Genomic DNA, 55,804 nt, shown 5'->3' on the forward strand with positions numbered 1-55,804 from the left:
CACGATTATCCGAATAGCCGGAAAAGAATGACGTTTTGCCCTGGTGACCTATCCTGCTGCACCTGCGCAGAGGGGAACAAGATACCGTCGAGATTCAGCTTTTCATGGGTTGCTAGGAAATCGGCAATAGCTTGCGTGATCAGATACCCGCTTTCCGCCGAGTCCGGCATTACTGGCATCGTCAGTTGGTGCTGTAAGTCTTTCAGAAACGCGCAGCGTTCGGTGAGGCTCCTGCGAATTGGATTGAAGTAGCTCAACCCCCGGTGCGGACGCATTGAAGCCAGGTCGTTCAGGTTGAGAAGCCGCAGAGGCCGGATTACGTCGAACCGCGCGGTAACCACCATGCTGCCAACGGGAGGGCGCACCTCCGCAATTGCCGTATGGTCATCTGTTGCGCCGTAAAAAACTGAAATCCCCTTGGCGTTCATTCGGCCAGGAGATCCCTTGCCTCCTGGTACCGGGCCGAGATGCTTTTCAGGGTGAGCAAGCGCTTCCTCCATGCTCTGCTCATTCTGGAACACCCTACCCCGTTGGAATGACGAGATCTGATAACCTTGGCCTGCGATCACAATGGGTGACCGGTCGTCCTTCGAGCGCAAATCTTCTATGCCGTCGAAGACCATAGTCAGGATTGACCCCACCAAGGGGTTTGCCAGCCGGGATTCAAACTGCAGGCTGTGCTCCATTTTTCGCCAGCCTACAGTCAGCTCCGACGATGCCTCTGTTTCCTCTTCGAAGTAAGGATCGTCATCATCTGGAAGGCTCCAAGAGTCGAGCAAACGCTCATGGATGTCAGAAAGAAGGGTCTCATCGGAACCCAGCATGCGCTCCAGAACGTCATACAGACTTTCACCGATCGGTGGGTAACCGTGATGAATCACTGAGCCAGGTTGTTGGATAGCCCGGAACGAGGCATGGATTGCTGTTTCGCAGAGATCTACCAGCTCTTCCATGTCCATGACAGGAAGCTCTCGGTCGCAGTAGTCACACTCGCTGATGTCGTTGTCCGAAGCGTGATGCTGCAGGAAGGTTTCGGTAAGGCAATCGGTACACACCACTTGACGCATCACTTGCTCCTTTGCTGCATTACACGGCGCCTATCTACGTCTAGGCGAAGGCCTCTCGCTGATTTAAGCATTTACCCATCGGGTGCCGCCCTTGCCAATGGTTAGGAGCTGCCATCTCTACTGAAGCTCAGTTCCTCAACGGCCCCAAGTCAATCGCTAGGCAGCGAAGGTCAGTAACCTGTGCAACCATGGTGTCGCTGGCCTCGTGATAGGTGAAGGTGCCGAGGAAATAGAACGTGAAGTACCTTACCAGCCGTGCCTGATCGAGAATTTCATTCACATAGCGCCTTGATCGGTGCTGAGTCATGACCTCATCAGAGACCTGGAGAGAGGCATCTTTGTCCGTAACCTTGTCATAGAAGTTGAATACGAAGCCGGCCCCTTCACGCGGCTCAATCCGGCCACCGCCGTTGTAGACGTATCCTGCAGTGTCAGGTCTGGCCCAAGCCACCTTCTTGAAGTACGAACGCAACGGTATTTCACCACGCCCTGTCACGTTGATCGTTACCTCGGGAAAGAGGTCTTTCAAGGCTTCGCGTGTGTCGTGGTAGTAATTCACTAGCTCACGCAGGTCACCGCTTCGGTGCTTCCGATCGGATCGGGTGCCTTCTGCGCCGCCACCGCCCCGTCGACGAATAGCTACTACCTCGTCCTCGTCGCCTGGTGCGGCTCGAGGTGGACGTACCACGGGTTGTTCTGGCTGTGTCGGGGGAACAAAGATATCGATTACCGAAGTGAGTTGGCGTTTTGCCAAGCGTGTGCGGGTCTGTAACTCAGTCTCTCCGGGCAACGGCACATCGCTACCTTCGTCCTCATCTGGCAGCATCCACTCGCAGTCCGCATGATGGTCATAGTGCTCGTTGTCTTTGTAATGCGGAGATTTGACGCGCGCTTTTTCGGTCGGGTGGAAAGCGATTGACCGCTCAGTCGCGGAAGAGTCTTTCGCGATAGTCAAATCTGCAGCGGAAGCTGGCGGGATGGTTGGAGGCGAAAAGGACGGAAACGTCACGACGCTGGAGTACCAATACGGGTACACCGACTCCACCCGGGCCCAAGTCACCCTCGCGATAAAATCCTGGGATACCAGTTCCCCTGGCCAGATGAAGCCTGACCGCAACAAGATGACCATAGAACTGATCCGCGATGGTCGGATTGAGCAGAGTCATACGGATTCGTACGAAGACTGATCGAGGTTTGCTTATGCGCCGATGCCTGACCTCAGTACATGGCTAGCTGAGGATCAGGCATCATGAATGAGTGTGTTCGGACTCCACGTGCTGGAAACTCTGGAGCCGCTCAGTTTTTTTAAAAAAACAGCGCGTTTGTTTGTATTCAAAGCATAAGCGCAGCCAAAGGCTGCGAAGAAGGCGATCTCCCCCTCAGCCCCTACGGGGCAATGCAGATGCGAGCCTGGCAACCGAGACCAAATCTGGAAACCGTCAAAAGCAAAAACCGAACCGGCAAAACCGCGTGTGAACCTTGCAGATCAGCTGCGGCTGCACACCACTCACTTTTTTCTTGTCCTCAAATATAGAACTCCGTCTCGCGAAAAAAATTTCAAGGGGGCATGCAGGGAAATAGTTGAAATACAGAGAAAGTCACTGATTCCATAAGGTTAATCAGTGAAAACAACTAGATTGCGGTGCGCGATGGTCACGGGCACTCCGCGCCGGGAAAGCTGCAGGCTTATCCCGATGCCGGCCTGAACAGGTTCTTCGTTGAGACTGGCGGGAAGGTCTCTGTGGTACTGTCAGATGCTCTACGTCGGGTACTTCCGCTGAAAATAGTTTGCGGGCCTTTCTCGCCTGACATTGGCCAGGAGAATCTATGTCGCTGAAAGCAGCTTTCGCCACTGTACTGAAAGCGATGCGCATTAGCCGCGGGTTGACGCATAAAGATATGGCCTTGGCGAGCAGCCGTGGCTACATGCTGAAGCTGGAACACGGCCGATCAAGCCCTACGGTAGAGAAGCTGACTGCGATAGGTGATGCGATGGGGCTCAGCCCTTTGACCCTTCTCACACTGACGTTGAGCGTAGAGAGCGGTCAATCAATTGATACCCTGGTACAGCAGCTGAAAGCTGAAGTTGCAGATCTGGAGACCAATGGCGCGTTCAGCGGCCTGGTAGTCTCATCAGCGACTCCGATCTGCATAACAAAGCCCTCATCGGCACGCCGGCACAAGGCTATTTACCCGTCATCGCAAGCTGAACTGTGCTTTGCCGAGTAGCAGAGGTTGCGATCGCCGAGTGTCAGAGTCCAAGGTCAATCGAAAACAGGATATCCGTAAGCTCAACTGGAACGGACTTCTCTTCTACAAGGCGTTTTAGCACCTGATAAATCACATGTGACCGTAACTGTTCCCGGGCAGGGACGTAGCTGCTGTCGGTGCGCGGCAAATCCGCGCTGGGCAGGACTCGCTCAAGCACTGCAAACGCTACGGCGCCAACGTCTTGCTTGTAGATGCGAGTCAAACTGTCCAGGCCCGGTTTACGGCGGTAGCTGGCGACTGCATCAACCACTATCGCCATGAGAGAATCACGATAGTGCTCAGCGGCGCACAACCACACCTGCGCTTCCTGCTCAACCTTCAATGCCCTGTCCTCCTCGCTTCCAATCGGCGCGCAATATTCGACCAAAGCGCGCTTGAGCGCTAGGGGTCAGGTGCAGTTCTACCATCTAGGGATTTCCGAACATGCACATTCAGCTTGATCTGAACCGTAACGACCGCGACGCACTGCTACGACACTGCCAAGAGTTTGTTCCTGACAGCGGAGATACCCGTGAAGACGCCCGCCTGGCTGAGGCTTTGGAGGCACTAATAGCTGCATTGGAAGACGCTATTTGAAGTGCAGAAGAGACGTCGTCGAAAGCCGCCTTAATCGACCAGTTGAGGCGCCCGAGATGCGAAGGGGTACATATGTACTCTTGGGTTTAATCACCCATCGCGAGACGCTACCAAGATTATGGTCTCACTGAGAATTAGGCGTATGAAGAGCAGCGCCACGATCCATTCACCTCCGCAACACAGCCCTGACATAGCCTTGTAAGCAGATGGCTTTGTTGGGGATCCGTTTAAGTAATCTCGCCCCAGCGCTCCCTTCGTCTGTTCCGCTTGGCCCGCTTCGTGAAATCCGTAAGAATGTCATCTGGCCATTACCAACTGTACGGAATACTCATATGCCACGGAAGCGCAAAGGGAGCGGCGGCGGGCCGATCGCTCTGTACGCCTTGTTATTCGTTGTTGCCCTTTTGGCGCAAGTTCCAAAGCAAGCGTGGATCGCCCTTGGAGTTATCTTGGGCGTAAGTGCGTTGGTATGGGCCGTCAGACGCGCCACCCAGGCAAAGCGTTACGCGCCTGAAGATGACATTGTTGCGGAGATCGCCGCTGAATCTCGACAGGCAACCTCCCCCAGTCTCACCGTCCAGTTCGGCACCAGTACCCTCGAGCGAGACTTCCATACTGTCCAAGTCGGTTCGTCCAGCGATAGTCAGAACTACGCCATCCCAAAGCCAAGTGCAAAGCCCATGGGCGTTCGCTGGCTTGCAGAAGGTGAGTCCATCACCGTGGCCGGATTGGCTATCCCTGGTGGAATGCTCTACATCACCGAGCGGGCAACCCAGTTCGGTCAGACTGAACCGTCCCTGATTGATGCAACGCTTCGAGTCGCACGCTCACCCATGAGCCTTACCGAGCGGCAGATGCCCTATTGGCCAAGTTACCGAAGCATCACGCCTGAGGCGCGGCGAGCGTATCTGCAATGGTTGGCAGGAGGTCGCCGCCAGCCTGCGGATGCGGGATACGTGTTCCTGTTTTTTTACGGGCTGGAACGCCGCGCGCTGATCGATGCACCGAGCGATCCTCAGGCTAAGGTAGAGATTGCTGCCATCAAGGCCGAGGTCGAACGCTTGCTTGGTCTCTACGGCGACAACCATTCTTTCCGCGGCTACGCTACCCGCTTTCTCGCCCATATCGACGCGGATTCTGTTCAGCCTCAGAGCTATATGAGTGAACCGATTGCCAGTGCCGCAGATGGGTACGAGCTGCCCATGTCACTGAGAGTCGCGCTGGGTCAGATGGCCGTGGATAAATACCCTCTCAATCCGAGCTGGGCATTGGCCTGGGCGCTCGCAGAGCCCAACATTTCCAGACGCACACCTGTGACCCGTTGTCCTGAGCAATTCGCAGCGCTCTTCAAAAACCAATTCGCAAAACGTTATCCCAACGGCATTGTGCTTCCTCAGAACAAGACCAAGCTGAAGATTGCCTATCGCCCCGCTTCTTCCGGATTGAGCATCCCGGCAGCAGCCGTGGGCGACCTCCCCGATGTCGCCGCAACCTCAGGAACGCGTAACAAGCTGCAGGTTATAGTGGAAGAATGCACCACCGTTCTAGACGCTTACAGTCGATATCTGGGGCGCAACCCAGACGCTGGCTATAGTCTGGAAGCCATCCTGCAGTTGCCAACAGAACTCTGGCCTGCTGATGCAAAAGGCGAACTCGAACAGTTGGCACAACGCGTCGGCGGCGAAACTATCTGCATGAGTTTCGCTGAGCTGGCAGGCCGTTTCAAATCCGCCGGCGCGCTTTCCCGCGACAAAGTCGTGGCACTCGCACGGGCCTTGGAAAGCAAGCGGATCGGATTAGAGCCCGATGTGCTTTCTGGCAGCCGTACGCCCAAGGCAGAAGACACCATCGCACTGTTCGCAGCGGACTCTGATGAAGGTACTCTTCGTTCGACCGATGCTTACAGCGCTGCAGCAGTTACTTTAGACCTGGCCAGTGCAGTGGCTGCGGCAGACGGTGACACCTCGCTAGAAGAGGTGAGTCTGCTGTCCGGCCACATTGACTCATGGGATCACCTCTGCGTCGCGCATCGAAAACGCTTGAAGGCGCACCTCCAGATTCAACTGAAGCAACCGCCGACACTGGCAAGCCTCAAGAAGAAGCTTGAGCCGCTGACGATCGAGGCCAAGCGGAAAATTGCCAGCTTCCTGGCCCACCTGGCACAAGCGGATGGCGAGGTGACGCCACAGGAAGTTAAGCTCCTTGAGCGCGTATACAAGTCGCTCGCCCTCGATCCGCAGTTCGTCTACAGCGACCTCCACAGTGCAGCTGTTCGTCCCTCCCATGGAGTGGAGGCACTGACTGCGAATGCCGCGCTGGCCACTGCGACACAGACATCAGAAAGCACTGGCTCTGGCTTTGCACTGGACATGGACAAGGTCGCTCGCTTGCAACAAGAAACGGCAGAAGTGTCGGCGCTCCTGGCCAGCGTCTTCAATGAAGAATCGCTGACTGAGGCGCCTAGCGCCTTGGAGCCCGAGGCGCCCCAACGGCAGGAAGAAAGTACCGCCGAACAGCTTGCTACCGTACATGGCCTGGACGTCGAGCATTCAGCGTTCCTTCGGCTTCTGGTGTCACGGGCTGAGTGGAGTCGTGCCGAGCTGGAAGACGCAGCCAGTGATATGGAACTGATGCTGGATGGCGCCTTGGAGCGGATCAACGACACAGCGTTTGAGCTGTTCGACATGCCCGTGACCGAAGGTGATGATCCCATCGAAATCAATCCCGACATTCTGGATGAGTTAGCCCTATGAGTAAGATACGAGCCAAGGATCGCGACGCGGTCATTCAATCGCTGCGTGCGGGCGTAGTGCCCCGTGTTGGGCAGCATCTCATCCAGGTAGGTCGAGCGGGTGAACTCGATTCGCTGCTCAAAGATGTGGATCGTCTCGCGGATGGCGGCTCGGCTTTCCGCGTCGTCGTTGGCGAGTACGGCGCGGGCAAAACCTTCTTCCTAAACCTGGTGCGCGGCATCGCCATGGAGCGCAAGCTCGTCACCATGCACGCCGATTTGAATCCAGACCGCCGGCTTCACGCTTCGGGTGGCCAAGCGCGCTCACTTTACTCGGAGCTGGCCAAAAACATGGCCACTCGTACCAAGCCTGAAGGCGGCGCACTCCAGGGTATCGTTGAGAAATTTATCTCCCAGGCTAAAACGGAAGCCAAGACCAAGGGTGTCGAGAGCGAGGCGGTCATTCGTGAGTACCTGGCGGAACTCACCGAGATGGTCAACGGGTATGATTTTGCCGACGTCATTGCTGCCTACTGCCGCGGCTTCGAGGAAGGTAACGAGCAGCTCAAGGCTGACGCCATCCGTTGGCTACGCGGGGAATTCTCCACCAAGACCGACGCCCGCGCTGCACTGGGCGTGCGGACGATCGTCGATGACGCTTCTGTCTACGACCAGTTGAAATTGCTGTCACGGTTCGTGCGTCTGGCTGGCTTCGGCGGCTTGATGATCTGCCTGGATGAACTGGTCAACCTGTACAAACTGGCAAACACCCAGGCCCGGAACGCCAATTACGAACAGATTCTGCGCATCCTCAACGATTCGTTGCAGGGTTCCGCTGAAGGCCTGGGTTTTGTATTGGGCGGCACACCAGAGTTTCTGATGGACACTCGTCGGGGGCTCTACAGCTACCCTGCCCTGCAATCGCGCCTCGCGGAAAACAGCTTTGCCAAGTCTGGCCTGATAGACCTTTCTGGGCCTGTCATTCGGCTCAGCAGCCTGACCCCTGAAGACTTCTACGTGCTTCTACAGAAGCTACGCAATGTCTATGCCTCCGGCGAGCCTGAGAAGTTCTTGTTGCCGGACGAAGCCATCCCCGCTTTCATGGCTCACTGCAACCAACGCTTGGGTGAGGCGTACTTCCGGACACCGCGCACGACCATTACAGCCTTCATCAACCTGCTTGCAGTGATCGAGCAAAACCCTACGGCAGAATGGCGTACCTTGCTCGGAGCCGTGGAGCTGTCCAGGGATAACGGTGGGCAACAAGATCTTGAAGTCGAGGCCGACGATGAGCTCGCCAGTTTCAAGCTCTGAATCCTCCTCGTTCGAGCGTCTTCATCCCGAGGTTCAGCAATGGGTCTGGTCACAGGGGTGGACGTCGTTACGCGATGCCCAGGAGTGGGCGGTACCTGCCTTGGTGGGCGCTGATCGCGATGTGATCATTGCAGCGTCCACCGCCGCAGGTAAAACGGAGGCCGCATTCCTCCCCATCCTGACCAACCTGCTCAACAACAGTGAACCCGCCGGCGCGGTGTTGTATATCAGCCCGCTCAAAGCGCTGATCAACGACCAATGGGACAGGCTCAGCCGGCTATGTGAGAGGCTCGAGCTGCCGGTCGTTGCTTGGCATGGTGATGTGGCAGCAAGCAAGAAACAACGGTTTCTGAAATCGCCCAAGGGTATCTTGCTGATCACTCCTGAGTCCCTAGAAGCCCTCTTCGTAAACAGAGGCTCGAGTTTACCCGAGGCCTTTCAGAACCTGCGCTACATTGTCGTCGATGAGCTACATGCCTTCATCGGGAGTGAGCGCGGGAAGCAATTGCAGTCGCTCATGCAACGGGTTGAAAGCGTCGTTGGCAGGGCCCTGCCTCGTGTAGGGCTTTCCGCGACACTTGGGGAGATGTCGCTTGCCCGAAAGTTCCTGAGGCCAGCTCGCGCTGATGACATTACCGTCATCGAATCGAAATCCTCTGGCCAGGAACTCCAGGTGCAAGTACGTGGGTACATGGAACAGCCCATGCAGCAGCTTGTGGCGGAGTACCTTGGGCATGCTTCAGCAGATGATGGCGCCGACAAAGAGGACACCTCGGGTACCAAAGCAGCTATCGCAGGTCACCTTTACAAGGTGCTGAGGGGACACAACAACCTGATCTTCCCCAACAGGCGCCAAGAGGTTGAATGGTTTGCCGACCGTCTGCGCTCACTGTGTGAGAACGATGGAGTACCAAACGAGTTCTGGCCGCACCACGGTAGCTTGTCCAAGGAGCTGCGCCAGGATGCCGAGCGGGCTTTGAAAGCGGGAGATCCTCCAGCGTCTGCGGTATGCACCACTACCCTCGAGTTGGGTATCGACATCGGTAACATCAGAACGGTCGCACAAATCGGCTGCCCACCCTCCGTGGCGAGTCTCAGGCAACGGCTTGGCCGCTCAGGCCGTCGACCTGGTGAGCCCGCTATGCTGAGGGCGTACTGCCGAGAGCGCCCTCTCACAGATCAGTCGGATCTCTCTGACCAGTTGCGAGAGGGGCTCGTCCAAACAATCGCAATGATTCGATTGCTGACCACTGGATGGTTTGAGCCACCTCGATCGGGAGGCCTACACGCCTCGACACTGGTGCAGCAGTGCTTGTCTTCGATTGCTCAGCTCGGCGGTGCTTCGGTCGTGCAATTGTGGGGAAGTCTAATTGCAAGCGGCAGTTTTGCGAGCGTCACCAAGCCTGATTTCCTGGCTTTGCTCAAGGGTATGGGTGAGAAGGAATTGATCGTCCAGGACAGCTCAGGGCTTCTGCTGCCAGGCGAGCTGGGGGAGCGGTTGATCAACCACTATGAGTTCTACACCGCCTTCACGAGCGATGAAGAGTTTCGTTTGCTCCTGGATGGTAAGTCACTTGGCTCGCTGCCTGTCAGCAAACCCCTGACCAAGGGACAGCGCATCATCTTCGGCGGGAGACGTTGGCAGGTTCAGGATGTCGACCTTGAAGCGAAGGTGATAGTGGTCACACCGGCTCGGGGCGGCGAGCCCCCTCAGTTTGATGGGCTCGGTGCCCAGGTGGATGATCGTGTCAGGCTTGAAATGCGAAACGTGTTGATGGAGACCACATCTTGTCCCTTCCTGGACAAACACGCTCAAGCCCTCCTGGAGGAGGCTCGGAGTAACTTCCGTGCCCTCGGCTTGGGTGACGCGGCGATTATTGGCTCTGCCAGCGTAAGCCACGTGGCAACCTGGCGAGGGGATTACACCAACGATGCGCTGGCCTTGTTGCTCATGCATGTGGGCATTCAGTGTGAAAACACCGGGCTATTCCTGAAAGTTGCATTCGGCGGGGAGGACACGTTGCGAGCGTTGCGCGTGGTCGGTCAAATGGACATCTCAGATGTAGAGCCGGTCTTGGAAAATGTCGAAAACATGATCCGAGAAAAATGGGATTGGGCCCTTCCCCGCTCGCTCCTCATGAAGACGTTTGCCTCGAGCCATCTCGACCTCCAAGCAGCAGTCAACACAGCGCGACTACTCAGTCTGGAATCGTAAGATACGGCGAATGCACATGACGCTACTCTCCTAGGATCCGTCGCCCATTTTTCGAGGACGGCAAGCTTGGAGGGTGTCTAGAAAACCCGGGGCGATTCAAATCATACCCCTCTCAGTGCCCTGCACATTCTACCCGCCCTCCTCCTGCCTCGATCAGCGCGGGAGCCAATGAATCTGCGGTCATCACGCGCTTGAGACGAATACTACAAACTCTCATCAAGAAACTTAACCACCGTCCCCATGCAAGCCACCCGCTCCTCCACATGAGGCATATGGCTGGAGTTCTCGAACAACGCCCAGCGGATCCCCGGAATCAGGTCCAGGTACGGCTTGACCACCAGCGGCGTAGCTTCGTCATAGCGCCCTGAAATCAGCAAGCTCGGCACGTTGATCTGCGGCAGGCGGTCGACAATCGACCAGTCCTTGGTGCTGCCAATAATGTGGAACTCGTTGGGCCCGGTCATGGCGTGGTACACCGTCGGGTCGGCATCGACCTGCGCAAAGGTGCGGGCCACCTCGTCCGGCCAGGGGGTCAGGCGGCACACGTGACGGTCGTAGAACACCCGGGTGGCGGCAATGTAGTCGTCGGCGGTGTAGTCGCCCACGGCTTCATGCCTCAGCAATGTAGCCTGCACGTCCTTGGGCAAGCTCTCGCGCAAGCGGTTGGCCTCCCTGACCCAGGTGCGCATGTCGGCCGGCGAGTTGGCAATCACCAGGCAACGCAGGCCCGCCGGGCGTCGCACCGCGTGCTCGCTGGCCAACATGCCACCCCAGGACTGGCCCAACAGTGCGTAGCGCTCACTGATGCCCAGGTGCTCAAGCAGGTTGTCGAGCTCCTCCAGGAACAGCTTCACCGTCCAGAACGATGGCGGCATCTGCGGCAAGTGGGTCGAACGGCCATTGCCCAGCTGGTCATAGTGGATGACCGGGTAGCCACCAGCCGCGATGTCCTTGTAGGCATCGACATAGTCGTAGGTGCAACCCGGCCCACCATGCAGGATGACCAGCGGGGTGCGACCACAATTCAGGTCGCCCGTGACGCGGTACCAGGTCTGATAGTCGCCGAACGGGGCAACACCTTCATGCGAATTGATGACTTCCATTTCATCCGGCTCCGAGTGAATCGTGGAGCACACAATATCCCTACGCACGGCCGGGCATAACTAGAGACTTCTCTAGGTTTTTGGGTTTTTTACCACTTATTTGTCGAGCAGACGGTAGTGCACCGCCCGCGCAACCGCCTGGACCCGGTTCTTCGCCCCCAGCTTGTGCATGCCCGAGGTCAGGTGCATGGACACCGTCGCCAACGAGCGATTGAGCACCTCGCCGATCTGCGATGCCGTCAGGCCTTCAGCAGCCCAACGCAGGCATTCGAGCTCACGGCGGGTCAGGCGGATGGCACGACTGGCAGCCTCCTTGCCCAGCAAGGGATAGGCGGCCTCCTGCAAGGCATGGGCAATTAGGCTGAATTCGGCGAGGCTTTCCCGGGTATCGTCCAGGTCACGCTGACTGGCCTGGGGACGTAGGCCGGTCAGGGTCGCCAGGCCACCACGTGGCAGGTGGATGGGCACGGTGACGCCGCAGGCCAGCTGCGCATCGCACAGGTAGCCAACCACGGGTGCATGGCGGCGATCGATCAAGCGCTGCAGGACGGTTTCGCCCTTGGGCAGGTACGACCAAACGAACGGTGCGATCGACGACACGGCCAGTTGCTGCACCGGGTCGATCTGGTAGAAGCCTTCGGAACACCAGAGGTCGTGCCAATCCCCCGGTGTCTGGCGCAGCCTGACCACCGAGGGGGTGATCAATTCGCCAAGATGATCCAGCGGCACCGGACTGTAGTCGTAAACGAGGGCGTCAAAGCCCAGTTGCGCCGCCAGGTCGGCGACGCTGTCCATCTGTGCGTCCAGGCTACTGTCCGACGACAGACGGGTATGGAGCTCAGCCAGCTTGGCCTGCATTCCTTAACACTCCCTGTGTATACCCCTGCTGGACTTCCATTTTGAAGCCCGCCAAGTAGAATGCCACGGCTCGGCGCGGGACTGCCAGACAAAACCTATAAGAAATACTAGCTTGTAGGCGGCGCACTCTCTGCGCAGGGTATAGCTGTAAGCCATTGCCAACAGGAGAGTAGCGATGTGGCGTGAGATGCAACCTGACCAGCAGTTCAACGTAACGGTCGATGGCCACAATCTCGTGGTGTACAGCTTCGGCGACGGGGATGAGGTACTGCTGTGCCTCAATGGCGGGCCGGGCCTGCCCTGCGACTACCTTCGCGATGCGCATGCCTGGCTCAAGGACAAGGGCATCCGGGTGGTCGCCTTCGACCAGTTGGGCACCGGCGCTTCCGACCGCCCCGACGACGCCAGCCTGTGGAACATCACCCGCTACGTGGCCGAGGTCGAGCAGGTCCGCCAGGCCCTGGACCTGGGCCGGGTACACATGCTTGGGCATTCCTGGGGTGGCTGGCTGGCGATCGAATACGCCATTCACCATCCGCAGTCGCTGAAAAGCCTCATCCTGGAAAACACCGTCGGCGACATCCCGCACCTGATTGGCGAGCTGGAGCGGCTGCGCGGTGCCCTGGGTAGCGAAACCGTGGCGATGATGCAGCGCTACGAGGCCCAGGGAAACCTCGACCACCCCCAATACCAGGCTGCCATCACCCTGCTCAACTACCGTCATGTGTGCCGCCTCGACAAGTGGCCGGCGCCGGTCGAGCGCTCGCTGGGCGACTGGAACATGGGCCCCTACACCGCAATGCAGGGCCCCAACGAATTTCTCTACATCGGCAACCTCAAGGACTGGAACCGCCTGGAGCAAATGCGCGAGTTCCGCATGCCGGTGTTGATCACCACCGGCCAGCACGACGAACTGACTCCCGCCTGCGCCTTGCGCATGAAACTGGCACTGCATGAGCAAACCGAGCTGCACGTGTTCCCCAACAGCAGCCACATGCCGTTCTACGAAGAGCCGCAAGCCTACTTCCCGGTACTACTGGATTTCCTGCAACGCAACCGAGGCTGATCGATGAACCTGGCACGCTTCCGGTTCGTCCTGACCCGTCCGTTGCAACTGCTGCCGGTGCTGCTGGGTATCAGCCTGATCACCTTCGTGTTGGTCCGCTCGATACCGGGCGATCCGGCGCGGGTACTGCTGGGTGCGCGCAGCACCCCGGATGCGATCCAGAAAATCCGCGCGCAGTTTGGCCTGGACGAGCCGATCTGGGTGCAGTACCTGTACTTTCTGAAGAATCTGCTCAATGGCGACCTGGGTAAATCGCTGCTGTACAAGATCGACGCCCTGCCCCTGATCGCCAGCCGCATCGAGCCCACCCTGATGCTGGTGCTGGGCAGCGTGCTGCTGGCACTGCTGATCGCCGTGCCGCTGGCCATTCTCGCTGCCCGCAACAAGGGCGGCTGGGCCGACAACCTGATCCGCCTGTTTACCACTGCGGGCCTGGGCCTGCCGGCCTTCTGGTTGGGCCTGATGCTGATCCTGCTGTTCAGCGTGCATTGGGGGATATTTCCGGTGTCCGGTTACGGCCGGACCTGGGCCGACAAACTGCACCACCTGGTACTGCCCTGCCTGACCATCGCCCTGGCACTCTCGGCGGTACTGGTGCGCAACCTGCGCGCGAGCATCCTGCTGGAGATGCAGGCGGACTACGTCACCGCGGCCCGTGCCCGTGGCCTTGGCGAAGGCGCGCTGCTGCGGCGCCATGTCTTGCCCAATTCCCTCGTGCCGACGATCAACCTGCTGGCGGTCAACATCGGCTGGCTGATCAGCGGCACCGTGGTCATCGAAAGCCTGTTCTCCCTGCCTGGCATCGGCCAGTTGCTGGTGCGTGGCATCTTCACCCGCGACTACATGGTGGTCCAGGGCGTGACCATGGTGCTGGCCTGCGCCACGGTGGCGGTCAACTTCCTCGCCGACGTGCTGACCGCCGCCATTGATCCCCGGGTGAAGATCCAATGAGCCACAGTTTCAGCCCGACGCTTTCCATCCGTTGGCGCCTGGGCAACGGTCGCCTGACCTTGTATTGCGGCCTGGCCATCGTCCTCGGCTGGTGCCTGCTGGCGCTGTTTGCTCCATGGGTCGCCCCGTTCGACCCACTGCAGCAGAACGGCGAACTGCGCCTGGCCGCCCCCAGCCTGGCGCACCCCTTCGGCACCGACAATTTCGGTCGCGACGTGCTGTCGCGGGTGATTTGGGGGGCGCGGATCGACTTGCAGATGGCCTTGATCGGGGTGATCTTTCCGTTCCTGCTGGGCACCTGCATCGGCGCCATTTCCGGCTACATCGGCGGTTTGCTGGACAACGTCTGCATGCGCCTGATCGACATCGTCCTGGCCTTCCCTTTCCTCGTGCTGATGTTGGCGATCATGGCCATTCTCGGCCCGGGCCTGGGCAGTTTCTATATTGCCATGGCCCTGGTCGGCTGGGTGTCCTATGCGCGGCTGATCCGCTCACAGATTCTTGTGCTCAAGGAAAGCGACTTCGCCCTCGCCGCCAGGAGCCTGGGCTTCAGCCACCGGCGCACGCTGTTCGGCCACCTGCTGCCCAATGCCCTGTTCGGCTCGGTGGTGTTCTGCATGTCGGACGCGGTGCTGGTACTACTCAACGGCGCCGCTGTCAGCTACCTGGGCCTTGGCGTGCAACCCCCCACCCCGGAGTGGGGCTCGATGGCGGCCGAGGGCCAGAGCTTCATCACCCGCGCCTGGTGGATCTGCACCTTCCCCGGCCTCGCCGTGGTGAGCCTGGCCATGGGCTTCAGCCTGTTGGCCGATGGCGTCGCCGAACGCCTTGGGGACCGCTCATGAGCACACCCCTGCTTCAGGTTCGGGAACTGAGCGTGATCGCCCGCAATGGCTTGAGCGAGATCTCCCTGGTCGAGCGCCTGTCTTTTGACCTTGGCGAGGGTGAGATCCTCGGCCTGGTGGGCGAAAGCGGCTCGGGCAAAACCCTGGCCTGCCGTGCCCTCATGCGCCTGCTGCCCTCGCCGAACCTGCGGGTCGAAGGCCAGGCCGTGCACCTGGCAGGCCACAACCTGCTGCAACTGGACGAGGCCGGCATGCGCCGGCTGCGCGGGCGCGAGCTGGGCATGATCTTCCAGAACCCCAGCAGCCACCTGGACCCACTGATGCGCATCGGCGAGCAGATCGCCGAGGGTATTCGCCTGCACCAGGGCGCATCGCGCCGCGAGGCTCGGGCCGAGGCCATCGAAATACTGCGCCAGGTCGGCATTTCTGACCCGAAATTGCGCGTGGACAACTACCCTCACGAGTTCTCCGGCGGCATGCGCCAGCGGGCGATGATCGCCGTGGCCCTGGGCTGCAGCCCGAAAGTGCTGATCGCCGACGAGCCGACCACGGCGCTGGATGTCACCGTGCAGGCGCAGATCCTGCGCCTGCTACTAGAGCTGCGTGACCGACGCGGCTTGTCGATGATCCTGATCAGCCACGACCTGGGAGTGGTAGCGCAGACCTGCGACAGCATTGCCGTGATGTACGCCGGACGTCTCTGCGAGCATGCCGGCAAACACGAGCTGCTGGCTCATCCACGCCATCCGTACACCGCCGGGCTGTTGGCCTGCCACCCCGCAGCGCAACGCCAGGCGCTACTGATGAACTCGATTGCCGGGCAGCCACCCCTGCTCGATGCCCTGCCCCCAGGCTGTCGCTTCGAGCCGCGCTGCGCCCAGGCCCTGCCGCTGTGTCGGGAGCAACTGCCAGAGTGGCGTGAATGCGGCTCCAGTCACCGCCTGGCCTGCCACACCCCGTTGTTGGCCGGAGGCCTGTCATGACTACCTTGTTGCAGGTAAAAGACCTGCATGTGCAGTTTTCCGCCGCTGGCGGCGGCCTGTTCGGCCTGCGCCCGGGCAAAGTCAACGCGGTCAACGGGGCCTCGCTGACCCTCGCCGCCGGCCAGACCCTCGGCCTGGTGGGCGAATCGGGCTGCGGCAAGAGCACCCTGGCCCGCGCCATCCTGCAACTGAATACGCCGAGCGCTGGGCAAGTGCTGTTTGATGGCATCGACATGACCCAGGGCCACAAGGTCGATATCGCCCGCCTGCGCCGCGAGACGGCGATGATCTTCCAGGACCCGTACAGTGCGCTCAACCCAGGCCAGCGCATCGGCCAGATCCTTGCCGAAGTCCTGCTGGTGCAGCGCAAGGTGCCGGTCGAGCAGATTCCGGCGCGGGTCGTCGAACTGCTCGAGCTGGTCGGCCTGCGCGCCGAGCTGGCCGAGCGCAAGCCTGGCTCGCTCAGTGGCGGTCAGTGCCAACGGGTTGGCATTGCCCGCGCCCTGGCCGTCGAGCCTCGGCTGATCGTCGCCGACGAATGCGTTGCTGCCCTGGACGTATCAATCCAGGGACAGATCATCAACCTGCTGCTGGCACTGCGCGAGCGCATGGGCCTGGCGCTGCTGTTCATCACCCACGACCTGGGCGTGGTGCGCCGGCTGTGCGACCGGGTGGCGGTGATGTACCTGGGGCAGATCGTCGAGGAAGGCCCGGTGGATGAGGTGTTTGACACGCCCCATCACCCCTATACCGCCGCATTGATCCAGTCGATCGCCGACATTGATCCCGCCCGCCGCCTGCCTGAACTCACCCTGATCGGCGAGCCACCGAGCCCGCTGCACCTGCCGTCGGGTTGCGCCTTCCACCCACGCTGCCGACATGCGCTGCCCATCTGCAGCGAAACTGCGCCGCCCAGCCATTCACAGGGTGCCCGGCGCCATGCCTGCATCCATCCGCAGCCGCCGTACTGACACAACAACCATGACCATCAAAAGGAACTTGAGCATGAAACCCAGCGCATTGAAGTTACTCACCGCTGCCTTGCTGGCAGCCAGCACCCTGGCCAGTGGCTTAGCCCAGGCCGCCGGCGTGCTGACCATTGGCTGTCGTGAGGAAAGCACCACCTTCGACCCGATCAAAAGCGCCCAGAACCGCGACAGCTGGGTCTTCGCCAACGTCTACGACGTGCTGATCCGGGTCGACAACAGCGGCACTCAACTGGTCCCGGGCCTGGCCGAAAGCTGGAAGGTCTCCGACGACGGCCTGACCTACACCTTCAAGATCCGCCCAGCCAAGTTCTCCGATGGCTCGCCACTGAGCGCCGGCGATGCGGCGTTCTCCCTGCTGCGCATCCGCGACAACCCCGGCTCGCTGTGGGCCGACTCCTACAAGATCATCGACAAGGCCGAAGCCCCGGATGAGCGCACCCTGGTGGTGACCCTGAAGAACAAGTCGGTGCCGTTCCTCTCGCAACTGGCCACCGCCAACGTTTCGATCCTGTCGAAAAAGGCCATGGACACCATTGGCGAGGACGCCTACGCCCAGGAGCCAGTGTCCTCTGGTGCCTTCAAGGTCAAGGAGTGGCTGCGCGGTGACCGGGTCATCCTGGAAAAGAACCCGCACTTCTGGGAAGCCGACAAGGTCAGCCTGGATGGCGTGGAATGGATCTCCATCCCTGATGACAACACCCGCATGCTCAAGGTCCAGGCCGGCGAGCTGGATACGGCGATCTTCGTGCCCTTCTCGCGTGTCGATACCCTGCGCAAGGACCCGAGCCTGGTCATTCATACCGACCCTTCGACCCGTGAGGACCACCTGCTCATCAACCACGAGAAAGGCGCACTGGGCAAGGTCGAGGTGCGCGAGGCGATCGACCTGGCGATCGACAAGAAGGCGCTGGTGGACACCGTGACCTTCGGCCACGGCGAAGTCGCCTATTCGTATATTCCCAAGGGCGCGCTGTATCACAACGCCGACAACTTGCAGCGCCCATTCGACCCGACCAAGGCCCGCGAGCTGCTGAAGAAGGCTGGTGCAGAAGGCCTCAAGCTCAACTATGTGGTCAACGCTGGCAACGAGGCTGACGAGCAGATCGCCGTGCTGGTGCAGAAGCAGTTGGCTGATGTCGGTATCACTGCCAACCTGCAAAAAGTCGACCCGACGCAAAGCTGGCAGATGCTGGTCGATGGCGATTACGACCTGTCGGTGATGTACTGGACCAACGACGTGCTGGACCCGGACCAGAAGACCACTTTCGTGCTCGGGCACGACACCAACATGAACTACATGACCCGCTACCAAAGCGACAAGGTCAAGGACCTGGTCGCCGCAGGCCGGGTGGAGATCGACCCAGGCAAGCGCCAGCAGACGTATCAGGAACTACAGAAGTTGGCCAAACAGGATGTCAACTGGATCGACCTGTACTACAGCCCGTACATCAATATTTCGCGCAACAATATCCAGAACTTCCTGCAGAACCCGCTGGGGCGCTTCACCCTGGAAGAGACGGTGAAACTGGAAACAGCTGAAAAAACTGCGCAGAACTGATGCTGTAAATACTGGGGCCGCCGATTGTGGCGGCTCTGGTTGTAGATTCGGAGTGACTGGTATAGTCAGCGGGCCACTCTCTGGATCTCGGAAACCACCTGCTGCGTCGCCTCTTCGATCGTTCCCTCATTCCGACAAAGTACCCAGCCATGTTCGGCAACTGCTCGCTCGAACGCCTCGGTACACGCGACTTGCTCTTCCTGGTTATGGATCACGGTACTGCCTAGCCCGCGCGAACGTGCGGCAGCTCTTGCCCAGGAAATATCAGGGGCGGTTACAACCCCGACATGCAGGTCTGGCACCCGTACGTTCCGCTCCATGTTCAACCGTAGAATCTCGGCAAACGGAAGCATCCGGCGAAACGCGGCGTCCGATGGGTACCAGCGATCAATCAGGATAATGCTGTCCACAGGCTGTTTAGGCAGCACGTGCTGGGAAATCCAGGTACGGCTATCGGCAAAGCGCTGACACACCTCAAGTTCCAATTCCCGGGATGGATGCCTGGCGAGTTGGTTGACCAGGGCCATCGTTTCACCCCGGTAGGGATCACTTTTTTTCTCACAGAGCCGGATGACTTTCCTGTTGTCCGCCCTCAGTGCTTTGGTAACGGCCTCCAACAGTGTGGTTTTGCCAGTTCCCTTGGGCCCATCCAGAGAAACAAACAGCGGACGCTTCATTCTTCAAACAACAATTGACCGTGGAATGGGGAGTATACCCTCCTCCCCACTATCCACCGTGGCCGATTGATTACCGAGCAGGGACTACCAGATCGGCAAGCTGTAGCTAACGATAAACCGGTTCTCATCCAGGTCGCTGCCGATGTTGCTGCGGGTGGTTGCGTTACGCAGCCGGAAGCTCAGGTTCTTCAACGGCCCGGACTGCAAGACGTAAGCAAGATCGGTATTGCGCTCCCAGGTTTTACCCTCACTCAAGGCGCCTCCACGGTCGACGTTGTCACCCGACAGATAGCGCGTCATGAAACTCAACCCCGGCACGCCAAGGGCCGCGAAGTCGTAGTCGTAACGCACTTGCCAGGAGTGTTCGTCCTGGTTGCCGAAGTCGTTGATCTGCACCAGGTTGATCAAGGCATTGTCGGCGCCAGCAATGTAGGCAAAGCCGGTATCGCCGCTCATGCTCTGATAACCGGCGCTAAAGCCGCTCGCGCCGATACGGTAAGTAAACAACGCACCGAAGGCGTTGTTGTCGACATTGCTGCCGCCGTCATCGGTGGAGCGTGCGAAACGCAAATCGGACTTGAAGCTCTGCCCTACCCCCAATGGCAATTGATGGACCAGGTTGACCAGGTGCTGTTTGTAAATACCATCGAGTCCGCCGTAGTAATAGCCGGTGGACAGTTGCGGCGTCCATTGGTAACTACCACCGCCGAACAGGAACTCATCACTGGTCTTGGCGCCGCCCAAGACGATGTTGCGCTTGCCGCCATTGAACACGGTCATCTCTTCATTGTCCGAAGAGTCACGCTGGTTGACCCGGTCAATGCGCCCCAGATCAAGCGTCAGGCCTTGCACCTCATTGCTGTTCAGCCAGCCACCGCGAAAGGTTTGCGGCAACAGACGGCTATCGTTGCGCATCAGCGCCGGCAGAACCGGCTGCAAGGTACCCAGTTTGAGCGTGGTCTTGGAGGCACGTAGCTTGGCGGTGACGCCTGCCTCTCCGTACTCGTCCTGGGCCCGTCTAGGCGCTTCCCGATCGCTCTTAAGCAGCCCGGTACCGACCCGATCCGGGCTGGAGTCGAGCTTTACGCCCAGCAGGCCGATGGCATCGACGCCTACACCGATGGTGCCCTCGGTATAACCAGACTCCATGCGCAGGATGAAACCCTGGGCCCACTCATCCGCTTTGGACTGGGCTGCCCCGTGTTGACGGAAGTCGCGATTCATATAGAAGTTGCGCGTATCCACGCTGGCCTTGCTGTCGCTGACAAAGTCAGCTGACGCGGGCATCGATACACTCAGGGCAGCCGCTAAAGCGGACAACGTGAAGAATGGAGCAGAACGATGTAAGTCCATGAATCTCTCTTCCCTCTGGTGGTGGTCGGGAGAACCGACCTGTTTTTGTTGTGTTTATCCACTCATCCCAAACAACCCACTCACGCCGAAACTGCGGAATTCGGCGAACAGTTCCCCGCGGCGCGGAGAAGGCTCCGCACCGGGAAACGTTGAACGTTCTTGCTAGAAGTTACGTCGTGCCAACTTGAGTACCCAACCTACGATGCCGACACGAAACAGCAGCACGCAGATGACAAAGATCACGCCGAGGATCACATGTACCCATTCACCCAAAGGGCCATTGGACAGGTAGCTTTGCAGGGTCACTACGACTGTCGCCCCGACCAATGGGCCGACTACAGTGCCGACACCACCGAGCAAGGTCATCAGAATCACCTCCCCCGACATGTGCCAATGGGCATCGGTCAACGACGCCAACTGAAAGACCACCGTCTTGGTTGAACCGGCCAGGCCGGTCAGTGCTGCGGAGATGACGAAGGCCAACAACTTGTGCGCCGCTACGTTGTACCCCAGCGAAATCGCCCGAGGTTCGTTCTCGCGAATAGCCTTGAGCACTTGTCCGTAGGGCGAATGGATGGTGCGCTGGATAACCGCGAAGCCAAACACGAACAACGCCAGTACGAAGTAATACATCGTCATGTTGTTGTTCAGGTCAAACAGGCCCAGCAGATAACCACGCGGTACACCGTGCAGGCCGTTCTCGCCGCCAGTAAAGGGCGCCTGTACATAGATGAAGAACACCAGTTGCGCCAACGCCAACGTAATCATGGCGAAGTAGATGCCCTGGCGCCTGATGGCCAGCAAACCAAACACCAACCCCAACAACGCCGAGGCAAGTGTGCCTGCGAGTATGCCCAGTTCGGTGCTCAGCCCACTGTATTGCGTGAGCAGAAACCCCGTGACATAGCCGCCACTGGCGAGAAAAGCGGCATGCCCGAAAGACAGCAGGCCGGCATACCCGAGCAACAGGTTGAAGGCGCAGGCAAACAGGGCAAAACACAGCAGTTTCATCAGGAACACGGGGTACACCGCCAACGGTGCCACCAGGGCCAACACCAACAGCGCCATATAGAACCAGCGTTTGCGCCGTACCGCTGCCATACGCCGTTCTTCAACCGCGCCAGGTTGCACCACCTGTGCAACTGAATTGATCTCGAAATTCGTCATGGCTATGCCTCCTTGCCAAACAGGCCCGCAGGGCGAACAAGCAACACCAGCACCATGACCAGGAACACCACCGTGTTAGCTGCCTCAGGATAAAAAACCTTGGTAACGCCTTCGATCAAGCCCATGGCCAACCCCGTGACGATCGCTCCCATGATCGAGCCCATGCCACCAATCACTACCACTGCGAAGACCACGATGAGCAGGTTCGCCCCCATCGTGGGCGTCACTGAGTAGATGGGCGCGGCCAATACGCCAGCGAATGCCGCCAGCGCAGCACCGAAGCCATACGTGAGGGTGATCAGCAGCGGTACGTTGATGCCGAACGCCTGCATCAATTTCGGGTTCTCGGTACCGGCGCGCAAGTAAGAGCCCAAGCGCGTTCGCTCGATCATGAACCAGGTCGCCAGGCACACGATCAAGGCCACGACGATTACCCAGGCGCGATAGACCGGCAGGAACATGAAGCCCAGGTTATAGCCGCCCTTGAGCTGTTCGGGCATGGGATAGGAAGCCCCGGAGACGCCGAACAGTTTGACGAACGAACCCTCCACGATCAGCGCCAGGCCAAAGGTTAGCAGCAGCCCGTAGAGATGGTCTTCGCCGGCAATGCGCCTCAGCAGATAACGCTCGATGAGCATGCCCAGCACACCCACCAGCAAGGGGCCCAGCAGCAGTGCGGCCCAGTAGTTGACACCGAAGTATTTGAGGGCAAGTACCGCTGCGAACGCACCGAGCATGTACTGGGCGCCGTGGGCAAAGTTGATAATGCGCAACAACCCGAAAATGATCGCCAGGCCCAAACTGAGCAAGGCATAAAATGCACCATTGATCAGCCCCAGCAGCAGCTGACCCAGCAGCACGCCCAGGGGAATACCCAATACCATCGTCATGATCTAGCACTCGCTTAAAGTCCGTGACGCCCGGCTGGCTGCAGCCGGGCACTCGCTGAAGTCACCCGGTAATCAGCGCTCTGTCACCAGCTTGCACTTGCTTTCAGCCAATGGACGGTAAGCTTCATCCCCTGGAATGGTGCGTACGATGTTGTACAGGTCCCACTCGCCCTTCGACTCACTTGGGGTTTTGACTTTAACCAGGTACATGTCGTGAACCATGCGGCCATCGGCACGAATGGTGCCGTTCTTGGCGAACATGTCATTCACCGGGGTTGCCATCATTTGTTTGCGCACCGTCTGCGCCTCGTCACTGCCACTGGCTTTTACCGCGTTCAGGTAATTGGTAGTGGCCGAATAGATACCGGCAGGCACCATGCCAGGCATCTTGCCCGTGCGTTTGAAGTAGCGCTGGGCCCAGGCGCGGCTTTCGTCGTTCATGTCCCAGTACCAGCCGGTGGTCAGCATCAGGCCCTGGGTCACATCCAGGCCCATGGCATGAATGTCATTGAGGAACACCACCATGCCGGCCAGTTGCTGCCCGGACTGCGTGACGCCGAACTGACTGGCGGTCATCAACGAGTTGACGGTGTCGGAGCCGGCATTGGCCAGGGCGATCACCTGCGCGCCGGATCCCTGTGCTTGCAGGATGTAGGAGGAGAAATCGCTGGTCGGGAATGGATGGCGCGCCTTGCCCAGCACCTTGCCGTTGTCGGCTTCGACCACCTTGGTAATGTCTGCCTCCATTGCATGGCCGAAGGCATAGTCAGCGGTGAGGACGTACCAGGACTTCCCTCCTGAAGCGAGCACCGCCTTGGCGGTGCCGTTGGCCAGTGCGTAGGAGTCATAAGTCCAATGGATATGGTTCGGCGAGCAGAATTCATTGGTCAGGCTGGACGCCGCCGCCCCCGAAATCAGGGCCAGCTTGCCTGATTGCTCGACCACTTTGCTCGCCGCCAACACCACTGAGGAGGCCACCATGCCGGTGACCATGTCGACATTGCGCTCATCCACCCACTGGCGCACGGTGTTGGCACCAACGTCGGGTTTGTTGAGATCATCCGCACTGAACACTACGATCTTTTTACCGTTGACCTGGCCACCGAAATCTTCCACGGCCATGTTCAACGCTTCCAGGCCCCCCGGCCCGGAAAGGTCACGGTAGGTCCCGGACATGTCCGCCAGGTAGCCAATGCGGATTTCGTCGTCACTGACCTGGGCCTGAGCCGCCGTCACGATCAGGCTCGAAGCAAGGATGGCGCTAGCTGTTTTCTGAAGCATCTTCATGCAGTTCACCCACTTTCTGTCGTTATTGTTGTTGTACCGGGCAAAGCAATCCTGTGCCGGGCAGACGTGATGTCATGCCGACCTGCAGGTTTTGAGGTTCACGCTTGATTCAGACGCCGAGACAGCTCTGCAACAGTCCTTGTTTCGCGTCCAGTTCTGCGGCGCTGATTTCTTCCACGATCTGGCCGTGATCCATCAAGTAATGGCGGTCCGCCAAAGGCGCTGCGAAGCGAAAATTCTGCTCCACCAGCACGATAGTCAGGCCCTTGTTCTTGAGTTTGATCAGTACCTGCGCCAGCTTCTGCACAATTACCGGAGCCAGGCCCTCGGTGATTTCGTCGAGCAACAACAAGTTGGCGCCGGTACGCAGGATGCGCGCCATGGCCAGCATCTGCTGCTCCCCCCCAGACAGCCGAGTGCCTTGGCTGAAGCGACGCTCGTAAAGGTTGGGAAACATATCGTAGATTTCATCGAGGCTCATGCCGTCGCTGCGTACCAATGGCGGCAACAGGAGGTTTTCCTCGACCGTGAGACTGGCAAAAATCCCCCGCTCTTCCGGGCAGTAGCCCACGCCAAGACGCGGGATAAGGTGCGCGGCCATACCGACGGTCTCGCGGCCGTTGATCATGATCGAACCGGTTCGACGGCCGACCATGTTCATCAGCGCACGCAAGGTGGTCGAGCGCCCGGAGCCATTGCGCCCCAACAGGGTGATAAGTTCGCCGCGACGCACATGCAGGTCGATGCCGTGCAAGATGTGTGACTCACCATAAAACGCATGCAGGTCGACAACGCGAAGCTGCTCGACATTCGGGACGTGCAGATTGCTCATGCATGTGCCTCTTCATGGCTGGCCGCTTCGCTGCCCAGGTACGCTTCACGCACCTGCGCATCTGCCGACACACTGGCGTAATCGCCTTCAGCGAGCACTGCACCGCGGGCAAGCACGGTAATCCGGTCACACAGCTCGCTGACCACCCCCAGGTTGTGCTCGACCATCAGCACCGTGCGCCCTACCGCCGCTTTGCGCACCAGTTCGATGACCATGTTCACGTCTTCATGTCCCATCCCCTGGGTTGGCTCATCGAGCAACAACACCTTTGGCTCCAACGCCAAGGTCGTGGCCAACTCCAGCGCACGCTTGCGCCCGTATGGCAGTTCGATGGTCAGGGTGTGTGCGTAATCAAGCAGCCCGACATCGTCGAGCATCTGCAGTGCCTGCTCATTGAGCCCGTCGAGGCTGCGCTCGGACTTCCAGAAATGCAGCGAGTTGGAGAGTTTGCGCTGGAGAGCAACCCGGACATTTTCCAGAACGGTCATGTGGCCGAAGACGGCCGAGATCTGAAACGAGCGCACCAGCCCCAACCGGGCGATTTCATTCGGCTGCAGGCGGGTAATGGGCTTGCCAAGATAGAGAATCTCGCCTCGGGTCGGGGCAAGGAACTTGGTGAGGAGATTGAAAACGGTCGTCTTGCCCGCACCGTTGGGCCCGATCAGTGCGTGAATATGCCCTTCCTGGACACGTAGATTGACTGAGTCTACCGCTGTGAAGCCGCGAAACTCCTTGCTCAACCCACGGGTTTCCAGCACCACATTTGCTGATGATGACATTTGAGCCCCTCTAACCTTGGTTGTTTTTATTGGTTATGGCACTACAAGCGGCGTTTACGTTTACGTAAATGGCAACCCGATGTCAAGGATGCTTTTTGCGCGTTTTGAACACGTGCGCGAAGACCGGGCGTCTACGGCCAGCGTTTACACATTTTGTTAAAAAATCGAGGGACAATAGTCGAGCACGCCCTCCTGGCGCGGCGCATCCGACTTATCTCTCGTGCAGTCCAATGGTTGATCGTGGCTTGTTTATTCATGCAGGTGCCTTAATCTCCATCAATCAAATCAAAAAGCCGCGCATCATCAACGGACGGCGATACCTGACAGTTTCACCCGTATTGTTGAGATCCGAAGGATCACTCCGGCGCTGGGCGATCACGCTTTTCGCGCTGAGGAGCGTCGACGCGCTTTGCTCACCTGGGGGCTGCCGCGTCACGCTCTCGGCAGGCAAAGTGAACTGCCCCAGCATTTCATTGAGCAGTTGCTGCTTGTAGTCACTTTCCAGGATGAGCCGATCAATCTCGGTTTTTTTGCTCATTGCGCTGCCAAGCCTTGCTCTATTGCTGCCTGCAATGCGCCCAGTTGGGTCTCGATACTGGCATCGACATTGCCAATCTCACTTTCCAGCACGCAGCCGCCACGATCGGCACGCGCGTCAGCCACCACATCAATGTGGATCGAACGGTCTCTTTGCTTCACCAACTGCTCCACACGCTCCCGTACCACCGACATTTCCTGAGGATGAACCCGCAGCGTTATCCTGCTGGCTTCACCCAGCAATGACAGCCCTTCGCGGGTTGCCTCCAATACCAAATCACTCGCCGGATAATCACGTATCAGCTTGCGCATGGCCTGTAGCACCACGGCACTCATTTGCGACGCGACCTGGTCGAAGAAACGCTGACGTTCCAGCAGGGTTTCATGGATCAGTTCAGCTTGTGCCGCGCGAGCCTGGCGCATGCCCTCCTCCCGGCCAAGTTGCGCCTGGCGCTCATACTCGACCTGTGCCTCCTGGTGCAGCGTGTGTGCCTTGTTCCGGGCCTGTGCAACTAATGCCTCGGCGTCCAGGTATTGTTGATAGTCCGTACTGCGCAGCAACACCTGATCGGGGCGAAGGGCAATGTGGTCAACGTTCAATCGAGTAAATGCAAACATGCCGGGCTCGCGTATCGGGTGATTTTCAAACACAGGATTTGCGCCAACGGGCGCTGTACGTCAGTGATGGAACACGCCTGCTCACGCAGTGGTTTTTCGAGACGCAAATCAAGGCGCCTGACAAAGCCCTGGTCAACGTCGCCAATGGCCTGCAGCCAGAACTGCAAACCCGCGTGAGGCAAGTGCCGCGCCAGGTCATCCGTTGGCAGTGGCTGCTGCCAGCCCGGCGGCCAGGAGCCGATGATCAAATTAAACTGCTCCAGGCAAAAACGATGGCCGTCGACGCCGATCACCGCGTGCACGCGGGCCAACGTGCTCGCATCAAGCACCCGGCGTATCGCCTGCCCATGCAGGATTGCACCCAGCAGCGCCAAGGTGCGCAACAGATCGGCCTGCGCAAACAATGCGAGCCCTGCCAGTTTTGCGGGCATTGTGTAGTCCACTGGCAGCGCCAGCTCGCTGAGCAACCAGGCGTTGATCACGCCTTGGCAACGCCAGTCGGGCAGCGCCTCGGCCAGTACCTGCAAGGGCGCGGGCACCTGCTTGGAATGGATAAAACGAGCTGGGCAATAACGCAGCTGGTAGGCCGTCAATGGTGTGCCCATCATTGCCCCCGACGGTGATACCAGAACTGCCCCAGATTGCTGAGCACCAGCAAGGCCAGCAGCCCAACGACAATGCTTAGCCATCGCGTACGCGAACCGGAATCAAGCCTCAAGGAAGACGGGCTGTCGTACTGCCCGAGTGAGACCATTGGCCGCGTTTCCGTGGCAGGCACCAGCACCACACTGATGCGGTCGTAGTCGAGGCCTTCGATACTGTTGCTGATCATCTGCTTCATTTGCCCAACGTACTTGTCCAGCTGCGCGTCCGTGGCATGTTTGATGAATACCGAGGCTGACGCCGGCGTAACCTTTCGGGTCAAGCTGTCACGTTCTTCAGGCAACACGACATGTACCCGGGCCACCAGCACACCATCGATGGTGGACAAGGTTTGCGCCAACTCCTGGGACTTGGCGTAGGTCAGCCTGGCACGCTCCTCCAGGGGCGATGAAATCAGGCTGTCCTTGGGGAAGACGTCCTTCAACGTGGAAAACTGCTCGCGCGGGTAGCCTTTGCGTTTCAGGGCATCGACCGCCAGGCCGATGTCGGATTCGTCCACCAGGATCTTGACCTTGCCATCCTTGTCCGGCGCTTTCTTGGTCGAGATGCCTTCGGCGCTCAACAATGCCAGCATCTCGTTGGCCTCCTGCTGGCTCAGCCCCTGGTACAGGTCGACCTTGCAGCCAGCCAACACCAGGGTCAGCAACAGCACTACCGGCAAGGCTTTGTTCATGCGCCACCTCACTGAGTTTTCATCAGTGTTTCGACATTCTGGGTAAGGCGCCCGACGGCCTTGGCGATCAACTCTTGCTGCATGTTGATCTGCAACAGCGAATATTGCAGTTCCATCAGCGAGCTCGGGCTGACGTCGCCCGGGGCTGACATTCTCGCCTTGAGGGTTTGTTTGGCCTGACTGATCTGTGCAGTCACATCGCTGATGGTGTTGAGCACACCCCCGGTGTGCGCAGCGGTTGCCGGCGCCATGGCCTGGTCAAACTGGGCAACCAGTTGCTCGGCGGGCCGCTCGGGTTCAAGGGCCTGACTCGTCGCGACGCCAGCGTTGCCGATTGAGCTGATATCCATGGTTACTCCAGATCAGGTTTGTACGAGTGGCGCAGCAGGCTGTCGAGCATGCCGTTTCGCGGGATCAGCTGTTTCAGCTCTGTATGGATCAAACTGGCGAGGTAGTCGCTGGGCTGCCCTGCTTCTTTCAATGCGCCAAGCACCTGAAGCAATGCGCGTTCCTGACGCTTACCCAGCGGGATCTGTTCACGCAGGTAGGCGCGCATCGCCAGGCGGTCCTGATTCACACCCTTGTCAGCTGTGCCAAAACGCTCCATCAGCTGTTGCGTCAGATGCGCGGACTGATCGTCGACTGCTTTGGCGCGCCCCGCCGGCTCTACCCGCAGCGCCTCCTCGAAACGCTGCTGCTCTGAGGGCTGGGCACCCGTGATGGCAACGCGACTGGTGAGCGGCGCGTGCAGTGCCGTCACGGCAGGAGGCGTGCGGATCACGGGCGCACCGCCTGACGCATGCCTAGCGCAAACTGCACAATCTGCGGGTCCTCGCTCTGGCTCAGCAGCGTCAGGCGCCGATCAAGCGCCGTGCCCAGGCCCAGCTTCCACTCGCACAACGCGAGCCACGGTGCCAGCGACGGCCAGCCCTCCTTGTTGCCCAAGTGCAAGGCCTCCTGGCATTGCCCGGTCCCCATCAGGCTGCACAGACGGATCAAGCAGGCGGCTTCGCCCTGCTGTTCGACTTGTTCCAGCCAGTTGGCGATCAGCAGCGCCTCGGTATGAAGGTGGTGCTCGATGCCGACCAAGGCCAGCTGTGTCAACGAAGCGTTCATTGAGTTATCCATGTCAGATCTTCTGCAGAATGCTTTGCATCAGGTCTTTCATCGCCCGGGTGACGGTTGAGTTGATGGTGTAGATAACCGACCACTTGTTGATCTTGTGCTGCATTTCCGCAAGCAGGGCCGGGTCGTCGGCGCCGCCTTTCAAGGCTTCGATAGCCTTTTGCACGTCGGCGTTGGCAGTGCGCGACTGCTCGACCAGTTGCTTGGCAACGTCATCCAGTGTCTTCGAGTTGCCATCGAAGAAGTTGATAGGGTCAGCCATGTTCAGTCCTTCTCGATTGCGTTGAGAATGGTGATCGCCCCGTTCAGGGCTTGTACTTGCAGCGTCAGTTGCTGGAACTGGCTGGGTGTTGAGGTGCGCTGCAATTGCTGCTTGCACGCCATCGCTTTATGTTCGATTCGGGCCCGCAGCTCTTGGCGAATGTTGTCGGTCAACCACTGCTCCTGAAGCTCATGGATCATCGCTCGCGTCTCCTCTCAGATTGATAATGAATTGCTGTCCTTGCCTGCTGAGGACTACCCGGTTGCTGTGGATCCCCACCACCTGCAACCCTGTCGGGGTCAACCCACCCACGGGATAACGGCGGTTGTCGGTAAGGATCACGTAAGGCACGCGGCCGATAGACACGGCCTTGATCGGGAACTGCACAGCGGCCTGCTTTTTCGGGCTCCAGGTGTTCTGCAAGTTCAGCGTTGGTGGCAGGGTGAAGGCCGCGTTGTATTGGCGTTGCACCTCCTTGAAGGCGTCCTGCTGGCGCTCGTCCAAGGCTCCACTGACATCGATCTGGCTATTTGACGCCTTGACGGTCAGCCGGCTCGTGAGCCCTGTAACGTCCAGCAGTTGCTGAAGCTTTTGTAGTGGCGTCGGCCCTGTTGCAACCGGGGGTTCCACACCGCGCAAGCCTTGAACGTCGTTCTTCAACGTCTGAAGGGTCTGTGGCCAGCGAGTCGGGTCTTGAACCCCCTCGCCAACCAGGCGAACCCAGCCCACCTGGTTGCCATCTGCACTGTGCGCGTCCTTGTAGCCCAGCCTGGGCAGGATGAAATCCACGTCGTTGCGGATGTCCTCCTGGGCTCGAACAGCAAGCTGGAAAGGCGCACCGGTAGCCTGCAGAAACTGTTGCAAGGCGACGCGCTGGTCGTTGCGTTGCACATAGCCACTGAGCAACAGGCCGACGCCGGGTTGCGGCGCGGCAATGACCACATCGGCCAGCTGTTGCTGCACCAGGTAGGCGTGTATCGCGCGTTGCTGTGCTTGCGGATCGCCAGGTTGCGGCGCTGCCGCCCAGGGTTTGATAAGCGGCAACAGCGCCAGTGCCAGTACCACGCAACCCACCGCCGCAATTCCCGGCAACCACCGTAAAGAGCGACCTGACGGGCTCTTGCGGGGCGCCGCTGGCCTTGCCGGCAAGGCTTGATCAAATTGCTGCTCCTGCGCACAAAACATCCATCGCAACGGTCCGCAGCCTTGCGCTAGAAACGCCTGAAGGTCAGCGCCGGCAACGACGGGCTCGCCGTCCTGGGTAGCCACAGTGTCCTCAGCCCAGTGCACAATGCTCACCCGCAATGCACTGACCTCCAGAATCAGCTGGATTGCGCCAATACCTGCGTCCACCACCACCAGGTCTGCCTGGGCCGGATCCGACCCTATAACCACTCGCCCCTCGGGCAACGGCACTTCAACGCCTTGGTTCAGGCCGCTGCAAAACAGAATTTTCCAGGTCATGTCAGCGACTTTTCCCTGCCTGCTTGAGCACTGACTGAAGTGATTGGCTGTTGTTCGACAACTCGTCGACGTCCAGCAAGCCGCGCAGGCTGCCCTGTCCGCCCGGCAAAGCGACATCGTGCCCCACGCTGCTGTCGATCAGTCGCGGCTCAATCAGGAACAAGCGCACCGCCCGGCGCGATGAGTTGTAGTTGAATCGAAACAGCGCCCCCAGATAAGGGATGTCGCCCAGCAGCGGCACCTTGCGTACGCTCTCGTTGCGCTCGTCCCGATGAATACCGCCAATCAGCAGGCTTTGCCCCAGGCCGACCCGCGCCACGGTGTCGATGACCGTGCGGTTGATCGTCGGGATGCCATCCGGCCCGCTGCTGTTGGGCTTCTGATTGCCATCTTCAATGTGCAGGCTGAGGCTGATCTCCGGCTGATCGCCCATTTGCACCACCCGTGGGGTCATCTTCAGCATCGTGCCGTAGGTAATCGCCTTGAGCTCCGCTACCCGTTCCCCGGTCACTTTGACGTAGTAGGTTTCACTGTGATCGATGACCGCTGCGGTGTTCTCCTGCGTCAGTAGCGTGGGTCGCGAACCGATCTGCGCAAGCCCTTGGCTTTGCAGCAGGCTGATCTTGGCCATGAGGTAATTCAGGCCGCGTCCATCCACCAGGCTGCCTACGGCGCCCCCGGTGTCCGGTGTGCCGCCGGTGGTGCGAATTTCGATCAGGCGGTTTTTCCCCAGGCCTACCCCGGCCTGCCAGTCGACGCCAATCTCGGCGAGGTTCTCGGCGTTGATATCGACAATCGACAAGCCAACCTCGATACGTGCCGAAGGGCGATCAAGCGCCGTGATCAAGCGACGGTACATCGGCATGCGCTCCTGGCTGTCCCGCACGATGATCGCGTTCAGCGAGGGGTCGGCCTGGACCACGGCTTGCCGACTCGGCGCTGCGCTGCCAGGTGATTGCTCACCATTGACCGCGACCACGTTGGCGTCGCTCAGCACCCTGGCGAGAATGCTGGCCAGCCCCGGTGCCTGGATTGAGTCGTCGCGGTACTTGATCTGGCGGTCTTCAGCCACGGCGTAGCGCAGGGGGAAGATCTCCACCGCCAGGTTCGCCGTGCTTTGCACCTGCAGGTTGTTCTGTTGCTCAAGGGCCTGAACGGTTTGGCTCACCATGTCCAGGTAGCGCGGCGGTGCAGAAACGTAAACCAGCTGGCCGCCCGGGTCCGGGCGCCATGGAAAGTTCACTTCCCAATTGCCGCCGGCTTGCAGCGCTTGGCGCACCTGCGACTCCTTGACCTGGCCCAGGCGTATCAAGCGCGTCTGCATCTCCGTGGACTTGAACACATAAAGCACCGCGCCGTCGTAGTACCAGACCAGGCTGTACAGGGCGCTGATCAGGGTAAGAAAAGACTGCGGGTCCTTCAGGTCGAAGGACGAGTTGACCTGGTCATCGATCTTGTCGCTGACCACCACGGCACTTTGGTAATTGGCCGAAAAGTTCACCAGCACATCACGCAGGCTTTCGCCTCGAGCCACATAGTTGAACGGCTCTGCCGGCCAATCCAGTGGCTGCGCCTGGGCAACGGCGCAGCAGGTGGCCGTCAGCAGCGCACAGGGTGCTCAAGGCCGACATATGGATGGACCTCGACCATGCTTGACGCTCGACGCCTGGAACAGCGGTTCTACCAGCTCCAGAATGCCCACGTGAGCACTCAACACCCGCTTGAGTTCCACAAACTCAAGCGTGTTCAGCTCCAGCCGGGCTTCCACCACCCAGCTGCCCTCGGGGCTGATTGCCAGCGCTTGAGGCAATTGCCGCCCCCAGCGAGTGACCATTTCCAGGGCACGCAGCAAGGCTGCCTGGCCGTCGTACGAAGCGATGTCAATCGAGCCTGCGAGGTCGGCACGAATGGTCAGTTGGGTGCCCATTGGCACAAGTACAAGTGAATGCCCTTCAACGGGCACCCAATAGCAACCCTGCCGGTCTGCCACCAGCGGCTCAATGGCCAGCCAGTCTGCCAGTTGCTGTAATAGTCTTTTCATGGTCCTGCTGCACTCGATAAATAGAGAAGACGTATGCGTCGACGTGATTTCCGGTGAGTGCGGTGCGATCAGCGCATCCCATCTCTGGCGCGACTCGGGGTACAACCAAAGCGGCGGCGATAGGCCTGGCTGAAATACGACTGGCTGGAGAAACCACTCTCCATCGCGATATCGACAATGCTGCGCTCGGTGTTGAGCAGCAGCTGGTGGGCGTGCAGCAAGCGGCGTTCGCTGATCCAGGCGCGTGGCGATGTCGCGTAGATCGAGCTGAACAATTCCTTGAACGCAGTCAGGCCCATGCCGAACACTTTGACCAGCTCATCAAGCCGCCACTCCTCAAGGAAATGCTGCTCCATGAACGCCTGCAAACGCTCTACCTGGCGATTGCCCTGTTGACGCAACACCGCCATCAACTGCGGCCCCTGGTTGCCTGAGAGCAACACCATCAGCAGCTCTTCAACACGCAACAAGGCCAGGGTCGGTGGATGTTCGAACTCCATCAGCCATTTCAAGCCTCGGACACAATCTGCCGTCAGCGTTGTGCCAGGGAAGACCAGCACATCCGGGCTGGTACCGGTGAAGCGATCAATCTCACTGAGCAAGGCGCCGTAACGATGCAGAAAGCGCTGCAGGAAGAGCGGCATCAAAGGCACCCATAACAGCTTGGCCGCCTCGCCAACACTCTCGACATAGGTCCCTCGGCGAATGAAGAGCAGCTCACCCGTCAGCATCGGATAGCTGACGCCGCCTTCACGAATACTTAGTTCACCTTCAACCAGCACGCAGATGCGCTCTTCGTTGCCGGTCATGAAGCCCGAGCCACGCACAGTCGTTTGGTATACACCCAAGGCGTCATCATTCAGTGCAATTGCGTTCAACATACTTAACCGGCCCACAATCGCTGGAAGGCCGCTAGATTATTACGATGGCGTCTGACCGAAACGACCGAATGATCTTGATTTGTTGCAGTAATAATCTCTCTTCTTTGTAGGAATTTACGACATAAAACCCACTTGAATACTTGGGTATTCATGCTGTGCTTCTAGTGCGATTCCAGCGCTGCATGTAGCCAGTTAGAGCCGTGCCTGTAAAAAAGCGACGGATCCTGATAGCGCAACTAAAAGAGGATTTGGATGATTGGTGCGGTCGCTAACTAAATACCCGTGCCGCATCAGGGCATCAGTGAGGAACAAACATGATTGGAGTAATCCCAGGGAACCGTGCACAGCAATTGGCGCACTTGGAACTCACCCAGGCTACCAGCAAAGAACAAGCAAGCGCTGCGGCCAAGGCGCTTGCAAGCGTGATTGACACGGTCAAGGACCACACCGGCATTGTCACCAGCCATTTGGCTCGTCTGCAAGCCGTGGCCAAGGCGCAGAACTGTGTGATTGCAATCAGGCCAGTGGAAAACGCTGCGACCGGGTTGATTGAATCAGGCTCGCCGACCAAGAACCTGCATATCAAGGGCAAAAGTTCGAACTGGGGGCCGCAAGCAGGCGCCATCACGGTCAATCAGGCCTTCAGCAAACTTGAAGCAAAGCTGGAGCGCCTCGACGCGTTCAACGAGCAAGTGGGTAAATGCATCAGCGAAGGTCATGCATTCAGCATACCGCTGGTTGTGTCCAAGCAACGAATCAACGACTTGCTCGCGATGGGCTGCCTCACGGAAAGCCGTTCTACCGACGACCCCAACTTGGTCAAGCTGAGTGCCCGCGCGCCGAGTGATGCCCTCTACGAGTTTGATGCCTATAAACGCAGCGATGGCCCCGACCCTGAGTACGAAATTTTTCAACAGGGACGGCCATTGATGGTACTCAGCGATAAAGCCGAGGGCAAACCACTCACCGCAGACTATGACTTACTGCTGATCGCGCCACACATCGGCGACTATGGGTCGCAAGACAAGCTCGACATTCCCGACGTCGACCATGACACCTTCAAGAAACGCATGGATCAATATAGCCAAGTACCCGACGGGGCCACGCAGGACTATCAGAGTGCTCAGAGCTTTTACAGCAAAGCAGACTCCGAAATGGGTAATTCCACAGCGCGTTTGAACAAAATGGTTCCCTTGCTCAATGAGGCAGTCGTTGGTACGAACCCGCCGGTTTTTCATCACAGCGCCGACGCAAGCAACCCGGTTACCGATACCGCGTCAAATTATCCCGCGACGTTCTTCCTGCCTGTAAAGCTGGGCAGCTATGACGAAATCGTCGTTGTGAACAATAGCCGGGAGCTGGCAGACCTGGTCCAAGAGGCGAAAGAGAATGGGTTCCAGATACCGATGAACCCGAAGTGGGAAGCGGAAGTGAAAGCAGCGTCGCTCTCGAAGTTTACAAACCTGCAGAACGTATTTGCCGAGGCATCCAAACAACCCACCCTGGTTCGCGGCTAAGCCGCCCGCGGGGCCGCTCGACAAGATGGTCCCGCGATTTAAAGCTCGGAGTGCCGTTCATCCATCACAAGCATCGCCTGCTCCATTGCCTGGTGAAGCTCATCCACCGTGTGGGTCAGCAGTACCTCACCCTCCCCCTCACTACACGCTTGCTCAAGCCCTTCACAGGCAGCTATCAAGTTCCGCGCACCGATGATCCGGGCACTGCCTTTCACCTTGTGGGCCAGTTGCGCGAGCGCGTCGACATCCTGCGCCAGATAGTGGGTGAGCAACCGCTTGATATCCGCCTCGGTGTTGGCCATCAGCTCGACCAGCAGCTCCTTTGCAACCGTTGCCTGGCCCAACGTCAATTGCAGCAGGCTGCGCATATCGATGTCCCCGCTATCAAGCAGTGAATCATACAGATGTGCACTTTTTGGCCTGGGCATTACGCCCGCCAGGCTATCGCTCAAGTCTTTGAGACGCACCGGTTTGAACAGGCACGCGTCCATACCAGCATGCCGGCAACGCTCTTCCACTTCAGGCTGCGCGTTTGCAGTACAACCGATGATCAGGCAAGGAGCACGCCCGCTGAGCGCTTCGCTTTCGCGAATAGCCCGCGCGAGTTCATAGCCATTCATGGCCGGCATGTTGCAATCGGTAATCACCACGTCGTAGCGGCTATTGTGCCAGTCACGCAAGCCTTGCACGCCGTCCTCGGCATCACGTACCCGATGGCCGAGAAAGCTCAACTGTTGCGATAGCAGCATGCGGTTGGCCGAGTAGTCATCGACGACCAGTACATTGAGAACATGCGGGTGCGCTACAAGCTCTGCCGGCTCGGGCGCGGTTGCCTTCATGGGGGCAAGTGCAGGCAGACGCAGTGAAAACTGAACCTGGGTGCCTTTGCCCAACTCACTGGACAAATACAACTGCCCGCCCATCATGTCGCACAAGGTACGACAGATCGTCAGCCCCAAGCCGGCGCCGTTGCGCGCCGAGTCGGTATTGTTGCTGGCTTGGGTAAACGGGGTAAACAGCCGCTGCTGGTCTTCATCGCTGATACCGCTGCCGCTGTCCTCAATGCGCAGGCAGATATCCAGCTCTTGTACCGTACTTGAAGGCGCAACCTGCAGAATCACCCGCACTTCGCCCTGGCGCGTGAATTTTATGGCGTTGCTCAGCAAGTTGGTAAAGATCTGCTTGAAGCGCAAAGGGTCTATCAACACATCCTGATTGGCCGCGTCATCCAACTCCAGAATCAGCGGCACGTGCTTCTGCCGCGCCATGCCGTCCATGACCCGCACCACCGAGTTGACCTGTTCCAGCAAGTTGGCGCGCTCAGGCGCCAGTGAAAGGCGCCCGGACTCGATCCGGGCAATATCAAGAATATCGCCAATCAACTCCAGTAAATCCTGTGCGGCGCTGGAGGCCACTTCAATGCCCAGGCGATCGACAATGCCCTGCTTGGCCTTTTTCATCGCCAGTTCGAGCATGCCGATAATTGCATTGATGGGCGTGCGGATCTCATGGCTCATGGTCGCCAGGAATATGCTCTTGGCACGGTTGGCGTTGTCCGCGCACACCCTGGCTTCCTCCAGTCGCTCAAGCAAATGCTGACGCTCACTGACGTTGATCCAGCCGCCGATCATGCCGGTCACTTCACCCTGGCTGCCGCGGTAGGGCAAGGTCCAGTGGTAAATGGTCAGTAGTTCACCGCCAGCCAGCCTGAGCGTGCCGTCGCGCAGGCTCGGTACGCCATTGCGCATGATTTCCAGGTAATTGTCGTGATAACGGCGGGCCTCCTGCGCATCAAGGAACGTGCCTTCAACGACAGTCTTGCCGATGACGTCTTCACGCTGGACGCCGAATACATCAAGGTAGGCCGCATTGCACAGCACCATGCTGCCGTTGTAGTCGCGTACATAGATCGGGTGAGGGGTACCGTCGATCAGCGTGCGCATGAACTCCATTTGATCGTAAAGCGCGGTTTCGGCCTTCTTGCGCTTGCTGATCAACAGCCGCAAATAGGTATTCCAGCCCAACGCCAGCACCAATATCAAGGCTGCCAGCACCATGCCCTGGATGATGGTTGCACGATGACGCGACCACAGGCTGTCGTCGAGCATCACCGCACTGCGCCAACGGTTGGTCAGTTCCGCGGTTTCTTCCGGGGTAATGCTGAGCAAGGCCTTGTTGATGATCGACACCAGTTCCGGTGAAGTGTTGTCGATTGCAAAGGCGCGCTGTGCCGGCGCGATGCCCACCGTGCCGGTAATGCACAAGGTGTCCAGGTACTTGTTGGAAATCAGGTAGCGGGCGCTGAACAGCGAAAGCGATAGAGCATCTGCCTTGCCTTGAGCGACCAGCTCCAGCGCGTCTTTGGCCTGCGCCACGATCACGATTCGTACGCTCGGGTAGTTTTTTTCTACAAAACCTTGCAAGGCGCTGCCTTCGGTCAGGACCAGCGACCTGCCGCCCATGTCATCCAGCGAGTCTGGCCTCCCGGAGCCCGCCTTGCGCACCATCACATAAGGCATGCTCAAGTACGGCTGGCTGAACACGAACTTGTCTGCCGGCAGATTGCCTGGCGCATCCGTGGCGACCATATCCACTTCGCCCTTTTTCAATGAGCTCATCAAGGTATCGGTAGCGCCGCCGGCGACCACATCGAACTTCAGCCCGGTACGCAGGCTGATCAGCGCCAGGATGTCTGCGGTGAAACCATGGACTCGTCCTTTGTCATCAAAATAGGTCAGCGGCAGATAGATACCATCGATCGCCAGTTTCAGTCGCGGATGCTGGTCCAGCCATTGCCGCTCGGTATCACTGAAATGCAGGCGGCTCAACCCCGGGACATCGATACGAATGGCATTCCAGCGGCGCAGGATGGTCCCCCGCTCGCTATTGGGAATGACTTCAAGCGCACGATTGACGACTTGCAGGAGCCGGGTATTTTTTTCATCAAGGGCAAAGGCTATCTCGCCGGCCTCGAGCAATGACGGGTTGAGCTCGACGTTGTTCAGGTAGTTCTTGTTGATCAGGTGGTTGGCCCCGATGGCGTTGCCGATATAGGCATCCGCCTGGCCAAAGGCGACCGCGCTCAAGGCGCTGAGCGATGAAGGGTAAAGGCGCAGGTCAAGGTCGGCATAGTGTTTGGCCAGGGCTTCGGCCTTCAGGTAACGGTAGAACATGGCAACTTTCTTGCCGGCACTTTGCGGGGACAGGTTCTCGTTGTCCTGAGTGCGCGTCACCACGACCGGCTCATCTTCGGCATAGTCCACGGACAACACCAACCCCGGCACCTCGGCGTCAAAGTTGTTGGCGGTTCCCATCAAATCGACAGCGCCGCTTTTCACCGCACGTATCAGCGCGTCTCGCGATTCGTAGCGGCGCACGTCAATATCGACGTGCAGCAATTGGCCGAGCAAGCCCGCATAGTCGGCCGTGATGCCTTCAAAGCCCTGGGCATTTGCGGTGATTTCAAAAGGCTCGTTATCGGGCGCAGAAATACCCAATACCAAACGGCCACGCGCACTTAACCATTGCCTGTCGGCGTCATCCAGGGCCACTTGGTAACTTTCAACGGAAGAGCGGCCGTAGAGTTTTATTGTCTGAAATTCAGCTGCCTCAAGCAGCGTACTGAACAGGCAGAGGGTACAGATTACCGCGATCACATAGTTGCGCATGGCGTGTTATCTAGACCAGGTCGTTACGCTTGGCAAACTCGGCCAAGTACACCAGCGACTTGACATTGAGTTTTTCAATCATGCGTTTTTTATAGGTGCTGACGGTTTTATTGCTGACGTGCATGAGCTCGGCGATTTCATTGTTCGACATGCCCGTTGCCAGTTGCTGCAAGATGCTCAACTCGCGGTCGGAGAGCCGCTTGATCAATGCCTGCTCGGTCACTTCAACATCACTGCGGCGTACCGAGCCGCTGGCAAGGTTGGGGAAAAAGGTATAGCCGGACATGATCGCCCGAATGGCCCGGATCAGTTCGTTGGTGTCTTCGGCCTTGGACATGTAGCCTGCCGCCCCGGCTTTCATGCAGCGCACGGCATAACAGGGGGCGGGCCGCGAGGTCAGCACCAGGATCCGCGTCGGCAGGTTGAACGCATGGATACGGTTCAACACTTCCAGGCCGTCAAGTTTTGGCAGGGCAATGTCCAGCAGCATAAGGTCGGGTTTATGTTGCTGGGCCAACAGCACGGCGTCTGAACCATTATCCGTTTCGCCGACAACTTCAAACTGTTCCTGTTGCAGGAGTACTTTGGCGGCGCTGCGAATAAAGGGGTGATCATCAACGATGAGTGCGGTGTGCATCAATTTACCTATTGAGTACACGCCAGCCGATATAACGACATTTGGCTGGCGTCAAATATTGGTGCTGGACTGTTGGGCACACAACAGCAGCAGCGCACCAACCGGCACACGCGCGCACGGTGCAAGGCACCCGTTCAAGTGGGGTTGGCTGAAGTAAGACTATCTGGCTAGGCAGGTGACGCTTTACGCACGAAAAACAGGGCCGCTGCGCCACGCTACGCGTGATGCACCACCCTGAGAAATGCTTTTTATGAGTGCGCTCGTACAAAAACACCGCGTACGAGGCAGCCGCGCAAGGTAGTAGAACGTACTGCGCAATTCAAGCCCCAGTGGCAATTTGTCACAATGTACCCGCCTGGGTTTTTCCAGTCGTGCACTGCGGGAAACATGGCAGGGGCTTGAGCGTGAGCCGCGCCCGTTTCCCGGGCTGAAGGGTGTCGAGTACCTGTGCCTGCACGGCCCCTCCCTCGCTCCAGGATAATTGGGCCCTGACCACCACTGCCCCAGGCACATCACGGCTGAACTCAAAATAGAGTGGCAGCAGGTTGACCCGATAGCGTTGCTCGCCGACCAGGCGAAGGTCAGCACCTTGAGCGCTGTAGCGTTGCACAGTGAGGTAACCCGAGCGGGTCAACGGCGGTGCAAGGTCGACACGCCCGCTAAATACTGGCTGTTCAAGTGCAACCGCAACGCAGCCGCTCAGCAACAAACAACTCGTCGCACACAGGATGAGGTTCATTCGGTTTATCTTGAATACTCTACCTACTCACCAGGCGACGGCACCGAAAAGTGCCGTCGCCACCCTTGGCAATTAAATCAGGCAACACCACTCGCCGCGCGCATGGCCTGGTTGACGGATTCGGTAATTTCCTTCATCAGTTGCGAGAGTTCTTTCTGGCTGTCTTCCAACGCCCGGATAATATCGGCCGCCTTTTGCTTGTTGCCATCATGCTCATTGGCATCGATGTCGTGCTCTTTGCCATCGCCCTGGATAAAGGCCTGCTTGGCCTGGAGGGAGGAGTTGACCACGCCATTGATGCTCATCGAATGGGCCTTGAACTGCTCGACCAATTGTTCGGTCTTTTTCTGACGCTCACCGAGCACTTCAAGCCTGGCTTTTGATTGTGCTACCGAGCCTTCCAGACGATGACGATCGAAACCTGCAAAGAACTCAGCGTCGCTCATGTCCTTGAGTTTCGGCTTGAGATCGACATCCACGGCAATGTCGGCTTTGTTGATGGCCGGTTTGAGGGTGTCGATCGCCGCGAGCTTTTTCTCCAGGCCGGTAATATCGCTGTTGACGCGCTTCATGCGTGAAGCGCTTTCAAGGCTGCTGGAGAACCCGGCAACGCTCATGCCACTCCCCAGTAACCCGGTGACGCCGGACATCGCCGCCCCGGCGATCATCCAGTTGCCGCTGTTGTACATTTCTGCAACTTGCGCCTTCTTCGACTCCAGCGATGCCTGTGACTCGATGCTGCGCAGGGTCATGTACATGTGCTTGGCATCCTTGTTGGCCTGCCAAATCAGCAACAACATTGCGGTGTCCAGATCCAGCTTGCTGAGCACCTGGCGAATTTTATCGTCGACTTTTGCCTGTGGCCGGTCGAGGTTGGCCTTTTCAAGGTCAACGGCATTCGGCTGTTTGAGCGCGCCGGCACGATAAGCCATTTCATCTTTTCGAACGGCACTGGCAAAGGGTTGAAGGGCGAATGTCGAATCAATCGCGTGACGTGTAGTGACTTCAATACTCATGGCTGGGCACCTTAGATAGTGTTCGGGCTACGGGAGAGGTTGTGCTGGCTATTGGCACGATCCGCCAACAGCTTGGCCAAGGTCTCGAAAACGCTTTTGAAGGCGTCGAACAGCTGCTGCAACGCGTTGTTGAGTTGATCCACCAGTGCTTGCTGGGCCTCAAGCTTCACGCGCGACTGCTGCAGGTCAGCCTGTTTGATGGCCGCATTGGCACTCAAACCCTGGTGGGTGGTTTGCGTCACGGTATTGCCTGCGTTCACCACCATATCTGCCACGGGTGCAGCCGTTTTAAGCAACGTTTGAACCAGCGAACTGGTTGCCGAAGCCGCCTTGGTACCCAACTGCGCGATGTGGTTCAGCGTACTGACAACCTTCTCGGCCATCTGCGCGATTTTCGGCGCAGCCTTGGAGGCCAGTTTCGCCACCAGGCCCGCAGCACTACCACCAAAGGTCACTATTGCACCGACCACTGCCAGCAGCGCCTCTACGGTCGTCAGCACCGGGCCGAGCCAGGCCATGACATCCTTGCTGATCAACCCCGCCTTGGCGCACTCCTGAATGGCACAGGAGACAACCCCCACTACACCGCCCGCGATCATCAAGGCACCGGCGACCGCACCCACGCCGGTCGCCACCATGACGGCACCGACAATGATGGCTGCCACTGAACTGATCCAGCCAAAGATCCGCGCGGCCAGCCCGGATTTGCTCGCCTCGGTTCCCGCCTTCAACGAGGCTTGCAGCTTCTCGTCGTTGGCTTTCATTTCTTCCTGCCCAACCAGCTTCGCGCGCTGGATGTCTTCCAGCGTGAGTTTGCTCTGCAGCTCTTTGATGGTGGACATCTTTGCCCCCAGGAAGATTGCGAAATCTTCGATGGAGCTGAAGCGAAACTTACCCTTTTCAGTGGCCGCCTCCCCGGCTTCAGCCAGGCTTTTGATGACCACGGCAAAGCGCTCCTGAGCCTTGAGCGCATCGCCCAGCGCGTTTGCCACCCCTTGAAAGCTGCCAGCAGGTGCTTCGCTCAGGGTGCCCGGCGCATCCAGCATCACGCCCCCTGCCCCGCGTCGGGCCGAAGCCGATCCGCTACCGTGGCTCACCACCACCTTGGCAGCGGCCACTGAGGCCGAGCGCGCAGGTTCATCGTTTGCGGCAAAGCCCGCCAGTGGCGTAAATCGACTGATCAATGCATTGACTTCATTCATGAAGCATTCCTTTTCTGAGTAACAACATGTTCCAACAGCACACCTGCACGCATGGCCAGATCAGCATGTTCCGGGTGTACCTCGGCCAACGCCTGGGCTGAGTAGAAGCCGCTTTCAGCGGCCGTCAGATCACCCAACTGCAAGTGGCACTCGCCGGCGTGAAAAGGAAAACGCGGATCCTTTATATCCACCAGGGCCCCGTATACATAACTTTGAATGGCCAGCTCATACTGTTTCAACGCCTGACGACAGGCACCCAGCCCAAGAAAGAATCGGGCATCGTAATGATTGAGTACGCACAACCCTTTGAATACACCGTGGGCCGCTTCAAACTTGCCCGACTGATAATGCCCGTAGGCCATCAGGTAAAGTTGTTCCAGCTCTGGAGTGGCAATACCTTTAAGCATGGCCAGAGTCCCGCCCTCGGCCAGGAAGCTTTCCAGTGCCTGATCAACGTCAGCCGCGCAGGCGTCTGCTTGAGTGTTCATGGTCTTCCTTAAAGGGCGCGAAGAATATCGCTCATCAAGTTGTAATATTTATCAATGAAACGGTTCATGCCTTCGATGGCCGTGTCATAGCGGCTGGTAACATCTTTCAATACGATGGTTTGCTGAGAAACCTTGTCATTGACCATGCGCGCCCGGTCGCCTACGGCACCGGCAAAGGCGGCCACGGGATTGTTATCCTTATCGAAGGCGTAAGAATCTTTTACACCTTTCATGCTGCCGCTTTCTTTTTGCGGCCCTGAGGTGCCTGGTTTTGTAACACCGCGCAAGAAATCACTGATGGTGAAGGACTTGCTCATATCCCCGGAGTAGGTATCGAGTGAACTCAACAACTTGAACTCCGCACTGTTCTTCCATTGCTCCTCGGAGGTGTAACCATAGAGCGAGCGGTCAGCGAGATTACTCGAGGTTGTCGAGAAGCTTTCCTTTGCGGCCATCGCCTTATTGATGTCAGATTGGATGATCGAGAAGATCTTCGCTTCCGCTTGCAGGCTGGACAGCAAGTCACGAATGTCATTGCGTTTGACTTCGTTCCTTTCCATGACCTTCTTGTAAACGTCAATCACATCGACATCCATGCGTGCGCCCAGCACCGGGGGGTCAGCAAACACCGAGAAGAGGCTTTCCAGCGGGTTGGGCAGTGCCCCATGAATGAATGACGCCACGCTCAAAGGCACCCCGGGGCGCTGATCGGCATAGGTATTGATCCGGTTTGCCCAGTCGGCATAGACCGCCGTACTCAGCCCATCCGACAAGCTCCCCGCGCGCATGGCCGCCTCTGGCAGCACCCCTGCGAACAAGGGCAGCAGTTGACGCGGGCCGAGCGGTTTTTCATCCGGGCCAACGATCACGACCCGGCGCTCATGCATCAATTTCAGCAGCGCCTCCACCACCGAATCCGGCGCGCCCTGCGCCAATGGCGTGGGCCGCTCAACAGCCGTAGCAAGGCGCTGGGTAACACCAGCAGTAGACTCAATCACGGTTAGATACTCTGGGTGAAGTTCAATGTCCCTTACCGTAAATTAAGTATTTGCCACGGCGCTGACTATCAGTCGTCGGCGGCATTTTGTTGATTGCGCCTACTGCGCAGCGAACACACGCGGCCCACATCGAGTTCAAACCAACCAGGGCTCGGTTCTGCGGCGCCAGCCCAACGCAGATAAAAGCGGCGCAAGCGATTGGCCTGCAACGGGCTGCCGGCCAACATGTCCACGTTGCCATACAGGCTGTAACCCGGGCCATACATAGCCAGTGCTGCTTGAGCCAGTACATAGAGCACCGCGAATGAATTATCGAGGCCGCCGCGCTTTTCCTGACGACGAAACATGACAATCCAGATGCGATTGCCTTCGCAACGCCAACACACATCGCAGCCGCGATAGGTGAATTGCCAGCCTAGTTGTATACGGGTATGCAACCAGTAATAAGGAATAACCGGGTGACCGTGCGCGCGCAGCCACCCTTCAATCTTGTCGGTGTCCATCGATACGGTACCTGTTCAATAGTGGCGTGGCTGTTACGCGCTTAGAGCGTTACGCGCCCAAGGGGTTGAATATTGATATGCGTCGTCAACTCTTGATAGGACAACACCGGCAGTGCGTAATAGTCGCTTTCGATCAACTTTCTGACATAGCGGCGAATATCCATCGAGACTACCAATACCGGCCTGACCTGCATGTTTGCCAAGTCACCTACGGTCTGCCTGATACCGTCTAGAAATGCCTCGGTCACCTCAGGCTCCAGGGCCAGGTAACTACCCGCACTGGTCTGGCGAATACCACTGCGAATTTGCTCCTCGAGCGTTTGATCAAGCAAGTAGGCCGGCAGGATATTGTTGCCACTGGAATACTTGTAGCAAATGTAGCGCTTCAGGCTGCTGCGAATGTATTCGGTCAACTGCACCACATCCTTCTCCTTCTGCCCCCACTCGACCATGGCTTCGAGAATCGCGCGCATGTTGCGGATGGAGATGTCTTCACTGACCAGGCGCTGGAACACTTCAGTGATGCGTTGCAAGGGCAGGATGCGTTGCGCTTCCTTGACCAGTTCGGCATAGCCTTGCTCCATCTGCTCCAGCAGGTAACGCGATTCCTGAATGCCGATAAAGTCGCTTGCGTACTCGCGAAGCACCTGGCTCAGGTGCCAGGTCAGCACCTGGTCCATGGCCAGGAAGCTGCAACCGGCCCGTTGCAAACGCTCTTTGTGCAACTCGGCGACCCACAGCGTGGGCTCCCCCGGCAATACCGGCTCACCCGTGTCATAGGCCACCCCCATCAAGTCCAGCTGGCTGGCTTTTTCCTGCACCAGCCAGTGATCGGGCCGCAACCGGCCCCGCGCTACGGGTACTTCTTGCAGCTGGATCAGGTATTCGCCGTTTTTCAGGGCATCGTTGAACCGCAGGTGGATCCCCGGGAACGGTACGCCGTAATCCAGGTACAGCGCACCGCGTACGCGCACCAGCTCGTCATTGAGCGACAACGCCTCCAAGGCCTTTTGCAGGCTGGCATCGACATCGATCAACAACGGCACGGTCATGGCAAACTCGTCCTTGCCCGCCATTCTGGAAGATGCCAGGGCCTTGGGTTTGACACTGGGTGCCCCCGCGCCCTGGGCCAACAGCGTAGGCAGGTCCCTGGCGGCGGGCGTGCCCTCCTGCGCCTTACGCAAGCGCAGCGCCCACAGGCCACCGCCACCCACTACCACAGCGAGCAGCAGGAAGGTGATCGTGGGGAAGCCGGGAATCATCGCGAACAGCACCAGCAAGGCGCCGCCGATCAGCAGTGCCTTGGGTTGCGCCATGACCTGCGCGCCGATGTCCGAGCCCAGGTCTGTCGTGCTGTCCGACGCATCCCGGGTGACGATGATACCGGCGGTAATGGCGATCAGCAGCGCCGGCACCTGGGCAACCATGCCGTCGCCAATGGTGAGGATCGAATAGAGTTGCAGCGCATCGGCCGTGCTCATGCCTTTTTGCATGACGCCAATGGTGATCCCCGCCAGGATGTTCACCACGATGATGATCAGCCCGGCAATCGCATCGCCTTTGACGAATTTCATTGCCCCGTCCATGGAGCCGAACATCTGGCTTTCCTTCTCGACCTTGGCCCGTCGCTCACGCGCCTCGTCGACCGTGATCACATTGGCGCGCAAGTCGCCGTCGATACTCATCTGCTTGCCCGGCATGGCATCCAGCGAAAAACGCGCGCTTACTTCGGCGACGCGTTCGGCGCCCTTGGTGATCACCAGGAACTGCACGATGGTGATGATCAGGAACAGGATGCACCCCACCACCAGGTTGCCGCCGGCGACGAAGGTGCCGAAGGTGTGCACGATTTCCCCGGCATCAGCCTCCAGCAGGATCATCCGCGTGGTACTTACCGAGATGGCCAGGCGAAACAGGGTGGTCACCAGCAACACGGCCGGGAACACGGAGAATTGCAGCGGCGAACTGACATAGATCGCCATCATCATCAGCACCACGGCAATCGTCATGTTCAGCGCGATCAGGATATCGAGCAGGAACGGCGGCAGCGGCAAGACCATCATCATCAGTACGGCCAGCAGCATGGCGGCCAGCATGATGTCCTTGCGTGTACCGATTTTTACCAGCAGCTCAGATAGCGTGTTCATCGACAGCCTGTTGACTCAGAAAATGTTCAAAGGCTTCGCGTGCCGCCTCATGTTGCCCGCACAACTGACGTGCACGGCTCTCACAGAACCACAGCGCCGCCGTGCGCTCGCCACGCTCGCGCAAGTGCTCGCAGTGCGCCTGGGCGCTTGCACCATGGCCGGCCTGCAGCAAGGCCAACAGTAGAATCCTGCGTGCTTGAAGGTTGCCCGGCTGGGCCTCCAGCAACAGTTCCAGCAGGTCGATGGCGCGCTCTGCCTGGCCACACTGGAATGCCAGCCACCCCAGCAGCAACAGCATTTTTTGCTGGGTGTCATTGAGCTGCAGCACGTCAGACCTCAACCAGCAAATGGACCAACATCTTCAGCAAGCGCTCATCTTCGCCACGTGCATTGAGCCACTGTGCAGCAGGCGCGTCGGATGCCTGCAACAGGCACCGCAAGCCCTCGCGCTCCTTGCGAAACACTGCGGGAATCAACAGCGCACCGAATGCCTCGGCACTCGGCCGGGCATAGTCCTGCAACACCTGTTGCGACCTGTTCGCTGGATAGAGCTTGGGGAAATGCGCCTCCACCGCGCCGCCATCGGGCACCAGCGGCGCACGCTCAGAAACGTTGCCTGGGCCAAGCAGCTGCGTGGCGTAATCCGGCCGTGGCAGTTGGCCCTGCGAACGAATCGCCAGGGTCATCGGTCGAGTACCTTGTAGCGAGCTGCCAGCAACGTCTCATAGGCCTGCTGCAGCAGCGGCAAGGTGACCTGCGTGGTGGCCAGGGTAATGAACAGCAACAACTCGCAGCGACCCACCCAGCCGCAACGCAACGGCAATGCCGGGGCCCTCGAGCTGTAGGTCAAGCGCAACGCGCGCTCGATGATTGCCGGAGCCTCATGGCTGGAAACCTCAAGCACCCACCACAAGGTGATGCTGGCGTCGTGCCGTTCGATCTGCAAGATCCCCAACTGGTCCAGTTCCAGGGTAATCAGCGACCGTTCCGTTTCAGGTAGCTCGACACCCAAGCCTTGGCAGAAGCGCGCGAGCGCCTCGTCACACCACAACATAAATAATCCTCATGGCTCCAGGCGCCGCTCTTCTTCTTCATCAACCGCGTGGTCCAGCACCTGCTGGCACACATCGAGCAGGTGCTGGCGCTGCTCGTCATCGACAAACACATACAGTGGCAACAGGCGGATCAGGCGCTTGATCTCCCGGTAGAAGTGGATGCGCTGCACCACCTCGGCAATGCCCATCGCATCCGCCAGACGCTCAAGGTCATGGGCGCCGACCCAGCGCTTGTCGATCAGGGTGATCAGGTCGCCCATCAAGTCAGAAGGCGCGGATGCCATTGTTTTCGCCCCCCTTGACCAGCGCGGCCACACTGACCTCCACCCCTAGAATCAGCCGGGTCAACGCCAAGCCGGCCAGGGCAAACACATACTTTGCGTTATCCGCTACACGCGCCTGCTGGCCACGACCGGCGCTGAAACTGTCCAGGTCCGCGCTGAACTCACGCATCACATAGCCTGCAGCTTGGGTCAGCGGCGTATTGGGGTATTTGCTGCGGATGTAGTCCAGCACCTCGCGCAGGTTGAGGCTGCTGGTCAGGGCTCCGGTATAGGTAGCCGCCAAGGGGTCGAGCGCAGCGTCGGCGCGGCCGTCGACCTGGGCAAACATCCCGTTCAGGCGCATACCCAGCTTGATCGCGGCGTCATCCGCCAAGGGCAGTTGCTGGAGCTGAGCGGCCAGCTCGGATTTGGCATCCGCCGACAACGCATCAAGATGAGACTTGAATTGCGACAGGTTCTCGAATTGACCCCGCGTCACCTGAACCACCAAGGCATTCATGGCCTGGCTCGGCTCGACCGCCCTGACCTTGCTTTCCTGGCTGGCCAGTTTCTTGAGCAACTCGTTGCGCTGGCGATCGGTCGCCTCCATCGAACTCCTGCGTGCCGGCAAGACCTTCCCTTCGAGCTTCTCGGGAAGTTCCCTGGCGCTATCGGCGACTGACTGGCGTGCCGTCAGCAGCGTGATCCTGGCCGGGTTTGCGCCGGGCACTGCTGGCTCGGCTGAACGCGTCGCCGTGCTCAGCGGTACTGTCGATCCGATTTGCCCCATCATTCCTACCTACCTCCGCACCTGTCCTGGACCTGCAATTTTCCTCCCGCAGCCAGGTTGCCGCCGCCAGATCTGGTCGCTTGTTTTTATATCCCTGCGCCCTGCTGCCACAGCTAAAAACAAGCGACGTTTTTTGACGGTGGGCGCCCGGCGCGTTTTATAGAGTGGCTACCCCACACCCCAGATGCCCCTCATGAATGCGGTTCTGAAAGACCCTACCCAACAGATCAGCCTCGCTATCGAGAACGCGCGACTGCTTCAACTGCGCGGTCGGGTCAGCCAGGTCACCGGCACGGTCATCCGCGCCATCGTGCCTGGCGTGCAGATCGGTGAGCTGTGCCTGCTGCGCGACAGTTGCAATGACCTTGAGGTGGTTGCCGAGGTCATCGGCTTCCAGCAGCACCAGGCGGTGTTGATTCCCCTGGGTGAGATGCACGGAATTTCGTCACGCACCGAGGTCATCGCTACCGGCCAGCCGCACCGTGTGGCGGTCGGTGAGCACTTGCTGGGCAAGGTTCTCGATGGCCTGGGCAAGCCGATCAACGGCGAAAACCTGGTAGTACCTGCTGCGTATTACCCGGTCCATCAGGACGCCCCGCCCCCGCTCAGCCGGCGCATGATCGCGCAGCCGCTGGCCTTGGGCGTACGTTGCATCGACGGCCTGCTGACCTGTGGCGAAGGGCAGCGCATGGGTATTTTTGCTGCCGCTGGCGGGGGCAAGAGCACCCTGCTGGCGACCCTGATGCGCAACGCCGAGGCGCAGGTGGTGGTGCTCGCACTGATTGGCGAGCGTGGTCGTGAGGTGCGCGAGTTCATCGAGTCGGACCTGGGCGAAGAAGGCATGCGCCGGGCGGTACTGGTGGTGGCCACCTCCGACCGGCCGGCCATGGAGCGTGCCAAGGCCGCCTTCGTTGCCACGGCAATCGCCGAATACTTCCGCGACCAGGGCCAGCGGGTGCTGCTGTTGATGGACTCGGTCACCCGCTTCGCCAGGGCCCAGCGCGAGATCGGCCTGGCTGCGGGAGAACCACCCACCCGGCGCGGTTTTCCGCCGTCGGTATTTGCCCAGCTGCCACGCCTGATGGAACGTACCGGGCAATCGGACAAGGGCTCGATCACTGCGCTCTACACCGTGCTGGTGGAGGGTGATGACATGAACGAACCCATTGCGGAAGAAACCCGCTCGATTCTCGACGGGCACATCGTGCTTTCCAGCGCCCTGGGCGCTGCCAACCACTACCCGGCGATTGATGTGCTGCGCTCGGTCAGCCGCGTCATGGGCCAGATTGTCTCGCCCGAGCAGCGTGCGGCAGCCGGCCAGTTGCGCGAGTGGATGGCCAAGTACGAAGAGGTCGAGCTGCTGCTGAAGATCGGCGAATACCAGAAAGGTCAAGACGCCGTTGCCGACCTCGCCATCGCCAAGCACGACGCGATACGTGACTGGCTGCGCCAAGGCACCCGGGAAGTGTCGACCCTTGAACAGAGCATCGGGCAACTGAAGGTATTAGCACAATGCCATTGAGTACCCTGGTACGGATCAAGTTGTTCAAGCTGGACAAGGCTGAACGCGATACCCGCCAGCAACTGGCGCAATTGCGCAGCATTGAGACGGTGTATCAACAGAGCATCGAATCGCTGCAGCGTTATCGTGACTGGCGCCTGGGTGAGGAAGCCACGCTGCTTGCCTGCCATCAGGGCCAGGTGCTCGAGCGCAAGACGCTTGCGCAGTGGCAGCGCCAGGTAGCAGCGATGCGTGCAGCCGAGGCCTGCCTGGTCGAGACGCTGGATGAGCAAACACGTCTGCTGGATGAGCAACTTGCGCGCCTGCGACGTAGCCAGCAGCAGTTGGCAAGCGCCCGGCAACAGGCGGAAAAATTCAATCAGCTTCAGCAGCAGGCGTTTGCCGAACAGCGAAGCCTGCTTGAGCACAAGGAAGCGCTGGAGCTTGAAGCCTTCACTCGCCAAGGGATACAGACCTTTGAAAATCCCTGATATGCAGGCAAGTGCCCCTCTGGAAGTGCCGGCAGCGGCAGTAGTGTGCCTCCCCGTCAATCGCGTGCGCTTTGAGAAAGCCATGGCGTACTTGCCAGCGCAGGAAGACGCCCAGAGCGGCCTTGGTGGCACCGACCCAGAGCTCGATGGTGAGCCGGCAAGGCCTGCTCCCAGCGCCGAAAACGTGCCGGGTAGCGTCGTTATGCCCGGCCCGGCATGCCCGGAAAAGCCGCCCGTCAAACACCAGAAGGCCCAGCAAAGGCACGCGCGCTGCGAGCCTGAAGAAGAGCGCATCAAGCTTCCTGCGGATCAACGACCGCTCCCGACGCCAGCAACCCCGGCCCTGTTGATAGGCCCACCGGCGCCTATTGTGCAAGTATCTGCGAACCTGCCAAACGGAAACGCGCAATCTGCTCCGGCACCCGCCACTCATCATCAACAAGTAGTGGCCGAACATGATGCGTCGACAAGGGTGCCTCCTAGAGCGGAACAGATCAGCCCGCAGATGCCGCACCCTGAAAAGCAGCCTGACGCTGCATTGCCGGTGCAACACTCATTGCCTATCGCGCCAGTTCAGAGAAAGCCCCAGGCCTCTGAGAAAGCACCGCGCGGTATCAGTGCGCTCGCCGTGCCTGCTCTCTCCAACGAGCCGCACACTCCCTTGCTCCCCAGTGCCGCACCACACCGAGAGCCCGTGGACCCTGCCAGCAATTCAGCGCAGATGCGCCAGAGCACTCTGCCTGCAAGCGAACTACTGCCCGTCATCGGCCAGCCGCAAACGCCCGGCGACCGCCTGCTGGCCACCCTGCACAGCCCGCCTGTGCCCACACCACTGAAACGTGAGCTGGAGCAACTGATCAGTACCTTGCAAGCACACCTCTACAGCGCTGCGCCCGCAGCCAAGGGCGGCACACTGATACGCGTGACGCTGCCCAGCCTGGGCACCATTGAAGTGCACCTGAGCCAGGTTCAGGGCCAGTTGCATGTGGACATCAGCGCCTCAGCGGGCAGCCTGAACACCTTGCAGCAGGCGCGCGGTGAGTTGTTGGAGCGGTTGCACCGGCTTGCCCCCGAGCAGCCGGTCAGCCTGGCGTTCGGCAATGCCAAGGATCAAGGCTCACGCCAGCGTCGCAACCTGTATGAAGAGTGGGAGCCCGAAGCATGAGCACCCTTGGCTTTACACAGGTCGACAGGGCCCAACTGGCCCTGCAACAGCAACTCGACCACTGTCGCAGGCACTATCCGTTTGCTGGAGGGCTGGCGACCCTGAGCCTTGAACCACGCCCTGCCAGCGTGGATTGCAGCCTGTGGGTCGAATGGCGTGGTGTGGCGTTGAAACTGCACTGCCACAGCGTACTGCTGGCGGCCTGGCTCTCACCGAACCTGCAGGAAGCGGCGTTTTCCAGCCTGCCCTGTGCGCTGCAATTGGCATTGCTGCAGCGCGTGGCAGGGGTGCTGCCCGACCTGATCTGCTCTCACATCGAGCGCTCCCGAGCGGACGTAACAGAGTACAACCTGTGCCTGACCCTCACTGACGACGGCCGCCGTCTCCCCCTGTGGATCGAAGGCGACGGCCCTTCTCTACTTAAACAGTTGCCAGCAAGGCCACCGAGCGAATGGCATCCGCTAACGCTGCAACTGTCCCTGCAATGGCCCTCGCTACAACTGCCCTGCGCGCAACTTCGCACACTCGCTTGCGGCGACATTCTGTTGTTCGCACCGGCAACCCTGCTTGACGGCAAGCTCTTCGGTTACCTGCAAGGTCGCCGGTGGGCCGAATTGACCCTGAACAACGCTGAACTGGAAATCATCACCATGCTCGACAATGCGCTGGCTGAGCCTGCATACGACCTCACCGACCTCAACCAGCTGGAGGTCCAGGTCGGCTTCGAGGTCGGCCGCCAATCCCTTGACCTGCATACCTTGGCCAGCCTGGGCCCTGGCTCACTGATCGACCTGGCAGCGCCCCTCAACGGCGAAGTGCGTATTCTGGTCAACCAGCGCTGTATCGGCAGCGGCGAGCTGGTCAACATCCAGGATCGGCTCGGCGTGCGCATCCTGCGATTGCTGCCAGGCAGCCCTGCATGATCCAGTTGCCCGACGAGCTCAGCCTGATCCTGGGCCTGGCGCTACTGGCCTTGCTGCCATTCATTGCGGTAATGAGCACCTCGTTCATCAAGATCACCGTGGTCTTTGCGCTCCTGCGCAACGCCCTGGGCGTCCAGCAGATCCCGCCGAACATGGCCATGTATGGCCTGGCGATCATTCTCAGCATCTACGTGATGGCGCCAACCGGGTTCTCCACCTATGACTACCTGCGCACCCATGAGGTGAAGCTGAGCAACGCCGAATCGGTGGAGGGCTTCCTCGACGAAGGTATTGCGCCCTACCGCGACTTTCTCAAACGCCAGATCAACCCGCGCGAACAGGCCTTCTTCCTTGATGGCACGAAAAAGCTGTGGCCCGCGGAGTACGCGGACAGAATCGATGGCGACAGCCTGCTGATCCTGTTGCCGGCCTTCACCGTCAGCGAACTGACCCGGGCCTTCGAAATCGGCTTCCTGATCTACCTGCCATTTATCGCCATCGACCTGATCATCTCCAACATCCTGCTGGCAATGGGCATGATGATGGTCTCGCCGATGACCATCTCGCTGCCGTTCAAGCTGCTGCTGTTTGTCCTGCTTGATGGCTGGGCGCGGCTCACCCACGGGCTGCTGCTCAGCTACGGGATAAGCGCATGAACAGCGCCGAGATACTCCACTTGACCGGGCAATGCCTGTGGCTGGTGTTGGTCCTGTCGCTACCGACGGTACTGATGGCCGCCGCCGTCGGCACCCTGGTGTCATTGGTACAGGCCCTGACCCAGATCCAGGAGCAGACGCTGGGTTTTGTCGCCAAGCTGGTCGCCGTGGTCATCACCCTGTTCGTCACGGCCGGCTGGATGGGCACCGAGCTCTATGGCTATGCCGACCTGGTGCTGACGAGAATCCCAGGGGTGCGATGAACATTCAGGACCTGCAACACTTGCTGCTCACCTACAGCCTGATTTTGCCGCGGCTGCTCAGTTGCTTTGTGGTGCTGCCCATTCTTGGCAAACAGAACCTGGGGGGCGGGCTGATCCGCAACGGCGTGGCCTGCTCGCTGGCACTGTTCATCTACCCCAGCGTTGCCGGTACCTTGCCGCCGCTCATCAGCGGCCTGGAATTGGCGCTGCTGATCGGCAAGGAAGTGCTGCTGGGCCTGCTGATCGGCTTCATTGCCAGTGTGCCGTTCTGGGCCATCGAAGCCACCGGTTTCATCATCGACAACCAGCGTGGCGCCGCCATGGCCTCCACCCTGAACCCCATGCTTGGCAGCCAGACCAGCCCGACCGGCCTGCTCCTGACACAGACCCTGATCACCTTGTTCTTTACTGGTGGCGCCTTCCTGACCCTGCTCGGGGCCTTGTTCCAAAGCTATGCCAGCTGGCCTGTCGGCACCTTTTTTCCGCATGTCGGCAGCCAATGGGTGAATTTTTTCTATGACCAGTTCACTCACTTGCTGCGTTTGTGCGTCCTGCTGGCTGCGCCGCTGATGATCGCCATGTTTCTTGCCGAATTCGGCCTGGCGTTGGTCAGCCGCTTTGCCCCCTCGCTCAACGTGTTCATCCTGTCAATGCCGATCAAGAGCCTGGTCGCCAGCCTGCTGCTGGTGTTGTACGTCAACATCCTCATGGGCCTGGCTTATGACCATGTATTGAACGCACTGAACCCGGTCCTGCTGCTGACACCCATACTGGCCGCCCCATGAGCGCAGAAAAGAGCCAGCCACCCACAGACAAGAAACTGCGCGATGCGCGGCGCAAAGGCCAGGTCGCCAAGAGCAAGGAGGTCGTCTCGACGCTGTTGATCATCGCGATGGTGGCAATGATCATGGGGCTGTCCGATTACTACATGACGCACTTCGGCGAGCTGATGTTGTTGCCTGCCGCGTATGTGCACTTGCCGTTTGGCCAGGCACTGCATTTGATGGTCGACAGCCTGCTGCGCGAAGCGATCTACCTGTGCCTGCCGCTAATGATAATGGCGGTGCTGGTGGCCATCTTCAGCCACCTCATGCAGAGCGGCTTTCTGTTCAGCGGCGAACCGATAAAGCCGGACATCAAGAAGATCAACCCGGTGGAGGGCATGAAGAAGATTTTCTCGGTCAAGAACCTGATCGACTTCATCAAGTCGATCTTGAAGGTGGCCTTGCTCACCGTGCTGGTCTGGTCGACGCTGAAAAACGATCTGAAAACACTGTTACTGCTGCCCTACTCGGGCCTTGGCAGCATCGCGGCGGTTACCGGGCAACTGGTGCACTACCTGATGATGATGTGCGCCGCCGGCTTTCTGCTGATTTCGGCTATCGACTACGCGCTTGAGCGTTTTCAGCACCACAAGCAACTGCGCATGAGCAAGGATGAAGTCAAACGCGAACACAAGGAAATGGACGGCAGCCCGGAGATCAAGGCGCAGCGCCGGCAGTTGCACCGGGAGCTGCAAAGCGGCTCGATGCGCGCTGACGTGAAGCGCTCGTCGGTGATCGTCACCAACCCGACGCATATTGCCGTGGGCATTCGCTACCAGCCTGGTGAAACGCCGCTGCCCCTGGTCACCTTGATGTACACCGATGCCCTGGCCTTGCGGGTGAGGCAGATCGCGCAGGAAGAAGGCATACCGGTGCTTGAGCGCGTACCGCTGGCGCGCGCCCTGCACAGCGACGGCTTGGTCGACCAGTACATTCCCGCAGAACTGATCGAACCGACCGCCGAGGTACTGCGTTGGTTGCATAGCCAGCAGAAACAGGGTTAGTCCTTAGCCCTATGTGCTTCATTTACGCCGAAGCAAAGGCCTCCTCGTCTTCGGATTGCTCGATCGCAGCTTCCACCTCAAGCTGATGACGCGTCCATTCTGCTGCAATGGCCGGGTTCTCGAGGATCTGCTGTTCGATGCGTTGGGTTTCCTTGAACTCAAGCGCCTTGGCGCTCAT

Annotated in this window: 60 protein-coding genes (1 of these 60 cut by a window edge); 20 read left to right on the plus strand and 40 right to left on the minus strand. The window is 59.1% G+C overall.

The features are described 5' to 3' along the window. Nucleotides 1-5: 5 nt before the first annotated feature. Together M5G11_RS24380 and M5G11_RS24385 are read right to left on the minus strand one after the other, a co-directional pair. On the minus strand, nt 6-1,067 hold the full coding sequence (locus tag M5G11_RS24380; protein ID WP_273912871.1) for an RES family NAD+ phosphorylase: 1,062 nt from the start codon (nt 1,065-1,067) through the stop codon (nt 6-8). A 127-nt stretch (nt 1,068-1,194) separates the two neighbouring features. Further along, nucleotides 1,195-2,196, minus strand: a complete 1,002-nt coding sequence (locus tag M5G11_RS24385) for a hypothetical protein (RefSeq protein ID WP_273912870.1) — start codon at nt 2,194-2,196, stop codon at nt 1,195-1,197. A 698-nt stretch (nt 2,197-2,894) separates the two neighbouring features. Here M5G11_RS24385 and M5G11_RS24390 point away from each other — a divergent pair. Then, nucleotides 2,895-3,296 carry a helix-turn-helix domain-containing protein gene (locus tag M5G11_RS24390; RefSeq protein WP_017135676.1) on the plus strand — a complete coding sequence of 134 codons (402 nt, stop codon included), beginning with the start codon at nt 2,895-2,897 and terminating at the stop codon, nt 3,294-3,296. 22 nt (nt 3,297-3,318) lie between these two features. Here the strand turns inward: M5G11_RS24390 and M5G11_RS24395 are convergent, their stop codons facing one another. Next, nucleotides 3,319-3,660: a hypothetical protein gene (locus M5G11_RS24395; RefSeq protein WP_273912869.1), complete on the minus strand. Its 342-nt coding sequence runs from the start codon at nt 3,658-3,660 to the stop codon at nt 3,319-3,321. A 101-nt stretch (nt 3,661-3,761) separates the two neighbouring features. On the opposite strand from M5G11_RS24395, the gene M5G11_RS24400 reads away from it, so the two are divergent. The 4 genes from M5G11_RS24400 to M5G11_RS24415 all read left to right on the plus strand — a co-directional run bounded on the left by M5G11_RS24400 (nt 3,762) and on the right by M5G11_RS24415 (nt 10,174). Next, the gene (locus tag M5G11_RS24400; protein WP_017135674.1) at nt 3,762-3,914 is read left to right on the plus strand and encodes a hypothetical protein; all 153 of its coding nucleotides are present in this window, start codon (nt 3,762-3,764) and stop codon (nt 3,912-3,914) included. A gap of 332 nt (nt 3,915-4,246) precedes the next feature. After that, nucleotides 4,247-6,667 (plus strand): tellurite resistance TerB family protein, encoded by a 2,421-nt coding sequence (locus M5G11_RS24405; RefSeq protein ID WP_273912868.1) that lies wholly within the window; start codon nt 4,247-4,249, stop codon nt 6,665-6,667. Beyond that, entirely contained in the window at nt 6,664-7,959 is a 1,296-nt protein-coding gene (locus tag M5G11_RS24410; RefSeq protein WP_273912867.1) for an ATP-binding protein, read from the plus strand. The genes M5G11_RS24405 and M5G11_RS24410 overlap by 4 nt, the downstream gene beginning before the upstream one ends. Next, nucleotides 7,934-10,174 carry a DEAD/DEAH box helicase gene (locus M5G11_RS24415; protein ID WP_273912866.1) on the plus strand — a complete coding sequence of 747 codons (2,241 nt, stop codon included), beginning with the start codon at nt 7,934-7,936 and terminating at the stop codon, nt 10,172-10,174. The genes M5G11_RS24410 and M5G11_RS24415 overlap by 26 nt, the downstream gene beginning before the upstream one ends. A gap of 203 nt (nt 10,175-10,377) precedes the next feature. Here M5G11_RS24415 and M5G11_RS24420 read toward each other — a convergent pair whose 3' ends face one another. Both M5G11_RS24420 and M5G11_RS24425 read right to left on the minus strand, forming a co-directional pair. Continuing rightward, entirely contained in the window at nt 10,378-11,277 is a 900-nt protein-coding gene (locus tag M5G11_RS24420; RefSeq protein ID WP_273912865.1) for a proline iminopeptidase-family hydrolase, read from the minus strand. Nucleotides 11,278-11,373: 96 nt separating this feature from the next. Further along, nucleotides 11,374-12,135, minus strand: a complete 762-nt coding sequence (locus M5G11_RS24425; protein ID WP_273912864.1) for a LuxR family transcriptional regulator — start codon at nt 12,133-12,135, stop codon at nt 11,374-11,376. Between the two features lie 175 nt (nt 12,136-12,310). Here M5G11_RS24425 and M5G11_RS24430 point away from each other — a divergent pair, with 175 nt between their 5' ends. From M5G11_RS24430 to M5G11_RS24455, 6 genes are read left to right on the plus strand one after another with little or no spacing between them, the layout of a single operon-like run. Then, nucleotides 12,311-13,201, plus strand: coding sequence for a proline iminopeptidase-family hydrolase (locus M5G11_RS24430; RefSeq protein WP_273912863.1), 891 nt, complete (start codon nt 12,311-12,313; stop codon nt 13,199-13,201). A gap of 3 nt (nt 13,202-13,204) precedes the next feature. After that, entirely contained in the window at nt 13,205-14,152 is a 948-nt protein-coding gene (locus tag M5G11_RS24435; RefSeq protein WP_273912862.1) for an ABC transporter permease, read from the plus strand. Next, nucleotides 14,149-14,997 (plus strand): ABC transporter permease, encoded by an 849-nt coding sequence (locus M5G11_RS24440; RefSeq protein ID WP_273912861.1) that lies wholly within the window; start codon nt 14,149-14,151, stop codon nt 14,995-14,997. The genes M5G11_RS24435 and M5G11_RS24440 overlap by 4 nt, the downstream gene beginning before the upstream one ends. Then, nucleotides 14,994-15,980, plus strand: coding sequence for an ABC transporter ATP-binding protein (locus tag M5G11_RS24445; RefSeq protein WP_273912860.1), 987 nt, complete (start codon nt 14,994-14,996; stop codon nt 15,978-15,980). Before M5G11_RS24440 ends, M5G11_RS24445 begins: the two co-directional genes overlap by 4 nt. Next, entirely contained in the window at nt 15,977-16,951 is a 975-nt protein-coding gene (locus tag M5G11_RS24450; RefSeq protein WP_273912859.1) for an ABC transporter ATP-binding protein, read from the plus strand. Before M5G11_RS24445 ends, M5G11_RS24450 begins: the two co-directional genes overlap by 4 nt. Before the next feature lie 34 nt (nt 16,952-16,985). Then, nucleotides 16,986-18,527 carry an ABC transporter substrate-binding protein gene (locus tag M5G11_RS24455; protein WP_273912858.1) on the plus strand — a complete coding sequence of 514 codons (1,542 nt, stop codon included), beginning with the start codon at nt 16,986-16,988 and terminating at the stop codon, nt 18,525-18,527. Between the two features lie 65 nt (nt 18,528-18,592). On the opposite strand, the gene M5G11_RS24460 is transcribed toward M5G11_RS24455, so the two are convergent. The 20 genes from M5G11_RS24460 to M5G11_RS24555 form a co-directional block, all read right to left on the minus strand. Beyond that, complete coding sequence (locus M5G11_RS24460) at nt 18,593-19,204, minus strand: dTMP kinase (RefSeq protein ID WP_273912857.1); 612 nt, start codon at nt 19,202-19,204, stop codon at nt 18,593-18,595. A gap of 84 nt (nt 19,205-19,288) precedes the next feature. After that, on the minus strand, nt 19,289-20,491 hold the full coding sequence (locus M5G11_RS24465; RefSeq protein WP_273912856.1) for an OprD family porin: 1,203 nt from the start codon (nt 20,489-20,491) through the stop codon (nt 19,289-19,291). A gap of 228 nt (nt 20,492-20,719) precedes the next feature. After that, the gene (locus M5G11_RS24470; protein WP_273912855.1) at nt 20,720-21,724 is read right to left on the minus strand and encodes a branched-chain amino acid ABC transporter permease; all 1,005 of its coding nucleotides are present in this window, start codon (nt 21,722-21,724) and stop codon (nt 20,720-20,722) included. Nucleotides 21,725-21,726: 2 nt separating this feature from the next. Continuing rightward, nucleotides 21,727-22,614, minus strand: coding sequence for a branched-chain amino acid ABC transporter permease (locus tag M5G11_RS24475; RefSeq protein WP_273912854.1), 888 nt, complete (start codon nt 22,612-22,614; stop codon nt 21,727-21,729). A 72-nt stretch (nt 22,615-22,686) separates the two neighbouring features. Continuing rightward, entirely contained in the window at nt 22,687-23,901 is a 1,215-nt protein-coding gene (locus M5G11_RS24480; RefSeq protein ID WP_273912853.1) for an ABC transporter substrate-binding protein, read from the minus strand. Nucleotides 23,902-24,010: 109 nt separating this feature from the next. Then, nucleotides 24,011-24,733, minus strand: a complete 723-nt coding sequence (locus M5G11_RS24485) for an ABC transporter ATP-binding protein (protein ID WP_273912852.1) — start codon at nt 24,731-24,733, stop codon at nt 24,011-24,013. Continuing rightward, nucleotides 24,730-25,512 carry an ABC transporter ATP-binding protein gene (locus tag M5G11_RS24490; protein ID WP_273912851.1) on the minus strand — a complete coding sequence of 261 codons (783 nt, stop codon included), beginning with the start codon at nt 25,510-25,512 and terminating at the stop codon, nt 24,730-24,732. Before M5G11_RS24490 ends, M5G11_RS24485 begins: the two co-directional genes overlap by 4 nt. Before the next feature lie 280 nt (nt 25,513-25,792). Then, nucleotides 25,793-26,050, minus strand: coding sequence for a hypothetical protein (locus tag M5G11_RS24495; protein WP_273912850.1), 258 nt, complete (start codon nt 26,048-26,050; stop codon nt 25,793-25,795). Next, a complete protein-coding gene (locus M5G11_RS24500; protein ID WP_273912849.1) occupies nt 26,047-26,667 on the minus strand; it encodes an HrpE/YscL family type III secretion apparatus protein in 621 nt (206 codons plus the stop codon). The genes M5G11_RS24495 and M5G11_RS24500 overlap by 4 nt, the downstream gene beginning before the upstream one ends. Further along, complete coding sequence (locus M5G11_RS24505) at nt 26,646-27,272, minus strand: Yop proteins translocation protein K (protein ID WP_273912848.1); 627 nt, start codon at nt 27,270-27,272, stop codon at nt 26,646-26,648. Before M5G11_RS24505 ends, M5G11_RS24500 begins: the two co-directional genes overlap by 22 nt. Next, nucleotides 27,272-28,003 (minus strand): type III secretion system inner membrane ring lipoprotein SctJ, encoded by a 732-nt coding sequence (gene sctJ, locus M5G11_RS24510; RefSeq protein WP_273912847.1) that lies wholly within the window; start codon nt 28,001-28,003, stop codon nt 27,272-27,274. Before sctJ ends, M5G11_RS24505 begins: the two co-directional genes overlap by 1 nt. Nucleotides 28,004-28,011: 8 nt before the next feature. After that, a complete protein-coding gene (gene sctI / locus M5G11_RS24515; protein ID WP_273912846.1) occupies nt 28,012-28,353 on the minus strand; it encodes a type III secretion system inner rod subunit SctI in 342 nt (113 codons plus the stop codon). Between the two features lie 2 nt (nt 28,354-28,355). Further along, the gene (locus M5G11_RS24520; protein ID WP_273912845.1) at nt 28,356-28,784 is read right to left on the minus strand and encodes a YopR/YscH family type III secretion effector; all 429 of its coding nucleotides are present in this window, start codon (nt 28,782-28,784) and stop codon (nt 28,356-28,358) included. Continuing rightward, a complete protein-coding gene (locus M5G11_RS24525) occupies nt 28,781-29,119 on the minus strand; it encodes a YscG family type III secretion system chaperone (RefSeq protein WP_273912844.1) in 339 nt (112 codons plus the stop codon). Before M5G11_RS24525 ends, M5G11_RS24520 begins: the two co-directional genes overlap by 4 nt. Nucleotides 29,120-29,132: 13 nt before the next feature. Then, nucleotides 29,133-29,390: a type III secretion system needle filament subunit SctF gene (gene sctF / locus M5G11_RS24530; RefSeq protein ID WP_273912843.1), complete on the minus strand. Its 258-nt coding sequence runs from the start codon at nt 29,388-29,390 to the stop codon at nt 29,133-29,135. 2 nt (nt 29,391-29,392) lie between these two features. Beyond that, entirely contained in the window at nt 29,393-29,590 is a 198-nt protein-coding gene (locus M5G11_RS24535) for an EscE/YscE/SsaE family type III secretion system needle protein co-chaperone (RefSeq protein ID WP_273912842.1), read from the minus strand. Next, a complete protein-coding gene (sctD, locus tag M5G11_RS24540; protein WP_273912841.1) occupies nt 29,580-30,854 on the minus strand; it encodes a type III secretion system inner membrane ring subunit SctD in 1,275 nt (424 codons plus the stop codon). The genes M5G11_RS24535 and sctD overlap by 11 nt, the downstream gene beginning before the upstream one ends. A gap of 1 nt (nt 30,855) precedes the next feature. Continuing rightward, complete coding sequence (sctC, locus tag M5G11_RS24545; protein WP_273912840.1) at nt 30,856-32,388, minus strand: type III secretion system outer membrane ring subunit SctC; 1,533 nt, start codon at nt 32,386-32,388, stop codon at nt 30,856-30,858. Nucleotides 32,389-32,472: 84 nt separating this feature from the next. Beyond that, nucleotides 32,473-32,895, minus strand: coding sequence for a CesT family type III secretion system chaperone (locus M5G11_RS24550; RefSeq protein WP_273912839.1), 423 nt, complete (start codon nt 32,893-32,895; stop codon nt 32,473-32,475). 68 nt (nt 32,896-32,963) lie between these two features. After that, nucleotides 32,964-33,743: a helix-turn-helix transcriptional regulator gene (locus tag M5G11_RS24555; RefSeq protein WP_273912838.1), complete on the minus strand. Its 780-nt coding sequence runs from the start codon at nt 33,741-33,743 to the stop codon at nt 32,964-32,966. Nucleotides 33,744-34,090: 347 nt separating this feature from the next. Between M5G11_RS24555 and M5G11_RS24560 the strand changes: the two genes are divergently transcribed. Next, nucleotides 34,091-35,293 (plus strand): anthrax toxin-like adenylyl cyclase domain-containing protein, encoded by a 1,203-nt coding sequence (locus M5G11_RS24560; RefSeq protein ID WP_273912836.1) that lies wholly within the window; start codon nt 34,091-34,093, stop codon nt 35,291-35,293. Between the two features lie 38 nt (nt 35,294-35,331). Here M5G11_RS24560 and M5G11_RS24565 read toward each other — a convergent pair whose 3' ends face one another. From M5G11_RS24565 to M5G11_RS24630, 14 genes are all read right to left on the minus strand, one after another. Continuing rightward, complete coding sequence (locus M5G11_RS24565) at nt 35,332-38,961, minus strand: ATP-binding protein (protein ID WP_273912835.1); 3,630 nt, start codon at nt 38,959-38,961, stop codon at nt 35,332-35,334. A 10-nt stretch (nt 38,962-38,971) separates the two neighbouring features. Next, entirely contained in the window at nt 38,972-39,598 is a 627-nt protein-coding gene (locus M5G11_RS24570) for a response regulator transcription factor (protein ID WP_273912834.1), read from the minus strand. A gap of 340 nt (nt 39,599-39,938) precedes the next feature. Next, nucleotides 39,939-40,337: a YscW family type III secretion system pilotin gene (locus M5G11_RS24575; RefSeq protein WP_273912833.1), complete on the minus strand. Its 399-nt coding sequence runs from the start codon at nt 40,335-40,337 to the stop codon at nt 39,939-39,941. A gap of 77 nt (nt 40,338-40,414) precedes the next feature. After that, nucleotides 40,415-41,353, minus strand: coding sequence for a YopD family type III secretion system translocon subunit (locus M5G11_RS24580; protein ID WP_273912832.1), 939 nt, complete (start codon nt 41,351-41,353; stop codon nt 40,415-40,417). An 11-nt stretch (nt 41,354-41,364) separates the two neighbouring features. Further along, on the minus strand, nt 41,365-42,555 hold the full coding sequence (sctE, locus tag M5G11_RS24585) for a type III secretion system translocon subunit SseC family protein (protein ID WP_273912831.1): 1,191 nt from the start codon (nt 42,553-42,555) through the stop codon (nt 41,365-41,367). Next, nucleotides 42,552-43,043 carry a SycD/LcrH family type III secretion system chaperone gene (locus M5G11_RS24590; RefSeq protein WP_273912830.1) on the minus strand — a complete coding sequence of 164 codons (492 nt, stop codon included), beginning with the start codon at nt 43,041-43,043 and terminating at the stop codon, nt 42,552-42,554. The genes sctE and M5G11_RS24590 overlap by 4 nt, the downstream gene beginning before the upstream one ends. 8 nt (nt 43,044-43,051) lie before the next feature. Beyond that, nucleotides 43,052-44,041, minus strand: coding sequence for a virulence-associated V antigen (locus tag M5G11_RS24595; RefSeq protein WP_273912829.1), 990 nt, complete (start codon nt 44,039-44,041; stop codon nt 43,052-43,054). A gap of 68 nt (nt 44,042-44,109) precedes the next feature. Next, nucleotides 44,110-44,544, minus strand: coding sequence for an LcrR family type III secretion system chaperone (locus M5G11_RS24600; protein WP_273912828.1), 435 nt, complete (start codon nt 44,542-44,544; stop codon nt 44,110-44,112). 41 nt (nt 44,545-44,585) lie between these two features. Beyond that, a complete protein-coding gene (sctV, locus tag M5G11_RS24605) occupies nt 44,586-46,691 on the minus strand; it encodes a type III secretion system export apparatus subunit SctV (RefSeq protein WP_273912827.1) in 2,106 nt (701 codons plus the stop codon). Continuing rightward, nucleotides 46,675-47,019 (minus strand): type III secretion apparatus assembly chaperone SctY, encoded by a 345-nt coding sequence (sctY, locus tag M5G11_RS24610; RefSeq protein WP_273912826.1) that lies wholly within the window; start codon nt 47,017-47,019, stop codon nt 46,675-46,677. Before sctY ends, sctV begins: the two co-directional genes overlap by 17 nt. Nucleotide 47,020: 1 nt before the next feature. Further along, a complete protein-coding gene (gene sctX, locus M5G11_RS24615) occupies nt 47,021-47,377 on the minus strand; it encodes a type III secretion apparatus assembly protein SctX (protein WP_273912825.1) in 357 nt (118 codons plus the stop codon). Next, nucleotides 47,374-47,745 (minus strand): type III secretion chaperone SycN, encoded by a 372-nt coding sequence (sycN, locus tag M5G11_RS24620; protein ID WP_273912824.1) that lies wholly within the window; start codon nt 47,743-47,745, stop codon nt 47,374-47,376. Before sycN ends, sctX begins: the two co-directional genes overlap by 4 nt. Before the next feature lie 9 nt (nt 47,746-47,754). Continuing rightward, on the minus strand, nt 47,755-48,030 hold the full coding sequence (locus M5G11_RS24625; protein WP_273912823.1) for a TyeA family type III secretion system gatekeeper subunit: 276 nt from the start codon (nt 48,028-48,030) through the stop codon (nt 47,755-47,757). After that, on the minus strand, nt 48,011-48,619 hold the full coding sequence (locus M5G11_RS24630; RefSeq protein ID WP_273912822.1) for a hypothetical protein: 609 nt from the start codon (nt 48,617-48,619) through the stop codon (nt 48,011-48,013). The genes M5G11_RS24625 and M5G11_RS24630 overlap by 20 nt, the downstream gene beginning before the upstream one ends. 373 nt (nt 48,620-48,992) lie before the next feature. On the opposite strand from M5G11_RS24630, the gene sctN reads away from it, so the two are divergent. The 8 genes from sctN to sctU all read left to right on the plus strand — a co-directional run bounded on the left by sctN (nt 48,993) and on the right by sctU (nt 55,626). After that, nucleotides 48,993-50,321: a type III secretion system ATPase SctN gene (gene sctN / locus M5G11_RS24635; protein WP_273912821.1), complete on the plus strand. Its 1,329-nt coding sequence runs from the start codon at nt 48,993-48,995 to the stop codon at nt 50,319-50,321. Beyond that, nucleotides 50,312-50,791, plus strand: coding sequence for a type III secretion system stalk subunit SctO (gene sctO, locus M5G11_RS24640; RefSeq protein WP_273912820.1), 480 nt, complete (start codon nt 50,312-50,314; stop codon nt 50,789-50,791). The genes sctN and sctO overlap by 10 nt, the downstream gene beginning before the upstream one ends. 721 nt (nt 50,792-51,512) lie before the next feature. Further along, a complete protein-coding gene (locus M5G11_RS24645) occupies nt 51,513-51,956 on the plus strand; it encodes a type III secretion system needle length determinant (RefSeq protein ID WP_273912819.1) in 444 nt (147 codons plus the stop codon). Beyond that, a complete protein-coding gene (gene sctQ, locus M5G11_RS24650; RefSeq protein WP_273912818.1) occupies nt 51,953-52,879 on the plus strand; it encodes a type III secretion system cytoplasmic ring protein SctQ in 927 nt (308 codons plus the stop codon). Before M5G11_RS24645 ends, sctQ begins: the two co-directional genes overlap by 4 nt. Next, nucleotides 52,876-53,535, plus strand: coding sequence for a type III secretion system export apparatus subunit SctR (gene sctR, locus M5G11_RS24655; RefSeq protein ID WP_273912817.1), 660 nt, complete (start codon nt 52,876-52,878; stop codon nt 53,533-53,535). The genes sctQ and sctR overlap by 4 nt, the downstream gene beginning before the upstream one ends. After that, nucleotides 53,532-53,798, plus strand: coding sequence for a type III secretion system export apparatus subunit SctS (gene sctS / locus M5G11_RS24660; RefSeq protein WP_273912816.1), 267 nt, complete (start codon nt 53,532-53,534; stop codon nt 53,796-53,798). Before sctR ends, sctS begins: the two co-directional genes overlap by 4 nt. Next, the gene (sctT, locus tag M5G11_RS24665; protein WP_273912815.1) at nt 53,795-54,583 is read left to right on the plus strand and encodes a type III secretion system export apparatus subunit SctT; all 789 of its coding nucleotides are present in this window, start codon (nt 53,795-53,797) and stop codon (nt 54,581-54,583) included. Before sctS ends, sctT begins: the two co-directional genes overlap by 4 nt. Beyond that, a complete protein-coding gene (sctU, locus tag M5G11_RS24670; protein WP_273912814.1) occupies nt 54,580-55,626 on the plus strand; it encodes a type III secretion system export apparatus subunit SctU in 1,047 nt (348 codons plus the stop codon). The genes sctT and sctU overlap by 4 nt, the downstream gene beginning before the upstream one ends. 22 nt (nt 55,627-55,648) lie before the next feature. Here sctU and M5G11_RS24675 read toward each other — a convergent pair whose 3' ends face one another. After that, nucleotides 55,649-55,804 carry the 3' end of an SNIPE associated domain-containing protein gene (locus M5G11_RS24675; RefSeq protein WP_273912813.1) on the minus strand. The gene runs 1,539 nt beyond the window's last position, so 156 of the gene's 1,695 nt are visible here — the last part of the coding sequence; the start codon falls outside the window, past its right edge; it ends in the stop codon at nt 55,649-55,651.

This window comes from Pseudomonas fontis (assembly GCF_028656955.1).
Taxonomy (GTDB): domain Bacteria; phylum Pseudomonadota; class Gammaproteobacteria; order Pseudomonadales; family Pseudomonadaceae; genus Aquipseudomonas; species Aquipseudomonas fontis.

Coding starts and splice junctions, on each gene's coding strand:
- M5G11_RS24380 (WP_273912871.1), bottom strand. CDS start 1,067: ATGCGTCAAGTGGTGTGTACCGATTGCCTTACCGAAACCTTCCTGCAG.
- M5G11_RS24385 (WP_273912870.1), bottom strand. CDS start 2,196: ATGGTCATCTTGTTGCGGTCAGGCTTCATCTGGCCAGGGGAACTGGTA.
- M5G11_RS24390 (WP_017135676.1), top strand. CDS start 2,895: ATGTCGCTGAAAGCAGCTTTCGCCACTGTACTGAAAGCGATGCGCATT.
- M5G11_RS24400 (WP_017135674.1), top strand. CDS start 3,762: ATGCACATTCAGCTTGATCTGAACCGTAACGACCGCGACGCACTGCTA.
- M5G11_RS24405 (WP_273912868.1), top strand. CDS start 4,247: ATGCCACGGAAGCGCAAAGGGAGCGGCGGCGGGCCGATCGCTCTGTAC.
- M5G11_RS24410 (WP_273912867.1), top strand. CDS start 6,664: ATGAGTAAGATACGAGCCAAGGATCGCGACGCGGTCATTCAATCGCTG.
- M5G11_RS24415 (WP_273912866.1), top strand. CDS start 7,934: ATGAGCTCGCCAGTTTCAAGCTCTGAATCCTCCTCGTTCGAGCGTCTT.
- M5G11_RS24420 (WP_273912865.1), bottom strand. CDS start 11,277: ATGGAAGTCATCAATTCGCATGAAGGTGTTGCCCCGTTCGGCGACTAT.
- M5G11_RS24425 (WP_273912864.1), bottom strand. CDS start 12,135: ATGCAGGCCAAGCTGGCTGAGCTCCATACCCGTCTGTCGTCGGACAGT.
- M5G11_RS24430 (WP_273912863.1), top strand. CDS start 12,311: ATGTGGCGTGAGATGCAACCTGACCAGCAGTTCAACGTAACGGTCGAT.
- M5G11_RS24435 (WP_273912862.1), top strand. CDS start 13,205: ATGAACCTGGCACGCTTCCGGTTCGTCCTGACCCGTCCGTTGCAACTG.
- M5G11_RS24440 (WP_273912861.1), top strand. CDS start 14,149: ATGAGCCACAGTTTCAGCCCGACGCTTTCCATCCGTTGGCGCCTGGGC.
- M5G11_RS24445 (WP_273912860.1), top strand. CDS start 14,994: ATGAGCACACCCCTGCTTCAGGTTCGGGAACTGAGCGTGATCGCCCGC.
- M5G11_RS24450 (WP_273912859.1), top strand. CDS start 15,977: ATGACTACCTTGTTGCAGGTAAAAGACCTGCATGTGCAGTTTTCCGCC.
- M5G11_RS24455 (WP_273912858.1), top strand. CDS start 16,986: ATGAAACCCAGCGCATTGAAGTTACTCACCGCTGCCTTGCTGGCAGCC.
- M5G11_RS24460 (WP_273912857.1), bottom strand. CDS start 19,204: ATGAAGCGTCCGCTGTTTGTTTCTCTGGATGGGCCCAAGGGAACTGGC.
- M5G11_RS24465 (WP_273912856.1), bottom strand. CDS start 20,491: ATGCCCGCGTCAGCTGACTTTGTCAGCGACAGCAAGGCCAGCGTGGAT.
- M5G11_RS24470 (WP_273912855.1), bottom strand. CDS start 21,724: ATGACGAATTTCGAGATCAATTCAGTTGCACAGGTGGTGCAACCTGGC.
- M5G11_RS24475 (WP_273912854.1), bottom strand. CDS start 22,614: ATGACGATGGTATTGGGTATTCCCCTGGGCGTGCTGCTGGGTCAGCTG.
- M5G11_RS24480 (WP_273912853.1), bottom strand. CDS start 23,901: ATGAAGATGCTTCAGAAAACAGCTAGCGCCATCCTTGCTTCGAGCCTG.
- M5G11_RS24485 (WP_273912852.1), bottom strand. CDS start 24,733: ATGAGCAATCTGCACGTCCCGAATGTCGAGCAGCTTCGCGTTGTCGAC.
- M5G11_RS24490 (WP_273912851.1), bottom strand. CDS start 25,512: ATGTCATCATCAGCAAATGTGGTGCTGGAAACCCGTGGGTTGAGCAAG.
- M5G11_RS24495 (WP_273912850.1), bottom strand. CDS start 26,050: ATGAGCAAAAAAACCGAGATTGATCGGCTCATCCTGGAAAGTGACTAC.
- M5G11_RS24500 (WP_273912849.1), bottom strand. CDS start 26,667: ATGTTTGCATTTACTCGATTGAACGTTGACCACATTGCCCTTCGCCCC.
- M5G11_RS24505 (WP_273912848.1), bottom strand. CDS start 27,272: ATGGGCACACCATTGACGGCCTACCAGCTGCGTTATTGCCCAGCTCGT.
- sctJ (WP_273912847.1), bottom strand. CDS start 28,003: ATGAACAAAGCCTTGCCGGTAGTGCTGTTGCTGACCCTGGTGTTGGCT.
- sctI (WP_273912846.1), bottom strand. CDS start 28,353: ATGGATATCAGCTCAATCGGCAACGCTGGCGTCGCGACGAGTCAGGCC.
- M5G11_RS24525 (WP_273912844.1), bottom strand. CDS start 29,119: ATGAACGCTTCGTTGACACAGCTGGCCTTGGTCGGCATCGAGCACCAC.
- sctF (WP_273912843.1), bottom strand. CDS start 29,390: ATGGCTGACCCTATCAACTTCTTCGATGGCAACTCGAAGACACTGGAT.
- M5G11_RS24535 (WP_273912842.1), bottom strand. CDS start 29,590: ATGATCCATGAGCTTCAGGAGCAGTGGTTGACCGACAACATTCGCCAA.
- sctD (WP_273912841.1), bottom strand. CDS start 30,854: ATGACCTGGAAAATTCTGTTTTGCAGCGGCCTGAACCAAGGCGTTGAA.
- M5G11_RS24550 (WP_273912839.1), bottom strand. CDS start 32,895: ATGAAAAGACTATTACAGCAACTGGCAGACTGGCTGGCCATTGAGCCG.
- M5G11_RS24560 (WP_273912836.1), top strand. CDS start 34,091: ATGATTGGAGTAATCCCAGGGAACCGTGCACAGCAATTGGCGCACTTG.
- M5G11_RS24565 (WP_273912835.1), bottom strand. CDS start 38,961: ATGCGCAACTATGTGATCGCGGTAATCTGTACCCTCTGCCTGTTCAGT.
- M5G11_RS24570 (WP_273912834.1), bottom strand. CDS start 39,598: ATGCACACCGCACTCATCGTTGATGATCACCCCTTTATTCGCAGCGCC.
- M5G11_RS24575 (WP_273912833.1), bottom strand. CDS start 40,337: ATGAACCTCATCCTGTGTGCGACGAGTTGTTTGTTGCTGAGCGGCTGC.
- M5G11_RS24580 (WP_273912832.1), bottom strand. CDS start 41,353: ATGAGTATTGAAGTCACTACACGTCACGCGATTGATTCGACATTCGCC.
- sctE (WP_273912831.1), bottom strand. CDS start 42,555: ATGAATGAAGTCAATGCATTGATCAGTCGATTTACGCCACTGGCGGGC.
- M5G11_RS24590 (WP_273912830.1), bottom strand. CDS start 43,043: ATGAACACTCAAGCAGACGCCTGCGCGGCTGACGTTGATCAGGCACTG.
- M5G11_RS24600 (WP_273912828.1), bottom strand. CDS start 44,544: ATGGACACCGACAAGATTGAAGGGTGGCTGCGCGCGCACGGTCACCCG.
- sctV (WP_273912827.1), bottom strand. CDS start 46,691: ATGAACACGCTATCTGAGCTGCTGGTAAAAATCGGTACACGCAAGGAC.
- sctX (WP_273912825.1), bottom strand. CDS start 47,377: ATGACCCTGGCGATTCGTTCGCAGGGCCAACTGCCACGGCCGGATTAC.
- sycN (WP_273912824.1), bottom strand. CDS start 47,745: ATGTTGTGGTGTGACGAGGCGCTCGCGCGCTTCTGCCAAGGCTTGGGT.
- M5G11_RS24625 (WP_273912823.1), bottom strand. CDS start 48,030: ATGGCATCCGCGCCTTCTGACTTGATGGGCGACCTGATCACCCTGATC.
- M5G11_RS24630 (WP_273912822.1), bottom strand. CDS start 48,619: ATGGAGGCGACCGATCGCCAGCGCAACGAGTTGCTCAAGAAACTGGCC.
- sctN (WP_273912821.1), top strand. CDS start 48,993: ATGAATGCGGTTCTGAAAGACCCTACCCAACAGATCAGCCTCGCTATC.
- sctO (WP_273912820.1), top strand. CDS start 50,312: ATGCCATTGAGTACCCTGGTACGGATCAAGTTGTTCAAGCTGGACAAG.
- M5G11_RS24645 (WP_273912819.1), top strand. CDS start 51,513: ATGCGCCAGAGCACTCTGCCTGCAAGCGAACTACTGCCCGTCATCGGC.
- sctQ (WP_273912818.1), top strand. CDS start 51,953: ATGAGCACCCTTGGCTTTACACAGGTCGACAGGGCCCAACTGGCCCTG.
- sctR (WP_273912817.1), top strand. CDS start 52,876: ATGATCCAGTTGCCCGACGAGCTCAGCCTGATCCTGGGCCTGGCGCTA.
- sctS (WP_273912816.1), top strand. CDS start 53,532: ATGAACAGCGCCGAGATACTCCACTTGACCGGGCAATGCCTGTGGCTG.
- sctT (WP_273912815.1), top strand. CDS start 53,795: ATGAACATTCAGGACCTGCAACACTTGCTGCTCACCTACAGCCTGATT.
- sctU (WP_273912814.1), top strand. CDS start 54,580: ATGAGCGCAGAAAAGAGCCAGCCACCCACAGACAAGAAACTGCGCGAT.